The organism is Geomonas subterranea, from assembly GCF_019063845.1.
Classification (GTDB): domain Bacteria; phylum Desulfobacterota; class Desulfuromonadia; order Geobacterales; family Geobacteraceae; genus Geomonas; species Geomonas subterranea.
Genome location: NZ_CP077683.1, coordinates 4869699 through 4927369 on the forward strand (window position 1 = coordinate 4869699; position 57671 = coordinate 4927369).

Genomic DNA, 57671 nt, shown 5'->3' on the forward strand with positions numbered 1-57671 from the left:
CGGAGTTGGGAAACTGCTTCTGGGTGGCTCCCAGGTCATCACCTCCATCGGCAAGCCGTACGGTATCACCTATAAGAAGGGAAAAATCTACGTCTGCGACGTCGAGTCGGGGCAGGTCATCGTCATCGACATCGTGCAGAACACGATGCGCAACCTGAGCGACGAGGCCGGCGCCGGGGAGCTGAGAAAGCCCATCGGCGTCGCGGTCGACGACGAAGGCAACGTCTACGTGGCCGATTCCGGCCGCAAGGATATCGCCGTCTACGATGAAAACGGGAAGTTCCTGAGATCCATGGGGAAGGGGCTTGCCAAGAGGACGCTCATAGGCGTCGCGGTCTACAAGGATTTCCTGATCACCGCGGACAACGCCACCGGGCTCATCTTCGTGCTTGACCGCAAATCCGGGGAAATTCTCAACACCCTGGGGAACAGCCCCGACTCCTCGAAGAACCCGTCCCTTCCCAACGGGTTGACTGTCGACAAGCAGGGTTTCATCCACGTGGTCAGTGTCGGCAACGGCACCGTCAAGGAGTACGACCTGGACGGCAACCTCCGCTCCAGCTTCGGCACCCTTGGTGACGTTCCCGGCCAGTTCACCCGTCCCAGGGGGGTCGACGTGGATGACGACGGCAACATTTTCGTCGTGGACGCGGGACACGGGGTGGTGCAGGTGTTCAACTCCGAACGCCGGATCCTGGGCGATTTCGGCCGCCCCGGTCTCCTCCAGGGGTCCCTGAACCTCCCTGCCGGTGTGGTCACCACCAAGGATCATCTGGACCTGTTCCAGAAATACGCCGCCCCGGGATTCAAGCTGACAGAGCTGATATTCGTCACCAACCAGTTCAAAAGCAGTATCAACAAATACATTGCCGTGTATGGCATGGGCGAGATGACCGGGTGGAAGTCTCCCAAGGCTGAACCGAAGGCTGAGCCAAAAGCTGAACCGAAGGCTGGGCCGAAAGCTGAACCGAAGGCTGAGCCAAAAGCTGAACCGAAAGCCAAGGACGGAAAGGCTGGGGAGAAATAGCAGCCTTGTAGACCACCAAGTACCTGGAGTGCTGATGCTGAAAAAGCTAGGGTCCATACTTTTTATTGCTTATGCGTTGAGCGTGCTATGCGGTTGCGATCCGGTCACCCTGCACAAGGTCACGTCCACCATCTTCGATGGGGTGCCCAGCCTCCCACCTGCGGAACAGTTGTGTCAGGAGTACCAGGCGACCAAGGCGGAAGACGAGAAAAAGAAGGACAACGTCAAGTTGGCGTCGGATGCCGCTGCTTCAGGTTCCAGCCATCTTCCTTACCGTGAAAAACGCTGCAACGCCTGTCACGACAAGACCCAGGACTCCGGGTTGATAAAGCCCAAGGCGCAGCTGTGCTTCGTATGTCACCCGAAAATCATCAAGGGGAGCATGGCTCACGGCCCGGCCGCTGTCGGCAGCTGCCTCGAGTGCCACGAACCGCATTCCTCCAACTACCCCGCGCTCATGAAGGCTGAGAAGGGGAAGCTTTGCGCAGGGTGCCACCAGGAGAAACGGCTCGCACTGGCGATGCACCAGAAAGTCTCTTCCAACGGTATGTTTTGCATGGACTGTCATGATCCCCATGGCGGCGCCTCTGCGTACTTCCTCCGCTAGCCATGAATGTTCGCTTCCTGCTCCCCTGCTTTGTGATCTGCCTGGCGCTGCCGCGTCTTTGCAGCGCCGCGCGCAACGTCGCCGTCATCCAGCAACCGAGCCTGCTCATGTTCGGCGATGTGAAGCAGGCAGTCGGCGTGACCTACGTTGCCAACGAGCGCGTCACTGATACCACCAAGACCTCCGGTCAGTCCCTCAGCGAGCGGTACTCGCTGGGCACGAGCCTCGCGATTTTCGACCCGAACTTGATGTTGTTCGACATAAGCGTCGGAGGGAGCTACCAGAATGAGCTTGGCGGCCGCGGGGCCTCCGCGCTCGATGCTCAGTACAACATCGTCGGCACGGGCCTTGCCGACAGCCGCACTCCCTTCGGCGTCACCGCCTCCCGTACCACCACCTTCATCGCCAACGGCTACACCCCTTCCCATACGGTCACCAGCACCAACACGTCGGTGTACGGGCGGCTGATGCATGACATCATGCCGCTGCAAATAAGCTATGGGCATGGCACCACCAGCTCCAGCGGCCTCGATGTCGACTACAACTCGACTTCCGATTCCATGGCGCTTTCGGGGAAGTACGACGTGGACTGGAGCAGCACCACCTTTGGTCTCGGGTTTACCTCCGACCACTCAGGCAACCGGGACAGCAGGGCCTACCGTTTTACTTTGAACAACTCCAGTTCGCTGGACCCAAAGAAGACTTACCTGTTGAACTCGTTGCTTACCATCAACGATACCAGGCCCGTTGATATTCCGAACCGGACCATCAACTGGTCGGAATCCCTGAGCGCGCACCTGGGGAAGGCGCTGACCGCCTCCCTTGCGTTGGAGCTCTCCGACAGTTCCACGGCTGACTTCGAAGGCAACCGCCAGAGCCAGACCACGAGAAGCATCGCGGGTACACTCTCCCACCAGCTCTTCCAGAGCCTGTCCACCATAGTCTCCGGCGACGTGAGCGACAGCAGCGCCTACGGTGGCGAAACCTTCAGCTACGGCGGCGGAATCTCGCTGGCCTACAACAAGGTGCTTCCGGCCAACAGCAAGCTCGGACTCACTTTCGGCTACAACACCAGAATCACCGACCAAAAGATCCTGCTATCGGAAGTCGCGGTGCCTGACGAGCCACACACGGTGGCGCAGTTGGGCGAACACATCCCGCTGAGCACCATAGGGACCATCTCACGCGTCGTCAGTGTCCGTAGCCTGAACCCTGATACCACCTACATCGAAAACGTGGACTACCGGGTCAATTTAGCCGAGAGATCCATCGAGATACTCAACATCGCGCCTCTCACCAATATCCTGGTGTCCTACGCGGTGGCTGTAAACCCTGATATCAACTACCAGTCCACAGGTTACACCAACGGCTTCATCATAAGCCTGCTCGGGAACCTGTACACCATCTCAGGCAACATGTCGGTGCATCGGGAGACCCAACTGGACGGGGCCGTCACCGTACCACTCAGCAAGAGCACCAACTACAACCTGCGCGGCGATGCCAACTTCGGCAAACTGAAATGCGGGGCGGAGTACTCCTACTCGGACAACGTCTCCCATAGCTACTCCAAGGTGCGCACCTATGCCAACTACAACACCTACCTCACCACGACCGACTCCTTCGGGGTAAGCATGTCGGACGACTATTTCATGTATCCGACGGGGGGATATCGGGGGGGGGGTATGACGAGAACACCATAGCCGCCACCGCCACCTACACCGGGTTGCTGCTGCAGTCCGTCAACACCACCGCCTCGGTGGCGGGGACCGACAGCCGCAATCCCTATGGCTCCACGAACACGTTCCTGACCAGGTTGGGAGTGGGCACCACCTTCCGCAAGCTGAGTTGCTCACTGGATTTCACCAATATCTTCCGCTTCACAGATAAGACATCCACCCGGGACACCACCGTCATAGCACGCGTGGTAAGGAGTTTCTGATGCGTATCCATGGTTGCGGCAGAGGGAGCACGTGGCGGCAGCGGCTTCTCTGGGCGGGGGTGGGGGGCGCTATGATGCTGCTCTTGGCGGCATGCGCGACCCCGGTCGTCCCGCTTTTGCAGCGCGGTGATGCGGCCGGGCCCCAGTGGCCAGAGCCCCCGATGCGCGCCAAGATCCGCTGGGTCAAGAGCATCGAGACTCCCCAGGACGCTGGGATAGCACGCAGCGCCTGGAGGCACGCCGTGGAATTCTTCACAGGGGCCGCGGCGGACAACATCGTCAAGCCGCACGGTGTTTATTTCGACGAAGCCGGCCGGCTGTTTGTCGCGGATGCCGGCGTCGGAGTGGTGCACCTGTTCGACACCAGGAACGGGGCCTACAAAAGGATAACCGGCCCCTCCGGGCTACCTTTCCGTTCACCGATCGGCCTCGCACAGGACGACGCGGGCGGCCTCTTCATCTCCGATTCCGCAGCGGACACCGTCTACCGTTACGATCTGGCCAGCGGTGACGTCACCCCGTTTTGTCGGGAGATGGCCCGGCCCACCGGCATTGCCTACAACAGGGTGAACAAGCTTCTCTACGTCGCCGAAACGGGATACGGGCGCGTGGTGGCCCTGGACCGCAACGCCGGGCAGAAGCTCACCATCCATACCTCGAAGAGTGGGGAAGGTCTGTTCAACAAGCCCATCGACCTGGCCGTTGACCGGGCCGGACGCGTCTACGTCAACGACCCGCTCAATTACAAGATCAACGTCTTCACCCCGGACGGCAGGCTGCAGCAGCGGTTCGGCGAAATGGGTGACGCCCCCGGGCAGATGGACAAGCCTAAGGGGATCGCGGTGGACGCCGAGGGGCGCATCTTCGTCTGCGATTCGCTGCTCGACACGGTGCAGCTCTTCGACGCCAGTGGCGTGTACATGTTCAGTTTCGGCGCCAACGGAACCGGCGCCGGCGACTTCTGGATGCCATCGGGGATCCACATCGCCAGTAACTGGGTCTTTGTTTCCGATACCTACAATAATCGCGTGCAGGTATTCCAGATCCTCTCCAACGAGGACTCCGTGGATGATGAACCGGCTTCGCAGCCAACCAGTAAGAGGTGAAATGATGAACACACCAACATTGATGTGGAGGATCGGACGTCATGTCATCGCCGCTGCGCTGGCAGCCGGCGTTGCCGGCACGCCTGCCCACGCCAAGCTGAGCGTGCTCAGTTCTCCTCACAATCTCTCCGCCAGTGGCGGCAGGGGGGGGAGCCGCCCCGGTGTAAGCTTCAGCGAGGAAAGGCGGGTGTGCGTATTCTGCCACGTCCCGCACCAGGCCACTCCCGGCCTTCCGCTTTGGAGCCGGCCGCTTTCCCCTGAAGGGACCAATTACAGGCTGTACCAGTCTTCGACACTCAGCGCCACGGCGGTGACGGGAAAGCCGACCGGCGCCTCGCGGCTGTGTCTTAGCTGCCATGACGGCACCATCGCGCTCGGGCAGTTCGCCGGCAGCGGGATCACGACCGCGGTCACCATGCCTGGTGGAACCACCGACAACCCCAATCTCACCATTAACCTTACGGACGACCATCCCATATCCATCCAGTACACCGAGGCCGTGGCGCAGCAAAGTCAGCTCGTCTCACCATCCGCACTGCAGGGACGGGTGCGCCTTGAAGGCGGTTCCGTGCTGCAATGCACCTCGTGCCACGACCCTCACGACAACCAGTTCGGGGATTTTCTGGTCATCAACAACACCAACCCCTCGCTTCCCAACTACCAGCCCGGCGCACCGCTTTGCGTCGCGTGCCACCGCCCGGCAGGGTGGGACAGCGCGGCCCACAACCCTGTCCGTACTCCAACTCTCCCCAATGGCTGCGTGACCTGCCACGTCGTTCACAACGCCCCCGGTCCCGTGCGTCTTCTGCGCGGCGCCAAGCAGGAGGATACCTGCTATCAAAGCTGCCACAATGGCACCGGGATGGGAGCCGACATCAAATCCCTCCTTGGCACCGGGATGCACCGCCATCCGGTGGGTGAGGACGGCGGTGGTGTCGGGCATGACGAAAAGGAGTCGTTGCCGGCCGCCGAGCACCATGTCCAATGCGTGGACTGCCACAATCCCCATCAAGCCGCGGTCGAGGCGACACCACTTTCACTGCCGCCGTTTGTGAACGGCACTCTCAGAGGGGTCGTCAAGGACAACCTGGGGGGGAAGGCCGACTACGAGTACGAGATCTGCTTCAAGTGCCACTCCGGTGCCAATGCCGACAAGTTCGCCGGCGTCCTCGAGCCCAAGCCCAACCGCGTTATCGCGGAGCAGAACCAGGCATTCCGCTTCGACATCCTGAACCCGTCCTTTCACCCGGTGATGGCCGACCGCAAGACCTCCGGGGCGAGCCTTCTGGTCGAGCTGCAGAGCTCCATGAAGCGGATCTACTGTTCCGACTGCCACAACAACAGCCTTGGCACCAGGGCCGGCGGCAGCGGCCCCAGCGGGCCTCACGGGTCGCAGTATCCGCACATACTGATCGGCCAGTACGACATGCCGGTGGCCGGGTCGGCAACGACCTCATACAACAAGTCGCAGTATGCCCTTTGCTTCCGGTGCCACTCCGAGGATTACGTCATGGTAACCGGGACGGCTTTCAACGACGCCGGAGTGAATGAGCACGCCACCCATGTTCGTGACCGCCTCATTCCCTGCTTCGCCTGTCACGACCCGCACGGCGTTCCATGGAGGCTTGGTGGGACCGCCGCCAACAACGCGCACCTGGTCAACTTCGACAAGGATTACACCGTGGGTGCCCAAGTTGCCACCCCCGTCTATGTGACCAGCGCTCCCGGTGTCGGCAGTTGCACCGTCAACTGCCATACCGTAGCCGGCAACACCCATGGCTACACCAAGTCCGCCGCCAAAGGCGTGCTGCGGTTCAAGCCAGCCGCCTTCCCGAAAAAGCGCTAGGCTAGCCCTTTCACGCTGCACAGAAGCTCCCACCATTAACCTGGTGGGAGCTTTTTTTTCGTCAGCTCCGCCCTCTCACGTCATCTCACTTCACATGCGGTTAAAAGACCGCATCCGTCTCCGTTATTTGGCCAGCAAGCGTAGCGTGCAGGGGCCGTGTTTTCGCTACGAAGCGGTGTGCCGAGGCCTGGTGACAGTAAAAAATAAATAGCTAACCCACCGGAAAAACAGTATTTGGTGGATCTGGTGCAGGGTTCGCGAAAATTATTCGCGGTGTTGGGAACGAGGTTTGCTGTAGAGGTGTAATCATAATCGTTTGGTCCCAGATGGGGCTGACATTAAACCGGTTGTAATCAACCAAAAAAAGGAGACGGAAATGAAAAAGATTTTGGTAGGTGTAGTTGCTCTTGGTTCCATGACTGTTGCTGGCGTAGCAATGGCAGGCCTTCCGGCCGCGACAGGTGTCAACGGCTCCCTGCACGACATGACCAAGGTCGTCACCAACGCCGACAGCATGGGTCGAGTCTGTGTATTCTGCCACACCCCGCATAACGCGCAGTCCAACCTCGGCGCTGCTTCCAACGCTCCGCTCTGGAACCACGATGCTGGTACCGCTACCTACACCCCGTACCAGTGGGTCACCCCGCTCAACAAGCAGGATGCCCTCGGTAACTCCTTCCAGCCGCAGAATGGCGACGAGGCTCTGCAGGGCCCGAGCCGTCTGTGCATGACCTGCCACGACGGCACCATCGCTGTCGATCAGCACGGCAAAGCAAGGGAGCAGGTCGGCACCGTGAAGATGGGTGCAATCGGCGGCGGTGAAGGCGCACGTGCAGACCTCGGCGGCGACCTGACCAAGACTCACCCGATCGGCTTCGACTACGTAGCCATCAGGACCCACCGTAACACCGCTGCTGTTGTTGGCGACCTGACCGGTACCGAGATCGTTGACCCGACCGAGAAGTTCGCTACCGCAGTTGACACCACCGGTACCGTTGGCGGCGTCTACAACGTCGTTACCCGCGCTGGCAACAAGAGGATCGTAGACGTTCTGTTCGACAGCAAGATCATGACCTGCGCTTCCTGCCACGAAGTTCACAACAAAGAGAACGCCGTTCAGGACAACTACAAGCCGAACAGCCTCGGCCTCAGCACCTCCGATGCTCCTAACTACTTCCTGTACGCAAAAGAGACCGACTCCCTCATCTGCCTCTCCTGCCACATCAAGTAATTTTGCTGGCTCGCTGGGAGGGGGCGCTCGCCCCCTCCTTTTATGATTTTGGCTGTCCGGGGTCTCGCGATCACGGGCGATCATTCAATCGAAAAGGGAGACACCTATGTTTAAAAAAGGCATTGCAGCTGCGGGATGCCTAGCCATTGTCGCCGCTGGTTGGTCCTATGCGGCAACGACATGGCAGGTGCAGACCAAGCTCAGTACTGCCGGCGGTACGATCCAGGTGCGCGATAAAGCGCTCCAGACTACTGCGGGTACTACAGCTTACAACAACTTCACCACCTCCACCGGGCTGATTCCGGTCAAGGTTGCCGCCAAACCGGGCTACAAGATCACCACCATCTACAAGAGCGGCGTTGCCCAGACCGTATCGGACCCCAACCTTTACTCGGTTGACCTGCAGAAAGCCGGCGGTCTGACCCAGAGCGTGGTTGCCAGCTTTGCAGCACTGCCGAACACCGTGACCGGTGTGGCAGTCGGCTCGGGCACCATCTCCCCGTCCAGCGCTACCGTCTATACCGGCGGCAGCACAACCTTCGCAGTCACCCCGGCTACCAAGTACCAGGTGCTGACCGCGATTTCCCCTGCCGGCCTCCCGATGAAGGACATGCTGGGCAAGACGGTAACGCTTCCGTACAGCGGCGGCACCGTCAACGTCACCCTGTCCAACGTGCAGGCTTCCCAGACCATTACCGCGACCTTCGCCACCGCCAGCGTTTCTGCTGGTACTGACAACGTCGTTGCGGTAGGCGCCCCCGCCACCATCCAGGGCAGCGGTTCCGGCACCATCGCCTGGAGCCAGGTCAGCGGCCCCACCGTTGACACCACCGGGTGGACCACCGCAACCCCGAGCTTCACCCCGGCCGCTGCCGGTACCTATGTCTTCAAGGCAACTGAGTCCCTCATGGGCCTGAGCGACACCGTCCAGATCATCGCCACCACCGATATGGACGGTTACGTGAAGTCTGCCTGCGACGGCTGCCACAATGCCACCACCGGCGTGGTTCCCAGCACCGCGTACAACGCCTGGACTGCATCCGGTCATAAAACCGTAGGCGTTAACTGCATCACCTGCCACACCGATGGCGCGATGCCGACCCCGGCTAACACCAAGAGCGTCAACCCGGACACCTTCCTCATCACGGGTGCAACCGCAGGCAACATTGGCGACAACTACTGTGACAAGTGCCACAACGGTGGAAGGGGCGCCGTGGTTGATCATAACACCACCGTCGTCTCTACTGCCACCTGCAGCAACTGCCACACACCGCACTACTTCAGCCAGAACGGTATGGATCACTTCGCCGGTCTCCCGTCGACCGGTGGCTACGTTGATGGCACCCAGAGGACCCAGTACGTGTCCCAGGGCGCTACCTGCGTTGATTGCCACAACCCGCTCTCCAACGATGTCAACAAAGGCTACGCAGAAGGCGGCCACGGCAAGATCTCCGATGTCGCTCTGAATGCATTCGCTCACTACGACTGGTCCGGCCGCACCAACAACGGCACCCGTCAGAACGGCAACTGCGACCGCTGCCACACCACCGGCGGCTTCCTGAAGCTGCTCGGCTCTGCTGACGCGACTCGCCTTGCTCCGCAGGCTGGCGTGCAGAACGTCCTCGCATGCGTTTCCTGCCACAGCGACTTCGCTACCGGCGCGCTGCGCACCGGTGCTACCCCGGCCGGCAACCCGACCGCTCTTACCGGCGGCTACTTCGCACTGTTCAGCTCCGCTGCCTCTGCTGTACCGGCTGGCAAGACCAAGATCCAGGTCCAGTTCCCGGGCTACAAGAACTCCTCGATCTGCATCCCCTGCCACTCCGGCCGCAGCACCGATGACGTGTTCGTAGCGGTCATCGACAAGGCCAAGGCTGTGAGCGGGAACTACACCACCATCCAGACCAGCTACTACCAGCACGCTGCCAACATGGGCCAGACCTTCATTGGTAAAGGTGCGTACAACTTCGACGGCGTTGACTTCGTCGGCACCAACGGCCATGCTGGGGTTAAAAACAACTTCACCGATACCGAAGGGCCCTGCGTCGGTTGCCACTACAGCAAAACTGGTGCAACTCACTCCCTCGAGCCCGTCGGCTACTCCGAAGTCTGCGGTGCCTGCCACCGTGCCGGTTTCGGCGCCACCGATGTGGAAGAGAAGAAAGCTGAATTTGATGCAGGCGTAGCAGTTCTCGACGCCCTCATCCGCAGCAAGATGGCTTCCATTCAGACCAAGGTTGGCGACCTCGCAGAAGAGCGCGCTAACGTCCGCTTCGGCCGCTTCGGCAAAGCAGCAGGCGTAGCTGCTGACGATGTCACCGCCAAGAACGCCTACGGTGCATGGTACAACTGGCAGATCCTTGCCACCTACGACAAGGCAGCTTTCGCTCACAACCCGACCTTCGCACGTCAGATCCTGATGGAAACCATCGACTACGTCGACAACGCGAAGATCGACGGCTCTGCTGAAGCCACCATCGCTGCAAGCGCTCTTTCTGCAGCCGACAAGGAAAAAGCAGAGAAATACGTGACCAGCGTAGGGTGCGCAGTCTGCCACGCTACCAAAGACACCCTCATCGCCACCGGCAAGCATGCCAGCGAAGTTTCCACCCACTCCGGCACCTGCGGCCGTTGCCACACCACTGAAGGCTACACCGCCTTCCTGGCAACCGGTAACAGCCCGACTGGCAACTACACCAAGACCGCCCTGGCTGGCAACCCCAGCTTCAACGGCCTCGACAACTCTTACAACGGCTCCCAGAACGTTTCCTGCGCTGCCTGCCACGATCAGCACGGCACCGTCCGCAACGTAGCGTGGAATCCGCAGCCGAAGGACACCGCTGCAGCACCTTCTGTCGAGTACAAACTCTGCACCTCCTGCCACAACCTGACCGACGCGTCCGGTAACGTCATGGCTTCCGGCCTGCTCGTTAACGGCACCCAGACCGTGGCTAAGCAGCAGCACTACAAAGACTGGTACCGCAACATCGCATCCACCCACTACGACCTTCCGAGCACTGGTACCGTCACCAACGTTGGTACCATCATCGAGGGTTACAACGTCCGCTACAACAGCGCGACCGCCTGCACCGACTGCCACGGGCATGAGTTCTACACCAACACCAATGGTGTGATCTCCGCTACCCCGACCGCAGGCACCATTCAGACCGAGTGGGCACAGTCCGGCCACGCTGGCAAGATCCTCAGCGTGAAATTCGCAGCATTCACCACCGCTGGCAACAGCGCACGTAGCAGGACCCAGGCCAACAACGCCGCAGTTCAGGGCGCTGGCGTAACCGCCGCAACCGGCATGGCTTGGGAGCACTACAACTGGGATGACTCCACCGGCACCGCTTCCGACCGTAAGTCCTGCCAGAAGTGCCACACCGCAACCGGTTCGGCCAACTACCTGACCAGCCCGGCCACCTACAACGCGGCTAACAACGACTTCTCGCACCTGGCTCAGTGGGCCACCGCGAAAGTCTCCCCGCAGAACGAAGTACTGTACTGCTGGGGCTGCCACACCTCCGCTGAAACCGGCGCGCTTCGCAACCCGGGTGCAGTAACCACCGCAGACTACACCTTCAAAGGTGCCAACGCATCCTTCCCGGATGTCGGCGCATCCAACGTCTGCATCACCTGCCACGGCGGCCAGAAGTCCGGTGAGTCCATCACCGCCCTCACCACCGCTGGCAACACCTTCACCAACGTCAGCTTCGTGAACTCGCACTACATGGCGGCTGCAAGCATCATGTACGCAAAAGCTGGCTACACCAACTTCATCGATCCGAACACCGTGATCGGTACCAGCACCTACGGCAAGTCCCTGACCACCACCGAAGACGGCGGTTTGCTCAGCTCCACCCACCGTAAACTGGGTACCGCTGCCATCATCGGCGACCACGGCATCACCGCAGAAATGGGTCTTGCTGACGGCGGTCCGTGCGCAACCTGCCACTATGCAGGCGGCAACCACGAGCTTGAGATCGGTGCAGTGGCCTTCACCAAAGTCTGCGTGAACTGCCACGACGCAGAAGGCACCACCACCCTCACCACTGAAAACTTCAAAGAAGTGTTCATTGAGGAGCAGGCTGTACCGTTCAAAGACGCCATTTCCCTGGCACTGGCTAAACTGTCCGCCAACTACGGCATCACCTACAACGCTTCCGCTTACCCGTACTTCTACGACGCTCGCAACGCTAACAGCGCCGTGAAAGACTGGACCCGCGGTGGCCAGCTGACTGCTGCAGAAGCAGAGAAGCTGATGGGTGCTTGCTTCAACATCAACCTGCTCAACCGCGATCCGGCTGCTTATGTACACGCCAGGACCTACGCTCGCAGGCTGCTGTATGACACCATCGACTTCCTCGACGACAAGACCATCAACATGTCGACCGGCGCAACCGCCATCGCATGGGATTCTGTCAAGTACGTCAAGGACGCAACCGCTGGTGGTACCACCACCGAGGACTTCAAGTACCTTGCTGGCTACAACCGTACCAGCCTGGCTTGGAATGCTCTGCAGCGTCCGTAGTAACTGCTAGTTAGATTCAATGACGTACCTTGCCCCGCCTCGAAAGAGGCGGGGTTTTTTTGTTGCGTACATCCGATTCCCACTGCCGGCCTCCGGCGAGCGGAAATTGCAATCACGCAACTCTGGCTCCTCGCCCAGCACCTGCCGATAGAAGTTAAGGACGGTGTTTCGCCCCTCTCCCTCTGGGAGAGGGTGCCCGAAGGGCGGGTGAGGGATGGGTGTGCTAAAGCAGAGCCCGTCTTGGAAGCGCCCTCAACCCGGCCCTCACCCCAGCCCTCTCCCAGAGTGAGAGGGAGTGCTTGTCAGTATGGATACTAGGTAAAAGAAGAGAGTAAGTAAGGGACAAAAAGAAGCCCCCTCCCGCGAGAGGGGAGGGGGCTTTGAAGGAAGGAACAGCAGAAGGGAGCTACTTGCCTTGCTTGTCGACTCCGCCGGAGAAGATGACCTTGTCGAAGTTGCGGTTCAGTGCCGCGCTGCCGAAGTTCTTCACCAGTTGTCCGGGCAGGAATTTCACCGTCTCCCCCTGCACCACCTTGTCGGCGGAAGGTACCGCCACCCAGATGTCGGTCTCGCCCTGGTCCACCCGCGCATAGTTGTATTCTCCGCCGTTCACCACCTCGAGGATTTTACCCGCTACGCTCACGCCTGCAGTCGTCTTTGCCGTCGGGGTAACGGGCGAATGCCAAGCAGGAAGCTTCTTGCCGGGGGAAGCCGGCTTCACCACTTCCTTGATGGTCAGCTCATCGCTGAAGTAGATGCTGTCAAAGGTGCGATTCAGGCTTTTTGCCAGGTAATTCGTCACCAGCATCCCCGGTTTCACCTCGACCTGCTGCCCGACTTTCACGTCCGCCGTGGGAATGGCGAACCAGGTCTTGGCGCTGCCGCTATCCACGCTGACATAGCTGTATCTGCCGGCCTGGAACACCTCGGTTATAGTCCCCTTGTTGATGTCCGCTCCAGGAATCGCGGGGACTTCCTTCACAGCGGGAGCCGGTTCGGCGGCTGGCGTTGCCGGTGCGGACTCCGGGGCCTTGCCGGTCGTGTGGGCGCATCCTGCGGCCAGAGTGAGAGTTGCTGCACAAAGTGCCAACGGTTTCAGATGATGCCACATAGTCTTTTGCTCCTTTTCAGTATTGCTGCTTTCCCGGGAGAAAGGTCCCGTTTAAACACGTTTAACAGGGATAAAGGGGATGCAGGGGATAACGGCATAGAAGTCTGGTGCAGCCAAAAAGCTTGTGCTTTGCCATTCATCCCCTTTATCCCTTTCATCCCTGTGCATCTGGATGGGTCTATTTAGTTTGGCTGCCGGCCTGAGCCCGCATCAGGTCCAGACGGTACTGCGGCGTCGACGGATCGAGGCTTGCCGCGCATTGGAAGAAGACGGCGGCCTTTGGGAGATTCTGCTGCAGGGCGAACGTGACGCCGATCTTGTGGTAGATGCTGGCGTCGGTAGGTCTTTGTTTCATCGCAGCCTGGTACTGCTCCATCGCCTGGGGCAGCATTCTCTTCAGCCGGTAGGCGTCGCCCAGGTTAACCTGCGCCTCCGCCAGGGTGGGATCCAGCTTTACCGCCAGGGAGAGGGCGGCAATCGCCTGATCGTAGTCCCCTTTTTTTCCGAATATGCTGCCGATCAGGTTATACGGGTTCGCCTCCTTCGGAGAGAGGCGGGTGGCGATGAGCGCTTCCTGCAGCGATTGCTCCAAGCGCCCCGATTTCTCCAGGGCCAGCGCCAGGTTGTAATGCGGCCGCGCCTTCCTGGGTGATTTCTGCGTCGCATCCCCCCACAGGCTCAATTCGCTTCCCCACACGCTGTTGCGCGCGAACGTCGTGACCGTCAGCGCGAGGACCACGACGCAGGCGATGGAAACCGCGGCGCGTGACACGGCGCCCTTGAAGAGGAGGGAAAACAGGGCGGCGAGTGCGATGAAGGCCCCCACGGACGGCAGGTAAACCCGGTGCTCGAAGATGACGTCGGCAATGGGGATCACGCTGGACTCGACCGAAATGGTTATGAAAAACCAGAGTATGCCGAAGGACACCAGCATCAGCTCCGGCGCGGCCTGCGGATCGCGGGAGCGGTGCCAGAGGAACAGGGCGGCTCCAAACAGCGCAAGCAGCAAGAGAAGCGAGAGGATGACCGGCGCGTTGGCAAGCGAGTGGTACACCGGGAAGTCGTAATCCACGTTCTGCCGCACCGGCAGGATGAGAAGACGCAGGTACGTGGCGATGACCGGGAACTGCGTGAAAAGGTAGTCCAGACGCGAGAGTTCACTGTCGACACGGGTTACCGCCGTCACGTCTGAGATGATCTGGCCGATGGGCTTGTTGGTGCCCAAAAGGCTAAGCGGAACGATCAGTACCGTGAGGCCCACCGGAAGTAGGAAAAGAAGCTTCTTCGCGGCGGTCATCCGGAAGAACATGAATTCGTAGAGCACCACCACGAAAGGGAGGGTGAAGGCGATCTCCTTGGTCTTCATCGCGCATCCCGCGGCCGCCAGCGCCAGGAGGTAGAAGAAGAGCGGCTTGGGCGCGAAAGGCCTGGCACTTTCTTCCTGGAGTTTCCGGGCCTTTGCGTAACAGGCGATCGAACCGACGAAGAAGAGGGTGGCGAGCGAAGCCAGCCGCTGGATGATGTAGGTGACCGCCTGGGTCTGTACCGGATGCGCCACGAAGAGAAGCGCGGCGAACAGCGGGATAAACCAGGAGGACGCGCCGGTCGCGTCGTCGCCGCGACGAAGGGCGGGAGTGGACAGGGTGAGCCGCGCCAGGAGGTAGGTGAGAAAACCGGTGCCGATGTGGATCGCCAGGTTCACTGCGTGGTAACCGGTGACGTCGGTACCGCCAAGCCGGTAGTTGAGGGCGACGGTGAGGTAGCCGAGGAAACGGCGCGGGTTGTAGGTGTAGCCGTCGTCATGCAGGAAGCGGTTCAGATTCTTGATGACGTTGTTGCTCACGATCGACCCCTCGTCATCGAAGGTGAAGGGGACGTGGAACGAATTGGAATAGGCGATCAGCCCGACGGCCGCGATAAGAAACAGGTGCAGGGGGAGGCGGGACCAGAAGGATTTGTTCGACATCGGCTTACCTTTCTTGGATGGCAGAATAGGGCGTAATCTATCACAAAAAAGGGAAACCTAGAACCAATAAAAAAGGCGAATCGTATCAGTAGCTGCCGCCCACCAGGACGGCGCGGATGGTCTCCATCCTGGGTATGTTGCTTTTCACGCTAGCGGGGGTGAACTGCTGCAGGTAGGCCGGTACGCCGTCCCGGAAGAGGTCGTTGATCCTCTTTTCGATCATGACCGGCACCTTCTTCGCGTCATCGGTGAGCCAGATGGTGAGGGGGCCGCGCGCGTAGAAGAGCCCCTCGCTCTCGATGTCCATGTTGGGTGAGATCACGATGGTCCTGAAACTGCCGGCAGGCGTCTGGACCGTCTCCCGTCTCAGCACGCTGACCTTGATCCGGTTCAGCTTCCCCTTGTCGAGGACGTTCACCTCCACCTCCCTGCCGACGGCGAGCGGCAGCTGGCGCAGGTGGAAAAGACAGGACACCGGATCCCAGGCAGGCTCCACCAGTTTCGCCGACGATTTCTCGAAGGTCTTCAGGTTGACGAACTCGAACCGCTTGCTCTTGCGGTTCACGCTGGCGGCGCGGTGCCAGTCGTTTCTCCCCTCGCGAAGCTTCATCTTGTAGCTGTGCAGCGCGAATCCCTTACCTTCCCGGTCCAGTTTGCTCGTCTCCAGGTCGTCCACCTTGTAGAAGGGGGCGGACCACGCCGCGGATCTGACCTTGGAGGTGATTTCAACGCCGCTGCCTGTCGCAGCCGTGGAAAGAGTGGAGGTGCCGATCTTCACCCCGGTCCAGGTCAGCTGGTAATTCAGTGTTTCGGCTGCGTACGCATTGGCGCCGGCGCTGAAGGCAAAGAAGAAAACGGCGGGTAACAGTCTGTGAGCGAGCTTAGTCATAGGGAAGTACCTTCGTGTTCGTGGTATGCCATTCAAGCGGACCCTGCAGTGACGTTTATCTCTCAGCGTTGGAATCCAGAGGCAATGTATCACACAGCGGTATAACTGAGAACAGAAAATGAAAATTGTCAGGCGGCAAAAAACGCCTTTACGCGGTACCCGGGAGTCGTCGGGATGTCATGGCTTTATCATTTCCCACCTCCGCTCCTGGGGCGAATTTTCTGCTTCTGTATATTCTCGCACGTCTGTCGGTACGAATCTGGCAGTGTTGAGCCATATCGGCAGCCGGCTATTGAAATACGCCCATTTCTGGCCAAAGCTGCCGGTGCTTACGCCATTTCACTGCAGCCATCCTTGGCCTTTTCGCCAGGTTTGTAACGAAATGGCATTGACAAAATGAGAACCGCTGGCGTCCCCGTTACATTAACCGTGTTTCGACAAAAAAAGTTCAGCCTGTGCGGGCGTGACACAGGCCAAGGTGACCCGATGCGCAAAAAACAATGTCTTGCTGCGGCTGCGGCCGTAACCCTCCTGCTGACTGCCGTTCCTGCGTTCGCTCGCTCGCCACGCGCCATCGACGACAACGACAGGGTCCCCCTGCGGGGCAACGTCCACCCCAATGCCCGTGCCGAGTTCGATGCCGGCCCTGCCGAGCCGACGCTGCCGATGGAGCGCATGATCCTGACGCTGAAGCTCGCGCCGGAAAAACACCAGCAACTAAACCAGCTGCTTGCGGAACAGCACGACCCCGCTTCACCGAACTACCAGCACTGGCTGACCCCCGAGGAGTTCGCCGACCGCTTTGCGCCTGATCCGGAGGACATAGCCGCCATCAAGGGATGGCTCACCTCGCAGGGATTCACCATCGACGAGGTTTCGCGCGGTCGCACCTCGATCAACTTCACCGGTGACGTGGCCAAGGTGGAGAAGGCGTTCCGCACCAAGATCCGCAAATACCAGGTCGACGGCAAAATCCGCCACGCCAACGCGCAGGACCCGGAGATCCCGCGGGGGCTCGCCGACGTGGTGGCCGGCGTGGCCACGCTGCACGACTTCGGCCACAAGCCCATGAACACCGGGGCGCGCCTGCTCGCGGACGTGCAGCCCGAGTACACCTACAGTTCCAGCATCCACTGGATGTCCCCGATTGACTTCGCCGCCATCTACAACCTGAACCCGCTTTACAGTGCAGGCTATGACGGCACCGGGCAGAGCATCGCCATCGTCGGGCGTACCCATCCTACCGGCAACAACTGGAACGATTTCCGCAGCATCATGGGCCTCCCCGCGAAGGCGGTGACGGTGATCGTGAACGGCACCGATCCCGGCTCGGTCAGCACGGGTGAGGACAACGAAGCGGACCTCGACGTTGAATGGGCCGGCGCCGTCGCGAAAAACGCCACCATCCAGTTCGTCATTTCCAAGACGACTGTCACCACCGACGGTGTCGACCTCTCCGCCAAGTACATCGTCGACAACAACCTCGCGCCGGTCATGAGCACCAGCTTCGGCCTGTGCGAGGCGTCCATGGGGACGGCGCAGAACAACTTCTACAACAACCTCTGGCAGCAGGCCGCGGCCCAGGGGATCACCTCTGTTGTCGCCGCCGGTGACTCGGGGGCCGCAGGCTGCGACAGCGCCAGCGCCACCACAGGCACCGGGTTGGGGATCAACGGCCTCGCCTCCACACCGTACAACGTCGCGGTCGGCGGGACCACTTTGAACGACCAGGGCGGCGGCTACTGGAGGAGCACCAACGGCCCCTATTACGATTCCGCCATAGGCTACATCCCGGAGAGCGCCTGGAATGAAAGCGGCCTGGTTTCCGGCGGTTACCAGCTATGGGCCACGGGCAGCGGTCTTTCCAGCGTCTATGCCAAGCCCTCCTGGCAGGTTGCCCCGGGCGTACCGGCCAGCTCCATGCGCGGCATCCCCGACGTTTCGCTGACTGCGTCGGCGCACGTTCCTTACCTGGTACGGAGCAAGAACGCGCTCTACATGATGAGCGGAACCTCCGCGTCCTCCCCTGCCTTCGCCGGCATCATGGCGCTCATCGTTCAGAAGACCGGGGTCAGGCAGGGTAACGCCAACATCAAGCTGTACCAGATGGGCAACGCCCAGTACACCTCGACCGGCCCCGTTGTGTTCCACGACTCCACCGCCGGCAGCAGCTCCGTACCCGGCGTCACCGGTTATTCCTGCACCAGCGGCTACGACCTCGTCACCGGCCTTGGTTCCGTCAACGCCAACGCGCTCGTAACCAACTGGCCCACCGCCGCGCCGCTCGCCATCAGCGCGGGCACCCTTGCCAACGGCACCCAGGGCGTCGCCTACAGCGCGACACTCTCCGCGTCCGGCGGCAGCGCTCCTTACACCTGGTCTCTGGCGACCGGAAGCCTGGCTGGCGGCATGACCCTGTCGAGCGGCGGCGTGTTGAGCGGAACCCCGACCACCACCGGCGTGTTCGGCTTCACCGTACAGCTCAGTGATACCATGGGAACCACCGTCACCAAGGCCTTCTCCCACGCGGTCAGCGCCACGGCCTGCAGCAACCAGCCCGTGCAGATCTCCGGCGCCACCCCCGTTCTTTATCCCGACTTCAGCTCGGCCTACCTGGCCGCGACCACCGGGGCGGATCTGCAGCTACAGGCTCTTGATTTCACCAGCGACTTCGTTTTCGACAGGGATGTCATCGTTTCCTTGAGCGGCGGCAACGACTGCGCTTATGCCGACAGCTCGAACAAGACCGGCCTGCTCGGCAAGCTCCGCGTCAGCAAGGGGACGGTCGCTATAGACAAATTGGCCTTCAAGTAACCATGTGATCTAATTTGCCGTTAATCCATGTAATCAATTTGCGGAAAAGGAGTAAGACATGAAAAGCAGGAAGATGATAATTGCAGCGCTGTGCGCCGTACCCCTGAGTGTGCTCCCCGTAGTGGCCGGAGCAGTCGAGACCGACAGGATCACGGTGGAAGATCCCGCGACCAGTGCCATCAAGTTCAAGGTAACCTCCGATGGAAACGTGACCGCCGCCCAGTACAACGGAGACGGTGCCAAGCTCGCCAACGTCGCCCACTTCAAAGGGGCCTGGAGCTCCGCCACCGTTTACGCCAAAGACGATGTGGTAACCTATGGCGGCGGCAGCTACATCGCCCTCGCCGCAAGCACCAACGCCCAGCCCGACCTCGTGCCGGCCAGCTGGACCGTGATGGCGCAGAAAGGCGCCGCAGGCGCTGATGGCGCTACCGGGGCTGCCGGGGCTACCGGCCCGCAGGGGCCGCAAGGTATCCAGGGGCCGCAAGGGCCTGCAGGTTCGCCGGATACCCAGATAGACATCCTGAATAAGCTCAAGACTCAGACAGCCGGCACGTCCCTGATTCTGCAGCAAGCCGCAGGTGAGGCGGTGACAGTTAACAAGTTTGTCCTCAGGGACTCCGCCAATGTTGACCGTTTCACCTTGAGCCCCGGTGACGGAACCGTGAACTTGGTCGGGGGGACCAACCAGAGGATGTACTCCGAAGGCCCCAATGTGCGCTCGGTTTTCGCAGCCTTCCGTGCCAGAGGTACAGCCGCAGTTCCTGCCATTGTGCAGTTGAATGACAAACTTGGGACTTTCCAGTTCAGCGGTTACGATGGGGCCGCGTTCCAGACGCCTGCCCTTCTTGAGGGTTTTGTAGACGGACCGGTCGCTGCTGGCTCTGTCCCGGCCCGTCTTTCCATCGTTACCGGCGCAAGCCAGAGCACCAGGGCCGAGCGACTGGTGGTCAAGTACACCGGAGAAATCGGCGTAGGCACAGCCGCTCCGACTCAGAAAATGGAAATCAACGGTGGTATCAGGCTTAACACCGCTACCGCCAAGCCGACCTGCAGCAGCACCATCAGGGGAACCTTCTGGGTCGCCCAGGGGGCAGCCGGTGTAGCGGACACCGTGGAAGTCTGCGTGAAGGATGCCGCCGACGCCTATGCATGGAAGACCCTCTATTAAACCTGAAGAGCCTTAAGGCAATAAAAAGGGGTGACACGTCTGTGTCACCCCTTTTTATTTGCTATTTGAATCTTCGCGTGGTGCGGAACTGCCCGGGATTATCACCCGGTCTGCTAGGCGCTTTTTTGTTTGCCTGTTCTCAGCAGTTTGCCAAGCACGTCATCAACTTTGGCTTGGAAGGCACGCTGCGAGAAGTTGCATTCGACGTAGTTCCTGCCTTCGTCTCGGATCAACTCCCACAGTTCCTGGTTCCGATGCAGGGCCAAGACGGCTGCGCTGAACGCCTGGGCGTTGTCCGCTATGGCAACGCTCTTGCCGTCGATCAACCCTATCCCCTCAGCACCGACCGAAGTTGTCACCACAGGCACCCCGAAGTTGGCAGCCTCCAGCACTTTACCCTTTATGCCTGCTCCAAAGCGTAGTGGAGCGATATATACGAGCGCCTTTTCGAAAAGCGGTCGCAGATCGTCGACGAAACCCGTGAAGGTGACGTGACTGAGGTCGAGGCCTTTGAGCTCATGGTGCGATACCGCACCCGCAACCGTGAGCGTGAGGTCGGGGATCTCGACCAGCAGGAGGGGAAGTATCTCCTGGATGAAGTAGCGCAGCGCATCGACATTTGGCGGATGTGTTCCGCCAACGAAGAGAAGGCCGCTCCTCTGCGAGAAAGGCGCTGACGATGGTGTCGTGTCCTGTATCGGCAGCGGTATCACCTCGACGTCCGCGCCGGGCATCTCAGCCAGGATGATGTCACGCTCCACCGGACTGTGAATGCCGATGATGTCGCAGTTACGGAAGAGATAGAACTCCCGCTCCTTGATCTTCTTCAGCTCCGCCTGCGAACCACCCTCCTGCTCGAAGCGCCGCTGCTCCCGCAGGAACTCCAGGTCCGGGTCGTGGTAGATGACCCTGGGGATGTGCTTGCGGACCGTGTCGATGAACTTGATGGAGATATGGTTCCTCGTCAGGATGGCGCCGTCGAAGTAGCTGCCGAACTCAGAGAGGTAGGCGCCGAAATCGTGGTAGCCGAGGATGACTTCGACCCCCATCTGCTGCAGCACGTCGGTGTAGGGCTGATGCGCGTAGAGGTTCTCCGGCCAAAAGACAACCTTGTAGTCGAGGGCGACCAGTGCCCTCAGCAGGCTGTACATGAAGTACGAGCCGGCGTCCCGGTCGTACATGGGGACGTAGTGGTCGATGACCAGCAGGGTCTTGCGGTACCTGCTCCGGTCCCGGGCCTGGAAAACGTGCTGGCCGTTGGTGAAGTGGTCGCGCTGCAACACCTCCTGCCAGCGTTCGAGGAACTTCTGCTTGTTGGTCTCCTGGTACGCCTTTACGCCCGCTCCCACGTCCTTGCCGTGCGAGACCCCTTCGAAGTGCACGACCACGGATTTAGGCTGAAATACGACGCGGTAACCCAGGCTGCGTGTCTGGAAGGCGAGGTCGGTGTCCTCGAAGTAGGCGGGGACGTAGCGCTCGTCGAAGCCGCCGGTCTTTTCCCACAGCTCCCGGCGCACCATGAGGCTCGCGCCCGACACATAATCCACGTCCTTCACGAAGTTGTAGGAGGACTTCTCCGGATCGTCGCGCCAGCCGAAGTTCCAGCCCGAGGCATCCTGCCAGATGATGCCGCCAGCTTCCTGGAGCATCCCGTCCGGGTATACGAGCTTGGAGCCGGTGATACCGACCGCGGCATCCCTTTCCATCACTTCCACCAGGGGCGACAGCCAACCCGGCTGGACGTTGGTGTCGTTGTTGAGAAAAAGCAGGTAGTCTCCCGCGGCATGTCGGGCCGCCTCGTTGCAGTTGCGCAGGAAGCCGAGGTTGCTTGAATGCCGCACCACACGCACGTTCTGCACGATGTCGTCAATACGACAGGTCTCGTCGCTGGAGAGATCGTCGGCGACGATCACCTCGTAGGGTACGTCTCCGGAATGCCGGATGATGGAGGCGAGGCACGAGTGGGTGAAGGCCCACTGGTTGTGCACCGGGATGATGATGGAAACCACGGGCTTTGCGCACGCGGGGAGCGTCAGCGGGGTCGCCGGATCGATGTTCCCGTGCAGTATTACCGGTCGAAACTCGGTGGAGGGGGAGGTCCTGCCGACGAAGTAGGAGACGCCGCCAGCGAGCCCTTTTACGTCGCCGTTTTTCAGGTAGCCCAAGGCAAGCTTGAGCGTGTCCCGGTTGATGGCGCCGATAACTGTCCTTGGATGGCGCAAGATGTTAAGGGCAAGCTTTAGAAAGACGACGAGAGAGCCGGCTCCGACAAGATCGTACACGAACCGCAGAGGTTGCGTTACCCGCCAGCTCAGGGAGTTGAGGAGCGCTTCGACTTGGTCGCCCTTGGTCTGCGCTTCCTTTTCCTTCTCCTGGACCAGGGCCTGCTGTCGGGCCAGTTCGGATTGCAGTTCCTCCAGCCGTCCGGTCAAAGCTTGACGTTCGGATTGCAGTTGACGGATCTGGTTCATCAAGTCTTGGTGCTCCGCCGGGCCCTGCTGCAAAGCGCAGCGCGCGGAACTGGCAACAATGGTCTCCAGCGAGCCGATGAGCCAGCGGAGCTGCCTGATGCCGGAAACGGGTGCTGCTGCCGGACCTCCGGATTGCTGCAGCATGAGTTGCTGGATGTACCCGGTGACTTCGCGCCTGATACATTCGCGGTCGAAGTCGGAAAACGATTGGCCTAGCCGGTACACCGCGAGCAGGTCGAGATAACGCTGCAGTCCCTTGGACAGCTCCGTCTCGCTCCCCGCGTTCATGACCGCGTTGGAACGTCCCTGCCAGTAGGTCCTATGGTAGTACCACTGTCTGGTCAGCCGCTCCGCAGGGATCTTGTGGAAGATGACAGCGCCGGCAGCATAGGCGATTTTCGAACCCGCCGCTTCGATCTTCCTGCATAGCCCGACCTCCTCGTTGGAGAGCAGGCATTTGCCTACCCGCCCCAGGTCGGTGGGGAAGGTGCCGATGCGCCCGAAGACCTCCCTCCTGAAGGCGATATTGGCTCCCCAGGGATATTCGTGCGGACCTTTGAAGAACCCGGTTTCGGCGGCAGCCGCGAACTCGTTGATGGTGAGAAAGCCATGCCAGTCGGCGGTGAGCCATTCAGGCACCGGCCCCGGCCAGATGGGACGGATCGGGCCCCCCGCCGCAGCGACGGCGGGGTCGGCGAAGACCCTGTCGATCTCCTGCAGGTAATTGGCAGGGGCGGCTATGTCATCATCGGTGAAGACGACGACGTCGCCCACGGCCTTGAGGATGCCGGCATTCCTGGCGAATGAAAGACCCTGTCTTGCCTCGAAAAGGTACCGTACCGGGACGTTGGATGCCGCTGCCAGCGATTCGACCACCGCACGGGTGTCATCCGAGGAGTTGTTGTCCACCACCAGGATCTCGAACTCAGATGACGCGAAATCCTGAGCCAGCAGGTCGGCGACGGAGTCCCTGAGCAGGGCGGAGCGGTTGTAGGTACAGATGACGACGGATATCTTCATTCGGAAGTCACTTTATGATCTAGGAGTAGGGTATTATCCGGCACTTGCCGGTGGTCAACGTACATCATCGGTACCTGCGCTGCAAGCGCTTTGCCCGAGTCAAGGGCGGATCACCGGCACCTTGCGCCAGCCCGTTTGCGATTCCGTATATTCCCGCACGGTGAAGCACCAGATCGCCAGCTTTTTCCCCGCCATGTTGTCTTTTCTGCGTGCCAGTTCGACGCGTGCCGGTGTCGCTCCAGAGCCGCGCACGCCGATCAGGTCGAGCCTCACCCCCAGCTCGAAGGCAAGGTTATCGAGCAGCCCCGCGTCCTTGGCATGCATGTCGCCGCCGGAATGGAAGATGAGGGTGTGGCTGTCACCCAGAAGCACGATCGGGCTGTTGCGGTCCGGTTGCGGCGCGGGGGAGACGCGGGAGACAGTCACTGTCTCGGCGGCCGCATTCGTCCCTTCGGCAAGGTCGCCCGTCACCTGCACGTTCTCCTTGCTCCTGGTGAACTGCTGCTTCTCAAGACCCTGGTACCACGGCCGGGAGGCGATCTTCTCCTTCAGTGCACGGGCCACCGCCGCTATGCCGGCCGGGGACCAGTGGGTGTCCTTTTGCAGGAACAAGGTCGAAGAGCCGCTTTTCCGAGCGTCGATGAAGAGCTTCGTAAGGTCGAGGTAGTCGACTCCGGCGTTGCCGAGCAACTGCAGGAACTGCTGGTGCGCCGTGTCCAAACGTCCAACCTGCGGTGTGATCCCCTGGACGAGCTTGTCCGGGTAGACATGGGCCTTCGCCGGCACCGGCACCACGATCAGCTCAATCCCGGCGCGATCCAGCTGCTGCTTGAAGTCCAGAATAGCGGCAAGCGGGTCGCGGCTGTCGGATTTCCCGGCGAGGCTGGTGGTCTGGGCGGCATCTCCCCAGAACTGCCCTTTAGCGATGTGGTTCAGCTCCTGGCGAGAAAAGAGCCAGCCATCCAGGCCAGCGACCGACCGTCCTTCGTCCTTCGCTGCATTTATCTCTGCTACCCGCTTCTGGAACAGGGCATTCGCGTCGGCGGCTGTCAACTGCGGGCTGCTCGCCGGTTCCTGATGGCGAGCGGGTTCAGGTGCAGGCGGTGCTGGGGGGACTGTCTTGGGAATAGGTGCAGCTGCAGGTTTCGCTGCAGTCGAGGCCGGCACCACGGCATCGTCCGGTTGGGCCAGCCAGAAAATGTCGAGCAGCATGGTGGCTTCGTTTTGCAATTCGATGCGCTGGTAGCCGCCGTACTTCTTCTCTACCTGCGCCCAGGGGCGCAGTTTCAGGCTCACCCGTTCTCCCCGGTGATAGCGGGTGGCGGGGGTGACTGTGTCGTTGCGCATGCCCCAGGCAAACACCACGATCTGCGAGGCAGCAAAGGGCTTTCCTCCCGCGGTCACCTGCTTCAGGTGCATGGCTATGACGGCGTCTTTATAGGCGGTGCTGCCCGGGCGCGGCGGACGGGTGATTTCTTCAATGACCCCTTCGAGCTGCAGCCCGTTCGGGGCTGCCTTGGCCGTCTCTACCGCCTGCTGCACTGCCGCGGTCAGGGGAGCCTGGGGACGTTTCACCACCGCAAGGTCGATCATCTTCCAGTCGCCCAGCGCCAGCTCGCGGGCGGCGAATTCATAGACCACCACCTTTTTTCCAGCCAGGCGGTCCTCGCCGCGCCTCAGTTCCTTGCTAAGTTGCTGCCGCGTGGAGAAGGAGCCTTTGTCGTTGATCAGGATGGCGTCAACCGGGCGCTTGAGCTGGAAGCTCAACTGTTCCACCAGGCCGCTGCCGGTGCCCCATCCCATGCCGTCCAGCGAGAAGATGTTGGCGTAGCTGTCGCCGAGGAAGAGGATGTCCGCGTTGCGCGAGGCGGACCACGGCGTGCTGTCCGCCAGTCGTACCTGGTGCAGCGCGACACGCTGCTTATCGTAATCGGCGGCTGTCTTCAGCATCGCCGCCAGGTCGCCCCTGTTCTCAGCGGAACTGGCGACCCTGGTGTAGGCCACCGGCGCCCCCTGCGGCAGAAGCCGTTTCTCTTGCAGATACACCGCCAGGTGCTGCGCCACCATTTCGCTGCCGGCCGGGGTCCAGTGGGTGTCCCTCTTGAGAAAGAGAGCCTCTTTCCCCTTTGCCTCAAACAGCAGCGGAGCTGGATCGAACACGTGCACTCCCTGCGCTTCGAGGCGGCGCACGAACTCCGGAAAGGAAGGGTTTTGCAGCGGAGCGGCCGTCCTGATGTAGCGGCTGGAGAAGTACTCCGGGTAGATGCTCGCCTTGGCGGGGGAGGGGAGGACCACCAGTTCGATGCCTCGCCTGGCTAGTTGTTTCTTGAAGTCCACGATGGCCTTGACGGGGTCGGGCTGTACCTCCCTTCTCACCTTCAGGGCGGCGGGATCGAGAAAAGGAGCCCCGGTCAGGTAATCGATGGTGGGGCGAAAGAAGAGCCACCCCTCCCGCCCGCAGTACACGTCGCGGCTCCCCGCGCCCAGCGTGCCGATCAGAACCTTCTCGATGGCGGGCCCCGCGGCGGAGAGAAGCCAGGACTCCTCCTCGAGGCTGCTCTCGAACTTCCTCGCGTTTGCCATGGTCTTTTCATTGATGAGGCGGCTGACCTCGAAGGCGTAGCCCAGGCCGCTTTCCTTAGCGCGTAGCGCTTTCAGGTCGGACGATTGATCGTCATAGGTGAAGGCGGCGAACGATTTGGAGAGCGGAGAATTTTCCAGGACGCACTGGGCTACCGGGACCACTGCGATGGTGCAGATAAGGGCGATCAGCAGGAACCATTTCACAGCACCGCTTGCCTCGGTGCTTTCTATGCCGGTTCCCGCGTTCTTCATGGACATTGCAGTGACTCCCAAAACATGAACCGTCAGCCACAGAGATCTGAAAATATCGGAGAGAGCATTTACATCTCCCTGACAGTTATCCTTGCAGCAGTTGCTTAGCCTCGGTTTTCTCAGACTTTCTCAGAAGTTCTCCGTGGCAAATGGTTTAAAAGGCCGAGTAGATGAAGGGACTATGGGCTTTGGTGACCAGGGTCGCGATCGACAACAGGAGCAAACCGTAGCACCAGGCGGCTTTCTTCCAGTTCAGGCTGCTGGTAAAGTCCCAGGTCTGCGGTGCGCTCCATACAAGAACTGCCGCCACGGCGATGCTCAACAGGTAGTACGGCTGATAGATCACGCCTGCGACCAGGTCGGTGCCTGCATTCTTATCCCGCAGCCCGAACATGCTGCCGAAATAACCGAAGGCGGAGCCGAGGTCGGCGGCGCGGAAAAAGACCCAGGTCAGCGATACAGGGATGAAGGTACAGCAGACCCTGACCGGTTTGGGCAACTTCCAGTAGCCGCTCTTCCTGGTCCGGAGCTGTTCCAGTCCCAGCAGCACGCCATGCATCGTTCCCCAGGCCGCGAAGGTCCAGCCAGCACCGTGCCAGATGCCGCAGATGGTGAACACGATGACGCTGCTTGCGATGGCGGGGTAGTTGTAGCGGAACTTCTCGCGCACCATGCGCTCCCGGACCTTGTCCGTCAGCAGCATGTAGTTGAGCGGGGTGAAGAGGTAGTCGCGCAGCCAAGTGGAGAGGGAGATGTGCCAGCGCCGCCAGAAGTCGGCAAACGAATCTGCGAGATAGGGAGAGTCGAAATTCTTGGCGATGGCGAAGCCGAACATGAGGCAGACACCGATCGCCATGTCAGAGTAGGCGCTGAAGTCGAAGTAGATCTGCATGGTGTAGGCGAAGAGGCCGTACCAGGCGTCGAACGCGTTCAGCGTCGCCGCGTTGAAGCAGGTGTCGGCAACCTTGCCGCAGGGGTCAGCCAGGAGGATCTTCTTGGCGAGGCCGAGGCACATGAAGGTGGTGCCGCGGGCGAACTTTTCCAAACTGTGGGTGCGGGAGGCGAGTTGCACCGCCACGTCCCGGTAGCGAACGATGGGGCCGGCGATGAGTTGCGGGAACATGGCGACATAGCATGCGAAGTCGATGAAGCTGCGGGTGGCGCGCACACTCCCCTGCCAGACGTCGATGGTGTAGCTCACCATCTTGAAGACGTAGAAGCTGATGCCCAGCGGTAGCGCGATGCGGAACAGTCCCTCCACCCGCAGATGTTCCAACCCGAGCGACGCGAGGAGCGCGTTCAGGTTATCGATGCCGAAGTGGAAGTACTTGAAGAAGCCGAGCAGCGACAGGTTCGCTGTTATCGCGAGCCAGAAGGCCGCTTTTTGCCGCAGGCTCGCCGGATCGTCCCCATCCAGCAGGGGGAGTTCTCCCGTCGCCGGCTCCCCCGGCCTGCGCGCCATGGCGTGGGCGCAGTAGTAGGTGATTGTGGTCGAGCCGAAAAGGAGCAGTGTGAAATAGGGATTGGCCCAGCCGTAAAAGAAGTAGCTGAGACCGGTCAGCGTCAGGTTGCGGCCGCGCGCCGGCATAAGGTAGTAAAGCAGGAGCGCCGCAGGCAGGAACATGAACAGGAAGATGTAAGAGCTGAACAGCATCGGTTTACCTATACGGCTCTAGGGGCAGCTTGGAACGGGGAGAGCCCATTGAAGTTAAAGTTGCCGAAATGGCAGGCACCGCCAGCTTAAGATTTCTCTGTGCTACGTGGAGATCAGCCATGCAAGCGCCAACACCGCACAGGAAAAGGCGACAAAACAGCCGCAGACAACCGCATTACCGCATTGCGAAAACTGCAATCCGTCTGCTCCGTGTGCTGCGAAATCCAGCGCGTGGCAATTTTTTTTGCTCCTGACGAGCACGCATTGCTTGCAGAAGAATATGCCAGATTTTGAAGTGACCTGATGATTATCTTGAGTCTTGCCAGATATACAGACAGTCCTCGAAGTTACATGCTTATTTATGCAAAAGCTACTTTAAAATACTGCATCTGACCAAGCCAGTGACACGGAAGTTCTTCCTACCGGCCTGTCTTGTAATAGGCCGTCTGATCAATGCCGCAGAGTTTTCCTTCTGTGATTTCGGCGGGAACCTTTCTGAATTTATCGGCCACGACATCGAAAGATAGTGCGGCTCCAACGGTGGTGTCGAAACCGGAGAGTTCTCCCGCAGAAATTGTCACCCCAGCGTTGCGCTTTGGCCTCATACTGCTTTGATACGCGACATGAAACTGAAACTGAGAAGTCGAGGCATCTGTTACCGCTTTAGCATCCAGTTCGGAGAGTGAACTGGGGGTGAGATAAAATTGCGGGACTTACTCAGTGTTGTTCCCGGTAATAATTGGGTCGTTTCACGCCGAAAAAGCTAATTGATTTTATGGCTGTAGGCGGAACAACCCCTTTTTGTGGAATAATCCATCCAGTTGAAAGATCAATTTCGATTTTTCTGGATTGGCCATCTGTCGCAAAAGTAAAACTCTCAACATTATTTGGCTGAGTATCACTTCTAACAATAGAATCGACAGCTTTGCTGTATCGAGCAGTAAGGTAGGTGATTTCCTTAGATTTAAATTCAATTTCAACTATGAAGTACGGAAACTCTGAAACTTTCTCAGGCACTTCGATGGTTAATTGTCCTTCCGCGCCTCGCTTTCCTTTTTCAGGCCACATTTCTAGTACACCATCCGAAGAAAACGAAGATTTTCCGGCACTGCTGGTGGGGGTGTAGTGGACAAAGCTTGGTATCAGCGACCCTGTATACGAGGTGATGAAGTCTTTCACTGAATGGTCTGGGTCGAAAAGAGGAAGGGGCGCAAAAGAGGCATATGGTGTGCCGGGGACGAAGGGAAATAGACAAACGGCCCTCTTGTTGAGGAAACCATTACCCTCGCGGGCAACGTTTCGTAAAACCATGGAGTCCCCGCCAGCTCGAAATAGCATGTCGGGAACAATATGTGACAAGTAGGCGAAATAATGCGGAATACTACCGCCAGGGTAGAGAGAGGGGGTACTAATGATAGAAGAGCCAATGATAAGGACAGGCGAATCCTGTCCCGGGCCAATCGTCAGCGGTCTGGAATCTTTGAATACTGCCGAGTAGACTGCAGGCTGAAGCTCATTGAATTTGGGATTCCCCGCCGGCCATTTGAAAGTTTCATGTGGCTGGCGTTTCAAACTCAGACTGGTGCTGGGCAAGGATGGCACGATGTCGTATCTGCTTATTCTCCTGGCCATTTCTTCGGCGATAACCCATGCAATGCCTTCAGCTGGGTGGATCTCACTGAAATCTTGATACCAGTACATCAATGGGAACTTAAACCGCTGTGCTTTAGCTGCCGAGATTACATCGGGTATGATCTCTATATCTGCTTCAAGCAGGGTTTTGTACATTCGAAGCAAATAAGGGTTGTAGGTCTGGTCTTGGGGGACGCCGGTAAACAGATCATCTACGATTTCACCTTTGTGTGGCATCCTGATTAGTATTAAATCAACATTGCGTGCTGCTAAGTATTCCTTGAATAGCTTAATGGATTCGACAAATTTGGCATTGAAAGTCTCGCCATTGTCTACTTTGCCTGCACTAAAGAAACTGTCGCCAATCCATTTTTGTGCCTTGACTTGCTGCTGAGCAGCATATTTCTCTCTAACAGGTTTGAGTGACTGGTACCACTTATCCCAGTCCCCGCCATTCTTCTGAAGCAGCTTCTCAATTTCAGCGAGGTCGTGCTCCATCTGAGCCTTCCGTAAGGAGTCGCTTTTAGTCCTTACTATTTTCGACGATGGTTTTTGGGGGGGGCGCTCCTGCTTTTTTAAAGTAAAGCCGATTTTTTCTTTAGGAGTGCTGAATTCATGCACTGTCTGAATTTGTACAGGAAAGAAGAGTTCCAGGTCTAGATCCTCAATCTCGTCCGCTTGTTGAATTTGCTTCACGTTGTCTGGCATCGAGGAAAAAGGCACTACCGAAACTCTTATCATGTCACCTTTCTTGTATCCGGCCTCCGAGGAGTATTCCCGCGAAAAAAAACCAGGCAAAACTAGGGTGAATTTCTGAGGAATGCTTTTCCCTGCGATGATTCGAGATGCTTCAACTACAACTGTAAAATAACAATCTGGATAAGGATTGGTTTTCGGTTCCGGTAGATGGGACGCCTGCACTATCGTGCCCTCTACAACGGTTGGGGAGGCTTCTGAGGCAGAGGACGATGTTGTGCATTTTATTAAGATGATGAGCGCAATTGTTACAATGGCTATTACCCGCATGCCTTATCTCCAGTCCCCCTGCTTTACTTGACACCAAAAACGGTGATTCTGATTATCTTGGTTGGAATGTCTGAACGAATATTGGTGAGGCTGAGCGTGACGGCCTTTTCAGAAGTAACCCTAAATGCCAAGGTGTCTGTTCTTTCCGACTGTGAGTAGCTCTTGTGAACCGTATCCGATTGATTGGAGTAGATCCCCTTGATGGTCGGAGCGTCGCCGGGCTGACTTTCTATTTCGAGTATGAAGAAGCTGAAACCATCCAACTTGGGCAACTGCAACACGAATTCTGCTTCTTCGCGCGCCTTGGCCTCACGAGCCTTCAAAATGAGTCCTCCGTCTGCAGAGAAAGCGCCGATAGCATCCTGAGTTGCATTCCTCAGTTTGATGACTCCGTTGAGTGCATCCCCTTGATAGGAAGCGACAGCCGTGCGCGGTGCTTTCGCCGGATCGACAACTGGAGGAAGATCCAAGGCATTGGAGGTTACCATCGGGACCATTGGGAAGATGCAGACGGTCCGCTTCTCCAGAAAAGCGTCTCCTTCGCGCGCCAGCATCCGGGGGATGCTGGCATCAGAACCTGCCCTGTACAGCATGTCAGGAACAATACCTGTGAGATACGCAAGGTAAGAGGTGATGTTTCCGCCAAGTTTCAGCGACGGGTACTCCGTGAATGAAGAGCCGACAAGCAGGATGGGTGACTCAGAACCTGTTCTCCTGCCTAAAGGTTTGTCGTCATCCGTGTAGACTCCGCGGAAGGATATGTAGTCGGCTGAATTGAATTTGGAGTTGCCCTTGGGCCAGAACGGGTTGCACTTCTCAGTCGCCCAGAGGAAGCTGTTGAGGTCCATGCCGGTTGAGACTTCTTTTAGGTGCAGTTTGGCTGGAGGAGTTGCCGCGATGCTGTCATAACGCTTAACCCGTTCCGCGATCGCTTCTGCCGCTACCCAAGCCATCCCTTCTGCCGGATGTCTTTCGGGCCGGTCCGAGTACCAGTACATCAGCGGAAACTTGAAACGGGAAGCCTTCGCCCGGGGAATGATGTCGGTGACTATCTCGACATCGGCTTCAAGAAGCTCCTTATACATCCGCAAAAGGTACGGATTCGGTATCTCTCCTTTGGGAAGGGCGGAAAAGATATCATCCGTAATTTCTCCTTTGTAGGGGACGCGCAGGACTATCAGATCCACGTTGCGGGCAGAAAGGTAGTTCTTGAAGGCGACGAGGGATCTGACGAAATCGGGGGAGTAAACGGTGCCTAAAGGCAACTCTCCGATGCCAAAGAAGCTGTCGCCAATCCATTTTCCGGGATTTGACTGAAACTGCGCCCAGTACTCATTCCTGTACTTTTCAACCGACTTGTACCACTCGTTCCAGTCTCCCCCATGGGCTAGGAGGAGCGCGTTGATTTCCTCTAGATCTTTTTTGATCCGTTCTCTTCTCTGCCTTGCGGCATTGTCATCACGCTTTCTGCCGGTGGCTGCTTCACGTTTGCCGGGGCTTTTTACCGCAAAGGACGGTTGATGCTCAGCCGAGGTCAACGCGCTGGTCGCTGTGATGCGCTGGGGGAAAAAGAATTCGAGATCCACGTCCTCGACTTCATCTGCCTGCTGTGTTTGCCTCACCTTGTCGGGCATCGATGCAAATGGAACTACAGTCGCGCGGACCATGTCTCCGGTCTTGAAATGAGCTTCAGGGGCGTACTGCCTGGCGAAGAAACCGGGCAGTACGAGAACTACCTTTCTCGGAATGCTTCGGCCGGATAGGATGTTCTTGATCTCTATGACAGCCGTGTAGTAGCAGTCGGGGTACGGGTTGCTCTCTGCTTTGGGCAGCTTCGAGACCTGGGTGAGAACTCCTTCTATAACCGTCTGCCCGGCGGCGACCGAGGTGGCGCTATCCGCGGCATAGGACAGACAGCACCACAAACCGACGACGACAAGCAGCGCGGTGGCAAGAAGGTGTCGTGTCATTTCTTCCCCTGCATCTTCTGCGCTACTTCGTACGCCTTTCTGAGCGGCTCGGTCACCTTCCAACTGGCCGAGTGCAGGAGGTCCTCTATGCGCGCTTCCCGCGCCGCGACCAACTCGTCCTTTGCCGCCAACTGTTCCTGTAACAGCGCCGCGGTTCTCTCCAGTTCCTCTTTCTCCCTTTGCGCCGCTGCCAGTTGCTGCTGCAGGGCGAGAACCTCGTGCTGGTACTGGGAGAGATCTACCTCCACCTGCACCGCGGCTGGCTGCACGGGTACTTCATAAACCCCATCCAGTGCACTCCTGGTGGCTTCCAGGTAGGCCCTGCCGAACTTTTGGTCCGGTTCCAGGTGGTTTCCTTCGGCCCACTCGTTCCAGGCGTTGACGAAGGCTATCCGCTCGTCGCCGCCGAAGCGCCGCCTGGTAAAGGAAACGACGTGCTCCAGCCACTGGCGGTATTTCTCCGGCGTGGAACCCACGAAGATGTTGGCGCCTTCCTGGCGCCGCGCCGAGTTGTCCCACGACGGGGTGGCACAGCGGAACCTCTTGTAGCGCACGTCCGGCTTCGCCATCATCTCGTCGGCCAGGCTATCGTAGCGGTGCACGTAGTTGTTCTTGTAGACCGCGTTGAGCAGATCCAGGCCCGGCAGCTTTCCCTCCTGCTCCGGCATGATGCGGGGACCCTTCTTCTGCCAGTCGGGGGCAAACTCCAAGGCGGCATCGAAACCGATTGAGGCGGGATCGCAGGTTCCGATGCTCTCCACGCGCACCAGGTACAGTTCGCCGATGCCGGCGGCACGGGCTTCCTCGCGCCAGAGGCGCGCGGTAGCGGCGGGATCGGGTATGTTCTCGGTGCGGTAGACCAGGAACATGGGCTTACCGTTCACCCTGATATACCGCGGATCCCTGAAATAGCGGATGAGGTCCCGGATGTGGTTGCGGTCATCCTCTTCGCTGTAGTCCTGCTTCATCAGGACGTGCTGCTCTTCGCCGTCCCAGCGCCGGGTCCAGTTCTCATTCGCCCAGCAGACGCAGAACGGGAAGTTGGGCTTGCCTGACTTCAGCACCGCTTCGAGCGGTGTTTCCAGAAGTCTTCTACCGTTGAACCAGTAGTGGTAGTAGCAGAAGCCATGCACGCCGTACTGCCGGGCGAGCTCCGCCTGGGCAATGCGGGATTCTTCCAGGCGCAGGTCGTAGAAGCTCAGGTCCGCGGGGACATGCGGCTGGTAGTGTCCCTTGAAGAGCGGCTTGGCCTTGGCGACGTTGCGCCACTCGGTGAAGCCTTTGCCCCACCACTCGTCGTTTTCCGGGATCGGGTGGTACTGGGGCAGATACATCGCGATAAGGCGCGGCATGGCTGGCTCCGGTTCCTGTTTGCGGGCGACTGGGCGCCCCTTGAGCGGCACCCCCAGCAGAATTTCCGCCAGCGTCCGCTTCGCCCCGGAGGAATGGAAGGTGCTTTGGGCGAAGGCGCGGTACAGCGCACTGGTCAGCTCAAGACCCTGCTGGTCCCGGTATTGTGTGACCACCGCCTGCGCAAAATCCCCGGTGCTGTCGGCCGCCCGGCTCACGGTGCCGATGCCCGGGATACCCTCCAGGCCGATTGCAGTCGACACCATCGGCACACCGTTTCGCAGCGCCTCCACTGTCTTTCCCTTCACTCCGGCGCCGAAGCGCAGGGGGATCACGACCATCCGGATCTGACGGTAGAAATCCTCGAGATCCTGCTCGCTTACGTGGCCGTGGATGCGGATGTTGTCGCAGGCCAGGTCCTTCACCTCCTGGGGAGGGTAGGTCCCTATGACGTGCAGCACCATGTCGGGAACTTCGGCGAGGATCTTGGGGAAGATCTCGCGCGCGAACCAGAGGATCGCGTCAAGGTTGGGCTTGTGACCGCACCCCCCGACGAACATGATGTCTTTGCGGCAGGCAAAGCTCAGGCGCTCTCCGGGGAAGTCATCGTAGAAGAAGAGGGGGACTGCGTGGATCCTTTCCCCGGGGAGCAGGTCGGCGAGGACCTGCCGCTCGTAGTCGCTGTAGGTCAGCGTGGCGTCGGTCTTCTCGATGATCTCGAACTCGATCTGGCGGTAGCTTTCCGCTTCCTTCAGCGTCTCCGGGTCACCGTCGATCTCATACTTCCTAGACAGCCGCAGATAGTGCAGGTCGTGCCCCTGGAACAGGAGGATGCTGTCGGTATGGGCCCTGATGAAGTCGATGTACGAGACGGTGATGTTGGGGCGATTGAAGAGGACGTAATGCAGCTCGCGGCCATGCTCGAGGACCCAGCGCTGCCAGTTCTCGCGGTACCACTCCCCCTGCAGGACGGTGATGCCCAGATCCTCGAGCGCCGTCGAGTACGGTTCTCGCTGCTCGAAGTCGTCCGGCAGGAAGTACACCTTGAGTCCCAGCTCCGTGAGGAGCTTCAGGTACATGAAGGTGGTGCGCGACCCCGCGTACTTGTCGAACTGGGGCACCTCGTAGTCGATCACCAGGATGGACTTGCCGCACAGGGCGGAGGCGCCCTCCGGCAGCGACGTGGCAGCCGCCTGCTGTTGCGGAACCGTCTGCAACTGGTCCAGGTAGCGGCAGAGCGCCCTGAGCGCCGGGGCGCTCCGCTCCTGGAGCCCGGCAAAGGCGAATTCGAACAGGTAGCCGATGGCGATCTTCCTGGCGCAGCGGGCCGTGAAGGAGCCGGCCCCTTCCTTGGAGGCGATGTCGAGGTAGCGGCGCAGGCGAAGGCAGATGCCGTCGTAGCTCCCCGCCTGCGAAGAGGTGTCCAGGATGGCGTCGGATCTTCCCTGCCAGTAGGTGCGGTGATAAAACCACTGCCTGGTGACCCGGTGCGGATCGATCTTGTGGTGGATGACCGCTTCCGGGGCGAAGGCGATGCGCAACCCCGCCTGCGCGATCTTCTTGCAGATGTTCACTTCCTCGTTGGAGAGCAGGGAGTTGCCGATGCGCCCGAGGTTGGTGGGGAAGAGTCCGATGCTGTCGAAGACGCTCTTTCTGAAAGAGATGTTGGCGCCCCAGGGTGTGTCGGGCCAGGTGAAGGAGCCGGTGGTGCGGGCCGCGTCGAACTCGTTGACGGTGAGGTAGGGGACCCAGTCATCGGTGAGCCAAACCGGACGCTCCGAGGGCCAGACCGGCCGGATCGGCCCCCCCGCGCAGGCGACCTTGCTGTCTGCGAAGGCCGCCACGATAGCCGCGAGCCAGCCCGGTTCCGCGTCGATGTCGTCGTCGACGAAGGCGACGATCTCTCCCGCTGCGTTCTCGATGCCGGCGTTGCGGGCGAAGGAGAGCCCCTGCCGTGCCTCGAAGATGTACTTGATGGCGACCTCGGAGGAGGCTGCCGCCTGTTCGGTAACCGCACGGGTGTCGTCGGACGAGTTGTTGTCGACCACCACAATTTCAAAATCAGCTGCAGGGAAGTGCTGCTTCTGAATGGCAGCGATGGAATCCCGCAGGAGTCCCACCCTGTTGTAAGTACAGATGATTACCGATGCTTTCATGATGAACCTGCGCTTAAATTTATTTTACGTACGACCTGGTGAACCTGTTTCCTTTGTAGATGAAGAAGGGGCGGATGAAGGGGAAGAGCACCTCGGCCATCCGTTTCACCTCGGACTTCGCCAGGCCGTCGCGAAGCGTCTGCCAGATTTCGGCGTCGGTCATGTCCGCGATCATGTCGGAGAAGCCGTAGTGCACCCCTACGTTGCGCCAGCCAAGCCCCTCGTTTTCGCAGCGCTTGGCCAGGCTGGTGACGCTGTACATGTGGGTGTGGGCGCTCCTTGCCTTGTCCTGGAACACGATCTTGTGGCCGCCGGCCGCCACCCTTTGCTGGAACACCTTGTCCTCGCTCATCTCCACGGTGCCGAGGGGGTGCCTTGCCCATACCGAGCGCCTGATGGCGCAGCAGGTGAATGAAAGCCCGATGTTGTTGTTATTCTCCATCCACATTTTGCAGTCGCGCGTGTAGTAGAACTTGCGGACCTTCTCCCAGAAGAAGAGCTGCTCGTCGCTCCAGTCGGGGAGGACGTCCATGGCCTGGACCACCGCCACCTGAGGGTCATCAAACGGAGCCACCAGGTTGGCGAGCCAGTCGGAACCGACCGGAACGGAGTCCTGGGATATGACCACGACGATCTCGCCATGCGCCACCTCGAACCCGTAATCGCGGGTTCGCCCGAAGTTGAAATCCTTTGGCTCGATCCTGTGCAGCACGACCGGATGCGCCTGGAGCATCTCCAGGGTGCCATCGGTGGAACCTGAATCGATGGCGACGACCTCGTACTCGAAATCCGCCTGCTGGGACAAGACCGCTTGCAGCGACTCCTTGAACAACTCCCCGCCGTTTTTGGTGAGATACACTACCGAGGCTTTCACCGCCATCATTTACCCCTTACCATGTCGTAGGCCCACCTGAGCGGCGCGGTGACCTTCCAACTGAGCGAATCGTACAGGGCCTCGATGTGGCGCTCCTTGTCCTCGACGAGCTTGTTCAGGTCGCAGTACTTCTGCTCCATTTCCACCAGTTTCGCCTTGAGTTCGTTGCAGCACTCGCCGTCGAGGGCCGCGCTCCCGGCGAGGTTCGCCTGTTCGCGTTCGGCCGCGGCGAGCTTCAGCTTGAGCTGATCCAGGTGCCAAAGCAGGGACTGGTGCTCTTCGACCACCTCCACGAAGTCATCCGCGGAAAGCAGGGTGAAGGCCCGCTTGAACATCTCCTTGTGCTTTTGCGCCGAGATGCCCGGATCTTCCTTGTGTACCAGGCTGATGTTCTTGGTCTGCCGGTTCTGGTAGTTGTAGTGCTCGCAGGTCGCCACCTTCAGGTGGGTGGGCCGTTCCAGGGCCGCCAGGCGCTGCAGCATGTCCCAATCGATGAAGAAGCTTTTCTCTTCGTCGTACCGTCCCGCCTTGGCGAGGAGCGATCTCGAATGCGCCGAGTTGATGTGGCTTATGTACCACATGGTCTTGTCGGTCAGCACCCCCTTGTTCAGCGGCTTGCTGGAGAGCTTCACCAGCCGGTCTTCCTCGATCCTCACCTCGACCTCGTGGGCGTCGGTGTGCACGAACTGTTTTCCGGTCTGCTCCATGTGGGAGATCATGGTTTCCAGGTGGTTCGGATACCAGACGTCGTCGTCGTCGAGATAGGCGATATATTTCCCGGTACCGCAGGATATGGCGAAGTTGAGAGCCGCCGGTTTCCCCTGGTGCGGCACCGCGCGGTAATGGATCCTGCCGTCGTTGAAGCTGTCCACGAACGGCTGCAGGTCGACATCCTCGCCGTCCTGCACCAGGTACAGCTTCCAGTTCCGGAAGGTCTGGTTGCGAATGCTTTCCACTGCGCTTTTCAGGAAGGCGAGGTTCGGGCGGTAGGTCGGCATGATGATGTCTACGTCGGCCGCTTTCGCGCCGGCGCCTGCCGCAGCCGGCGCCGCGAGGGAGCGCAACAGCGCCGCCAGCTTGCGCGCCTCGGCGCCCTGGTTGAACTTGCCGAGGACGACCTCTTTGCCCGCGGCGCCGAACCTCTGCCGTAGCGGTGCGGCAAAGCAGAGGGCGATCATGTGGTTCGCGAAGGCGGCGACGTCCCTTTCATCGGAGAGAAGCCCGGTCACGCCGTCCAGCACCAGCTCCGGGATGCCGGAGTGCCGGGTCGAGATCACCGGCAGGCCGGTGGCGCAGGCCTCCATGATGGATACCGGGATACCCTCCCGGTCGCCGTTGGCGCCGGTGACCGAATGGAGCACGAAAACGTCCGCCCGCTCCATTTCCGCGATGACGACCTCGCTGGAGACCGAGCCGCCGAAATAGACGCTGTCGGCGACGCCGAGCTGGGCGGCAAGTTCCATCATGGCCGGACGGTGGTAGCCGTCCCCCAGCAGGCGCAGCTCGCTCTCGGGGACGACGCGCCGCACCTCGGCGAAGGCCCGCAGCAGGTAGTCGTGCCCTTTCTTTTCCACGAAACGGCCGATGCTCAGGAAGGTCACCTTGCCCCGGTCGCCCCTCTCCAGGAAGGTGAACCGGGCCGGGTCGATACCGCAGCGCACGATTTCGATCTTGTTCCGGTACCGTTCGCCGATCAGGCCGAGGATGTAGGACTTGTTGTACTCCGAGATGGTGACCACCTTGCTGGCGGCTTCCGTCAGCAGCGTGAGCCTTTGTACCGGGCTCTCTTCGTCGATCACTTTGCGGTCCCGCATGAAGATGTCGTAGGCGTGGGCCGTGAAAGAGAAGGGGACCCCGGTGATCCTGGAGGTGATGAAGGCGACCAGCGCGGACTCGGTGGCGAAATGGGCGTGGATGTGATCGATGCCGTTTCCCAGGACGTGTGCCGCGGTCAGTGCCGCTTGCAGCGCCAGGACGGGCGCAATGCCGGCTTCGGCTGCCACACCCTGCGCCGCGGCCAGGAGGTCCTCCCGGTGAGCGTGCGCCTCGGGCTGCGCGATGTCGTACACCTCGTGGTTCAGCTTGGCCATCAGGGTTTCATGGCACTTTTGCGCCGGCAGGATAGAGACGGGATAGACCTCGAGCCCCTCCTGCTGCATGGCGATGATCTCGTTGATGACGAAGGTCTCGGAAGGGACCGGGATGTGGCGCAGAATGTAGGCCACCTTGAGCCCGGTGCTCCCGGCACCCCGGGTGGTCAGGCCGGCGTAGAACTCCAGCATCCGCGCCGTCACCTTGGCGGTGTCGAAGACCCGGACCTTCTCCTTTGCTTTTGCCCCGATGGAGGCGAGGTCCGTCCCGGCGAGGCATTGAAGCATGGCCTTCTGCAACTGCAGGCTGTCGTTGGGAGGGCAGAGGATCCCTTCCTGGCCGTCGTCGATGATCTCGGGGAAGCCGCCGGAATCGGAGGTTACCACCGTCTTGCCCAGCGCCATCGCCTCGATGCAGGCGTAGGGGAAGTTCTCCCACAGCGAGGGAAGCACCACGAACTTCGACCTCTCGATGATCGGGTAGAGGCTCTCGTGCGGGATGTTCTCGATGAAGACGATCCTCTCTTCGTATCCCGCCAGCGCCGCCAAAAGTTTCTGCTTCATGGAGACGGAGTTGTGAATGGAGTCGCTGCCGATCAGCACTGCCACGAGGCCGGGTGCGGCGTCGAGCACCTTGGGGAGTGCTTGTGCCAGGAGATGTGCACCCTTGCGGTATTCCAGGCGGCCGAAGAAGAGCAGGTACTCTTTCCCGGTCAGCAGTTGGTCGTAAATCGAGGTGTCGGGGGTGTAGACCTTGAGGTTGAAGAAGTTGGGTATCACCGCGATGTCCGGCGTGCCCCACTTTTGCCGCACCACCTCCGCCATGGCGTGGGTGGGGGAGGTCACCGCCGTCGAGAGTTCCGTTTGCAGCTTCTCCAGCTCATCCCGCACCAGGTGCTCCGGGGCCTCCGGCATGTCGTTCAGGTGCCGGACCCAGAAAAACGGGGTGTGCAGGCGGGTCACCTTGGCCGGGCCGTCCAAAAGCTTGAAGACGATGAGGGCCTGGGCGCAGGTTTCCGGTGCCTCGATGACCTCGAACGGTTCGGCGAGGTGGAGTTCCAGCACCTTCTCATATACCCGCTGGCTGAAGGAGAGGGTCCAGTGCGACAGGTCGGCCACTTCCGGTACGGCGTCAAGATCGATAGGGGAGTGCGGGGTGCGCGAGACGCGGTGCACCGTGACGCCCATGTCGTCCTTGCTGTATTCCTCCGCGTCGGCGAGGCTGATGACGTGCACCCGGTGCCCCGTGGCGGCCAGTTGGCGCGCCAGCACCTGGGTGTAGGTGGCAATGCCGCCCCAGTTGGTTTCCGGTGGATATTCTTGTGAGATCAGACAGACATTCATAACCGGCCCTCGCCCGGAACAATCGAAAGTACTCGCTTACTGCAGCCTCGCCACTCGACGAAGCGGCGCATGGTCATGAAAAGCTCTTTTCGTAGGCGTCCATCAGCGTCTTGGAAACGATGCTCCAGTCAAACGCCAGGGACTTTTCGCGTGACTTCCGCCCCATGCACTGCCGCAATTGCGCGTCGGCCGCGAGGGCGAGCACCGCCTCCGCCATCTCCCGGGCTTCGCCGGGACGGCACAGTCTGGCGCATTCGTCGTCCACATAGTCGCGGATGCCGCCGATGTCGGTGGTGACGATGGGGAGCCCGCAGGCCATCCCCTCCAGGACGGAGTTGTTGGCGGTGCAATCCTTCATGGGGACCACGAGCAGCATCGCCTCCTGGTACTTGGCCAACAGCTCCGCCTCCGGAATGCCGGAGTGGAACCTGACGTTGGAGCACCCCTCGAAAAAGGCCCGGTTACGCTCCAGGGTGACCACGTCGAGGACCAACTGCGGCGCCTTCGACGCCAGGATCTTGGACACCGCCACCAGCGTATCGAAGTCCCTGAGCCAGTTCCCCACGAACAGGATGCGGTCCTCCCGCTTGAGTCCCGGGTTGGGCGCGAAGAAGTCGGTATCGACGCCGTGCGGCACGAAGTGGATCTTCGCGGGGTCGATGTACTGCGAGAAGAACGGGATCTGGTTGGTCCCGACCACCACGACGCCGTCCACGTTCTTGAGAGGTTCCCTGGTCCGGACGAACTCCAGGTGGGCCGCCGGGGGCTGGTGGAAGGAGACGAATATCTTCTTGTTCGGGTCTTTCGAGCGCCCGGTGTGGTACAGGGAGTTCTCGCCGTACAGGTAGTGGCAGACGTGCCGGTTGGTGCCGCAGGCCAGTTCGTTGACCGCGCTCTCCAGTTCCAGGTCGCTCGGGTTGTACCAGCTCACCTCCTTTTTTGCCTGCTGGTACAGTCGCTCGCGCTCCGCTTCGGTGACAGAGTCGAAGCTCGCCGCCTTGGGCAGCCTGCGATGCGGAACGAAGTCGATAAAGCGGTCGTAGCCGGAGTGGGGCGAGTGGTGCGCGGTTCTCACGTTCGCGAAATGAACCCTGATCTGGTCGCTGCTCTCGCGCGTCACGGCCCTGCGCGTCGCCTCCAGGTAGGCGTTGCCCCACCTGAGGTCGGGCTCGAGGTAGTTGGTTTCCGCCCATTCGTTCCACGATTTGACGAAGATCACGCGCTCGTCTTCGGGGCGGTCCTCGACGAGGTCCACCGCTTCCTCCAGGTGCCGCTCGTACAACTGCGGCGTCGAGCCGTGCAGCACGAAGCCGTTTTTCCCGGAGCGCGGGGTGTTGTCCCAGTTGGGCACCACGCACGGGTGGAAGTCGCGGCGCAGCGTCTTGTCCGGGAAGGCGTTCTCCACGAAGGACTGGTAGGAGTAGACCTGCGGCAGCTCGGGCTTTTCCTTGCTGAAGAAGCGCCATTTGAGGATCTCCTTCTCGAGTTCCTCGTTGAGCGGCTGCACCTCCTGCCGTGTCACCATGGCTACCGGCGGATTGGAGGAGTAGGCGTCGAAGCCGCCCGCTACCGGGTCCCACGGGAAGTCGACCATGGCCACGAAGTGGAAGCCGCCGAGCCCTTCCTTGGCGGCGAGCTCGCGCCAGGTGTTCATGAACAACTCAGGTTCCTTGAGGTCCTTGGGCTTGTAGACCCCGAAGATGTTCTTGCCGTTCACCTTGAGGTAACGCGGGTCGCGGAAGGCGTCCAGCATGGCATAGAAGTGAGCGGTGTAATCCTCGACGCCCGGGTAGGTCTGCTCGATCAGGATGCGGTCAGGGCAGCCGTGCCAGACCCCGGACCAGGTGTGGTTGGCCCAGGCCAGGCAGAAGGGGAAGTCCGGTTTGCCCGACTGCACCACCTCGTGGAAGGGGCGCTCCAATAGCCTCTTGCCGCCGCCGAACCAGTAGTGCCAGTAACAGAACCCTTCGATGCCGTACTCGCGGGCGAGGTTCGCCTGATCCTCCCGGGACTCGGGGAGGCGCAGGTCGTAAAAACCGAGGTCTGCCGGGAGGTTGGGCTGCTGGTGCCCGATGAACAGGGGCTTCGCCTTCACGGTGTTGGTCCACTCGGTGAATCCGGGACCCCACCACTCGTCGTTTTCCGGGATCGGGTGGAACTGGGGGAGGTAAAGGGCGATGAGGCGGGCTTTCTTCATTGGTTCCTCTGGCATGACAAGGGGGGCACATCCTTCGCGCCCCCCGCTAGTAAACTCACTTCACGGCCTGCAGTTTTACCTCGTCGAGGTTCATGGTTGCCTTTATCTGCTCCTGTGTCCCTTTCTCCACCGAAAGGGCCCCGGCGATCTTGCCGCCGGCAGGCGCCGCCACCGTGACGGTCAGCTTCTGCCACTGGTTCTTCTTCTTGAGGTCGTAGCTGTTGCTGAAGGTGTTGCTGAGGAATTTGCCGTCCTTGTAGAGGGCGATTTTCAAAAGCGGAGCCGTGCCTGCATGGTCCCACTCCTTGACGAGGAGCCAGGCGGTGGCCTGGTACTGCTTACCCGGCTGCAGTTCCTTGCGGGGGGAGGCTGCGAAGTTGTACAGGCCGGCCGAGGAGGTGCCGGCGATCTTCAGGCTCCCCTTGCCGCTCTTCTTCGGTGCGGTTGCTGTGCCGAGGCTGATGGTTTTGGCCGGGGCGGACCAGCCGGCTGCCCCCGCCTCGAAATCAAATTTTTCTACCACTGCACCGGTTGCCGCTGGTGCAGCCGGGGGAGCTACGGTAGACTTCTTCGCAGTCTGTTGGGCTTGGGCGGCACCGCCCGCAGTCAGAAACACAGCCGTTGTCAGTATGACCGCTACTGTTTGTGTGTGAGCCTTAATTGTCATTGAAGTTGCTCCTTTTACCTGATGTTAAAAAGGCTTTTATATGCTTTTTTGACCAAAAAGACAAGTTGCTGTTGGCCGAGGCGAACGTCAGAATATGACCTTTTTTGAATACATGCGGCGCCTACATCCAAAGGTGTACTTCCGGATGACGGTAAACGCAGTGGCCGCAATCCTGCTGACACAATCAGCATATGCGGGAGAGCTTCGTCCGGTGGTCGGTGCCATTCGCTGGGATGCCTGGTATGCCGGCAGCCCCTACGAATACAGCCTCTCGGCACCGCAGTGGCGGGGGCGGCTCCCGTTTTATGCCACAAACGGCAAGGACGGGCGAGCGAGCCTGCGCGCGGACAGCCAGGAGGTCATGGACCGCGAGATCGTCCTCGCCAGCGCGGCGGGCATCGACTACTGGGCCTTTTGCTATTACAGTACCCGCCACAACCCCGCCCTGGCCCAGTTAGACGAAGGCTTGCGGCGCTACCTCGCCAGCGCGCGAAAGAACGAGATCCGCTTCTGCCTGATCCTTGAGACCAACCATCTGGGACCGGTTGAGGATTGGCCCGTAACGATCAAGAGGCTGGTGGCCTTTTTCAAGGAACCGACCTACCAGACGGTGGCGGGGGGGCGCCCGCTGCTCTTTCTCTTCGACCCCGGGGAGATGGAAAAGTGGGCCGGTTCGAGCGCCGCCGTAAAAGCGATGCTGGGCGAACTCGACCGCGCCGCTCTCGACGCCGGGCTGCAGGAGCCGTACATGGCGGCCCAGGGAGGGGAACCCGCCAGGGTGAGCAACTGGGTGGAGAAATTCGATCTCGACGCGATAAGCGCCTACACTGCGCCCGGGACTGGAGGGGACGGCGAATATCCTCACAGTGCCCTCGCCGAGGCTAACAGGGGGTTCTGGGAAGCGTGCAAGGCGCTGGCAAAGCAGACGATCCCGATAGTGAACGCCGGATGGGACAACCGTCCACGCCGAAACTCCACGGAGCAGGCCCGGAAGCTTCGCGGCCCCTGGTACGTGCCGCCCACCCCGGCGGAGCTGGCCCGGCATCTCAAGTCGGCAATCGAATGGGAAAGGGCGAACCCCGAGTACACCGAGGCCGACGCCATCATCATCTATGCTTGGAACGAAAGCGACGAGGGGGGGTGGCTGGTGCCGACGCTCACGGAAGGGGACGCACGGTTGCAGGCGATAAAGAGCGTACTGCGGACGCGTGAGCCCGCTACCTCCCCCGCACCAGGTCGTACGCCTTCCGCAGCGGCCCCGTTACCTTCCAACTGAGCGAGTTGAGCAGATCCTCGATGCGCTGCTCCCGCTCCCGCAGTTGAGTGTGGCAAGCGGTTCTTTCCTCCTCCTGCGCGGTCCTGGCCAGCACCAGTTCCTGCTCCGCCGCCTTGAGCCTGTGCGCCGCGTTCTCCAGCATTTCGCCCAATTCGCGGATGGTCTCTTCCTTGGCGGCCAGGTGCGCCTCGGCAAGCGCGCTCTGGCGCGCCAGTTCCTCCAGCGCTTGGCGGTTCATCTGCTCCTGGGCCTGGATCCGGACCGCCTGCTGCTGCAGCCGCCCCTCCAGGTCCGCCCTGAGGCCCTCCGCCGCCGTCATGCTTTCTTCATGCAGCGCCACGAACTGGGCCACGCGCTCCTGTTCCTGGAGCATCACCTCCTCGACCTGCCTCAGACGCTGGTTAAGTGCCTGGATCTCAACGATCTTCGAGCGCAGCTCTCCTTCCAGTTCGATCCGGTTCCGCCGCGCCTCCTCTTCTCTCTGATTCAGCTCTGCCGCAGCCTGCTCGAGCCCGGTACGTGCCGCCTCGGCCATCTCCAGTGCGGTCGCCAGTTCCCCGGCACGCCCGGTCAACGCGGCAATTTCTGCGTCCCGCTGCTGCAACCCTGTTTCCAACTCGGCCCGCAGCGTGGAGAAACCCGCCAGTTCCTCCTCCATCTGCCGGATCCGCTCTTCCCGGTTCACGATCTCTTTCGAGCGGTAATCTAGGTACCTTTCCAACTCGGCGCGCAACTCGCCCGCGAGCGCCAACTCATCGGCGAGATCGTTCAGCCGCTCCTTCAGGTCCGCCTTCTCGATCTTCTTGTTCTCCAGCCGCGTCTCGAGGTGGGCGCGCTTGTCTTCCACTGCCCGGGCGAGCGACAGGAGCTGCTCCGCGTGCTCCTGTGCCTGGGCGGTCTTTTCCCGCTCGCAGGCCAGCAGGGCCTCCTGCTGCCGGGAGAGCTGGACGCTTACCTCGGCAAACTGTCTTTTCTGCAAGGTCAGCTCTTGCTCGAGATTGGGGATCACCCGCATGGTTTTCAGGTGTTCGAGGTACGCCTCTATGAAGCAGTTCAAAAGCGAGGCCTGTCTGGAGTTGAGCGGCGCCTTGGCTGAGGCGGAGAGTTCCTGATACAGGCTCGCGAAGCTGTCGACGTAGCGTTCGAGGGTGAAGTTCTCGCAGTAGCGTTTTCGGGCCGCCTCGCCCATGGCGGTCCCGCGTGCCGGATCGCTGCAGAGTTCGAGGATCTTTTCCGCCAGCGCCTCGGGGTCCTGCACCGGGACGATGTAACCGGTCTCCGCTTCGAGCACCATCTCGCGCGTGCCGCCGCAGTCGGTCGCGACCACCGGCTTGCCCTGCGACATGGCCTCGAGGACCACCAGCGGAAACGCCTCCTTGGTCGAGGGGAGCACGAACAGGTCCGCACCAGCCAGGATGTCGGCGACGTCGTTGCGGAAGCCGAGGTGGAAAACCTTGTCCTCCAGGTTCAGATCCTTCACCTGCTGGCGCAGCTCCGCGACCGCCTCGGGTGAGCCGCCCCCCGCTATGGCAAAGAGCAGCCGCTCATCCCGTGTGCAGGCCTTGGCGGCCGCGGCCACGAGGTTGTCGAGTCCCTTGTATTTTTGCAGCGAAGTGACGCATACCGCTATGCGCTGCTTTGGCCCGGCACCAAGCTCTGCACGCAGCTTGTCCGGGGCGGCCGCAGCATGGCAGGGGACGCCGTTGTAGATGAGCCGCACCTTGGCCGGCTCCACGAAGCCGGCCAGTTCGTCGCTTACCGCCTGGGAAACGGTGACGGCCCGGTCGGTGAGGAAGTTGATCGACTCGTAGAGCAGGGGGAGTGGGAGGATGGACTGCAGGCTCGGGTGCCCGTTCAGGATCTCGTGCACGTGCCAGACGTGCGGGATCCCTTTCAAGGCGGCGGCGATGGCCCCCCAGCAGATCACGGAGGTGTTGGAATGGATGACGTCCGGCTTTTCCTCATCGATGATGCGCAAGAGCCGGTCCAGCGCCAGCGGGATCTCCTGCTGTGCATGAAGCAGCCTCCCCTCGTTCTTCACCCACCACTCCAGCGGCAAGATGTGTGTCTTTACGCCAAGCTCGGCGAGCCTTTGCTTGAACAGGCCGTCGGCGGGGAGCACCACGGCAGACTCGAAGCGCTCCTTGTCCAACCCCTCGATCAGCGCGAGTGCGCAGTTCTCGGCTCCGAACAGGTACGAAGAGTGGGAGATAAAGAGGATTTTCAGCTTAGGCATGTTCCAGGAACCTCGTGAGTACCGATGGGGTGTTGGTCAGCCTGGCGACGGCGAACGCCAGCCGGAAGAGGGGGCGCGGGTGGTGTTTGAAGATGGCGGCCATCAGGGTCGCCGCCTCCCCGGTGAGGCCGTTTTTGAGCAGCAGCCGGCACCAGGGCTTGTAGTTGTTGATGATCTGGCGCCTCTCGGCGAGGGTGAGCGGAAGGGCGAGGTAGGGTGCGACGTCCTGGGCGGGGCCCTGGCTCCCTCCCGCACGCTCCTCGGCCAGCCGCCGCGCCAGCACGGCCAGGCGGTGCTGCGACACCATCCGCTGCACGGTCACCGACTCGACGGTGAAGCGATAGGCGTAGAGGGGCTCCGGGAGGTTGGCGAGCTGGTTGCGCTCGCTGAAGCGCAGCCACATGTCGTAGTCCTGCGCGGTGATGAACCTCTCGTCGTATCCCCCCAGCTCGACGAAGCGGTCGCGCCGGAACATGATGGAGCCGTGCCAGAAACAGTTGTAGCTGCACAGGGTGGCGGCGATCTCGGCCGGTGCCGTCGGGTGACGGAAGGTGGCGAGTTCGGCCCCTTGGCTGCTGATCACCTTTACGGCGGAGCCGACCAGGGCTATCTCGGGGTGTGTCTCGAGGAAATCGGCCTGGATGGCCAGGCGCCCGGGGAGTGAGCGGTCATCGGCATCCTGGCGGGCGACATACTCGCCGCGCGCCTCACGGATGGCGAGGTTGAGCGACTTGGTGAGCCCCTGGTTGTCATGCCTGATGACCCTGAGGCGGGGGTCGGTGTAGGAATCAAGGATGGCTGCAGTGCCGTCGGTTGAGCCATCGTCGACAACGATCAGCTCGAAGTGGGGTCGGGACTGCTCCAGGATGCTGTCCATCGCCTCGCGCAGGTACCGTTCACCGTTGTAGACGCTCATCACTACGGATATCAATGGCTTGCTCAAAAAGGCACCCTGTGCACCGCCTGCAGTATTAGGGATCTTGCAGCCCCGATTAGTATCACAAAAGGATGTTTTTTTCTTCCATTAATTCCATGATGGTTTTCGCGGCTGCCTTCAGGTCGTCGGACTCGAGGAAGTGGAGGTCCGTGTTGTCCGGCAGGGGTCCCTCGACAAAGGACATGTGCACCGCGATCACGGTGTGGGGGTGCACCAGGGCCCGGATGATCTGGTGGTCTGCCAGTGCGAAGGTATTGGTGGTGGAGACCACGATCTGCCCGGCACGGAGCAGGATCTGCGCCACTTCGCCGAAACGGCGCACCATCTCTTCCTTGTCCGAATCGCTCAGGTCGGTCCCCAGCCCGTACTGCAGGTTCTTGCCGTCGAGGAGGTAGACCTGTTTCCCGCCGTTGAACAGGCGGCGCTCCAGGTGCCTGGCCAGCCGGGCCTTGCCGCTCCCTTTTTCGCCGGTGAACAGGACGATGCCGGGGTAGTGGCCGTTTCTCAGGACTCTTTCGTCGAGGTGGATCTCGCCGCGTCGCCATTCGAAATCGCGCCTGCGTGCCTCCGCGCGGAAGGGCTCCTGCTCGTCCTTGAACACCTCCATGACGATGCCGCCCCCCTGGATGTCGTAACCCTCGATGATGACGAAACGCCCCGTCGTGTCGATGTCGGCGTAGCGGTCCAGGGCGATGGGGCGCCTGGTCCTGATGATCACCTCGGCCACGTCGTTTTTCTCGATCCGTTCAGGGGATTCGCCGCGCCCCAGGGTCGAGGCGTCGATGATCCCGAGGATCGCCTCCACCTCCATTTCCACCTCGGCCGTGGCGATCCGGAGCAGGTACCTCCCCCCCACCGGCACCGGGTTCTTCCCCATCCAGAAGATGTTGGCCTTGAACCGGTCGGACACCTCCGGCGCGGCATCCTTGTGCGACGCCACCTCGCCCCTTTCCACGAAGATCTGCTCGTCCAGCGTGAAGCCGGCGGACCTCCCGGCCGGGACCGAGTGGACGACATTGGGGACGTTGAAGGCCTCGATGCTCTTCACCACCGCGGTCTTGTTCGACGGGGAGAACACCAGGGTGTCGCCGACGCTGAACTGGCCCGCCTCCACCCGCCCCGCGATGATGCGCCTGGGGTCGAACTTGTAGATGTCCTGCACCGGGATCCGCAACGGGAGATCGGTCCGCGCCGGAAGCTTCACGAAGTTCGCCAGACTTTCCAGGAGGGTGAGCCCCCCGTACCACGGCATCGCGCCGCTTCGTGCCGCCACGTTGTCGCCGTTGCGGGCGCTGGCGGGGATGAAGTACTGCGGCTCCAGTTTGAGGTGGGAGAGGAAGGCGCGGTACTCCTTCTCGATGGCGCGGAAGGCCTCCTCGCTATACCCCACCAGGTCCATCTTGTTGACCACTACCACCACCTGCCGGATGCCCAAGAGACTCAGCAGGTAGCCGTGCCGCTTGGACTGTTCCTGGATCCCCTCGCCGGCGTCTATGATCAGCACCGCCGCCTCGGCCCGTGCGGCGCCGGAGATCATGTTCTTGAGAAACTCCTTGTGCCCTGGCGCGTCGATGATGATGTACTGCCTATCCCCCCAGCTGAAGAAGGTGCGGGCGGTATCGATGGTGATCCCCTGCTCCTGCTCCTCGAGAAAGGCGTCGAACAGGAACGCGTATTCGAAGACCTTTCCCTGCCTGGCGCAGATGTCCCGCACCTTGTCCAGGTGTCCTACCGGGAGAGAATCGGTGTCGGCGTAGAGACGTCCGAGCAGGGTGGATTTCCCATGGTCGACGTGTCCCACGAAAACGATCTGGAAGTGTTCCTTGGCGGTATCCATCACATGTACCCGTCCTTGCGCAGCTTCTCCATGCCGCGGTCGGCGTCCTGGGCCCTTCCGGAGCGTTCGGCGACCTTGGTGTTGCGCAGCTCGGTGATGATTTCATCAACGGTCTTGGCCGTGGACCTTATGGGGGTGGTGCAGGGGGCGCAGCCGAGGCTGCGGTAGCGCAATCCATCGCCGCGGTCGAAGTAAAGGGGGATCACCGGGATGTCTTCCTTCTTGATGTATTCCCAGATGTTGATCTCAGTCCAGTCCAGAAGCGGATGGATGCGGACATGGGTGCCGGGCTCGAAGCGGGTCTTGAACTGGTCCCAAAGCTCGGGGGGCTGGTCCCTGAAGTCCCAGTCGTTGTTCTTGTCCCGGGGGGAGAAGTAGCGCTCCTTGGCCCGGGTCCCTTCTTCGTCCGACCTCACCCCGACGATGACGCCGTTGTAGCGCTTCTCGTCGAGCACCTGCTGCAGCCCCCGGGTCTTCAGCGCCGTGCAGCATTCCATCCTGCCGCGCTCCGGTGACATTCCCGCCTCCAGCGCCTCTTTGTTCTGGCCGACCACCAGCGTGAGGTCCCAGTCCCGCGCCAGGCGGTCCCGGTACTCGATCATCTCCTTGATCTTGTAGGAGGTGTCTATGTGCAAAAGCGGAATGGGGGCGTGCCCGAAAAAGGCCTTGCGCATGAGCCAAAGCAGTACGGTGGAATCTTTTCCGATCGACCACAGCATGCAGAGGTTGTCGAAGTTCTTGTAGGCCTCGCGCAGGATGTAGACCGACTTGTCCTCGAGTTCTTCCAGGTGCTTCATGGCGAGACCCCGTCACCGCCGCAGGGCGCTGCGGCCCATCTGCACTTCGGCTCCCGGTCCCGGAGGTGGTCGAGGATCAGCGCAACGGACTGGTCTATGTCGAGCAGCGCGGTGTCGATGATCAGTTCCGAAGCGAGCGGTTCTTCGTAGGGGCTGTCGATGCCGGTGAATTCGGGGAGCTCGCCGGCGCGCGACTTCCGGTAGAGCCCTTTGGGGTCGCGCTTTTCGCAGACGTCCAGCGCGCACTTCACGTGGATCTCGATGAAGTCCCCTGGTTCGAAGAGGGCGCGGACCCGGTCCCGGTCCTCACGGTACGGCGAGATGAAGGCTGCCAGCACCACTACGCCCGCGTCGACGAACAGCTTGGAGACCTCGCCGACCCGCCTGATGTTCTCACGCCGGTCGTGCTCCGAGAAACCGAGATCGCTGTTCAGACCGTGGCGCACGTTGTCCCCGTCGAGGATGTAGGTGTACCACCTCTTTTCGAAGAGCTTTTCCTCCACCCTTTGGGCCAGGGTCGATTTCCCCGCACCCGAGAGCCCGGTGAACCAGAGGACCATGGAGGGATGGCCGTTTCGTTCCAGGTAGTCCTCGCGGGAGAGCTTTCTGTGTTCCCATCTGATGTTGCTGCTTTTTTTTGTCATCAAAGACTCCAGAAGCGGTTACGGGAATAACTGCCGTTGCCTAGACTGCTTTGACGGGGGGACGTTGGAGAGGAAGGCTCCGGTAGTGGTCCCATCCCGTGTCACAGCTGTTCCTGGTACAGGTCGATGCCGAAGGCGTTGATGATCCGCGCCACTTCCCTGCGCTCATCTTCCGGCAGGGCGTGCCGCGGGTCGGTCAGCGCCTCCGTCGAGCGGTCGGTGGGCTTCCGGGAGCAGGTTCTGGAGAGTTCCGCCAGCGCCTGCATGCGGCCAGGCGTGAACTCAAGCCCCAGGCGGCTGAGCAGGTGATCCGCTTCCCGCTCGGGATGGGCCGCCAGTTCCTCGTAGCGGCAGAAGAGCCACGGGTACTGCGACATCTGCCGCAAGGGGACCAGGTTTTCCAGGCACCACATCACCGCATGTTTTTGCACGTTCCCCTGTGCCGACTCGATCACCGGGAGGTACGGTTCCAGGAAATCCTGCACCAGGCGGGGCTGGCACAGATAGGCCTCGATGTGGGAATCCCATTGCTGTTTCACGCGGGACGCGATCACCGCGTACGGGTGGCGCACCAGGTAGACGATGCGGCAGGGGAAATTGTTGCTGAGCCACGCCAGCATGCCGTTGGCGCGGATCTCCTTGATCACCACTCCACCGGTGTCGCGTTCGGGATCCAGCCGCTTCCGGTCCTGGTCGGTCCACTCGTTGCCGATCCGGCCGGAGAAGAGTGCCTCCACCTTCGAGTGCCATTGAGGCTGGGCTTCCGCCGGGCTGAAATAGGGGCGCATGCCGAGTTCGGCGAATTCCGCCACGCGCCTGCACTCGAAAGGCTCGAAGATGATCCGGCGGTCGTCCCCGGCGATCACATTTCCCAACCAGGTGGTCCCGCTGCGGCCCGACCCGGCGACGATGATGATATCTGCTGCTTGTGAAGTCACCCGTTCACCCTCCGGATGGGTTGATTGCCTGCCTCTCTCACAGCGACAGGTCGTAATCGAGCTGCAGCCTCCGCCTCAGTTCGTCGGTGGAGAGTTCCTTGCGCTCTTTGTCGAGGGTGGTTAGGAGCTTGCCGTACTTGGCGCAGAAGCGCCCCAGCACCTCGTACTTGTTGCCGAATTCGAGCCGGAGCGTCTTGTCCTCCATCTTCTGAATGAAGGAGTTGATCTCCTCGTGTTGGCAGCCGAGTTCGATCATGACCCGCATCACCGTGAGCAGCCGGTCCGCCAGCATCTGCTCGTAATCGAGAGGGAAGTAGTCGATCCCTTCCCGCTGGAAGAAGGCCGCCATGCGGCGCTCCTTGGCGAGGATGTCGATGAGCTCCTTCCACATCTGGGCGTCGGAGAGTTCGACGTGATCCTGCTTCTGCTCCGTGGTTTTGGCGGTGAAGTCGTGCCAGTGGCCGGTCGTCTTGGCGCGTCCGAAGGAGAATGCCTGGCTCACCAGGTCGCGGCGGGTCATCCAGAAACAGCGCGTGATGTCCGCCGGGAAAAGGGTGCGGAAGTCGATGAGCGGCAGCAGGTGGCTCAGGCGCCACTCGTCGATCTTGAAGCCGAACCGGCCTCCGCTGGAAAACTGCGTCACCGCCCCGGCGAAGTACTCCCTGAAGTTTGCCGCCTCGATGCTCTTGTTGAACCGGGGCATCAGCGTCTCGTTGAAGAGTTCATGGGGGTGTCCGCAGATGCCGGAATCCTCCAGAAGGTGGGTGAGCCAGGTGCTGCCGCAGCGACCCGTGATGAAGATGATGTAGATGCAGTCGATGCCATCCGCCTGCCAGTCGTGTGATTCCACCCGGTTGGCGGAGAGGTTGGAGGCGTCCGCTCCGAAGAAGTTCAGTATGTTGTTGTTCACGTGGTACCTCCGTGCAGTTGCTGCCTTTACCCTAGATCCGCATCCACTGGGGGGGGACGATGTCACGGGTGTCTATCTCGGGCTTGGCGAACCACCTCAAGGGGGCGATCACCCGCTTGTCGGCATTGCCGGAGAGCCAGGCGCCCCACCAGCTGAAACTGCTGTTGGCGATGATGAAGTGCTTGCAGTTGCGCATAAGCCACAGGTCTTCGTGTCCGTTCCATGCGTCGTTGCCGTCGATGCACACGGAGGGGCCGGGAGGGGTGATGTTCTCCCTGGCCCATTGCGGGTCGTCCGAGAAGATGAAAAATACCGGGTCCGGGACCATCGCGGCCATGCGCCGCATCGCCTCCTCGTAGTACTCAAGGGGCAGGACGCCGTGGTGCAGCGTCGTCTTCGGGTTGGTCACGTAGTCGGAGCGGCGCACATGCAGGGCAACCGCATTGCTTGCCTCGATCTGGCCCAGCATCTTCATGGCCCCCTCTCCGGGAGGAGCCTCGAGCTGGAACTCGTCGAGCAGCAATTCCCGGATCCCGGCGAAGTACCGCTCGGTCTGCCAGAAACCGTGCAGGTAGATGTTGCCGCGGGCCTCCAGGACAGCGGGGTCGAACAGCCTGCTTTTTTGCATCAGGCGCAGGTAGTGCTGCGGATCCACGGTTTCCATCTCCCTGAAATGGGCGACTTCCGCGGCGCTCGCGATGCAACCCCGCACCTTGAACCTGTGCAGTTCGTACTCCCTGAGCGGGTCGTCGGCGAAGGCGCCGGTGTCGATCTTCAGTTCCGTCCCGTTCAGCACGGCAAGGTGGCGGCCCAGTGCGTACTGGAACATCTGGTTGCCCAGTCCGTTGTAAGCCCTGACGATCACCATCGGGTCATCCCCTCTGCCAGGTGTCTTTCTTCAAGAATATGGATGTGTGTGGGGGGGGGTAGCGCTCCTGGTATCGGATGCAAATTAGCATATCCGGTCACATTCAATGTTGCACTCTTTGTTGATAACGGTGTAGTGCCTAAACTGTAAATCCTTGTTTGCTACTTGGAAGATCACGGCTTCATGGACGATGTGATTTTGTACGTGGCACTGGTAGGTTCCATCGGAAATAGCGGTTGTTATGGAGTAATCACCGTTTTTAATCAGTGGCATCTTGAAGGAAAATTTCACGGTATGGATTTCGGCTGGCGACATTTTGGCGACTTCCTTTTCCAGGAAAATGCTGTTGACGCCGAAAATGAGGATGCCGAGGCTATTCTTGATGTCGATGGAGAGGATCGGCTGAAGCACCTGCTCCTTTATGTGCACCTCGATCATGAATACAACGGATTCGCCTCCCTCCAAAAGTTCCGCAGACTCCCCCGTGACCGCGTCGTAAAAAGCGACTCTGGTTATGACTGCCCTTTTGTCACCTAACGATGCGAACATAGTGACATCCTGCCATTGCCAAGTCGTTCCCGCCGAAGTGGCCGTGACAGCCGGTTTGTGCGTCTTTGTCGGCACCATGTCGTAGGCCATGAAGTTCGCAAACCGTTTGCAAACTTCCTTAGAATCTCCCATTTCGATGATTTTCCCCTTCCCGATCCAGATGGCTTTGCGACAGAAGGTTTTTACCGACGGCATATCGTGCGAAACGAAAAGCACCGTCACGCCTTTGTTGATAAACTCATTTATCTTGCGCAGGCATTTCTGTTTGAATCTGCTGTCTCCGACGCTGAGTGCCTCGTCGACGATGAGGATGTCTGGCTCGACATTTGAGGCAACCGCGAAAGCCAAGCGCACCATCATGCCGCTGGAATAGGTTTTCACCGGCTGATGAATGAAGTCGCCGATATCGGCGAACGACAGTATTTCATCGAGCTTGCGGTTCATCGCTTCCCGAGAGAAGCCGAGGATGGCTCCGTTGAAATAGACGTTTTCGAGGCCGCTAATGTCGGGGTTGAATCCAGCCCCCAGTTCCAGAAGCGCCGAGATTTTTCCGTTTACTTCCACCGAGCCCGTGGTGGGGGCGATGACTCCGGTGATTGCCTTAAGGAGGGTGGACTTGCCGGCGCCGTTTGGCCCGACCAGCCCTATGGTCTCACCGCTCATGACATCCAAGTTGATCCCCTGCAGTGCGTAGAACTCGTGGTGATACTTTTTACCGAAGGGGTGTAGAGCCTCCTTCAACCGCTCGGCCGGGGAATCATAGAGTTTATAGACCTTGGAGAGGTCGCGTATTTTTATGATCGGGTTGTGCAAATCGTGTCCTTCTTGCCTTTCAGTTGTGGCAATGTCAGATTACATCTGCAAAATGAGGCCTAAGTCTCCGGAACACAAGGGCCCCCAGTATGAAGGTCGCTATGGTGAAGGACCAGAAGAACAGGGCTGACGCCATGTTTTCCCAGAACCAGACTTTGTGAATGAAACTGTCCCGGTAGCCGTTCACCAGGTAGAAGATAGGGTTGAACTTGATCACGGCCTGATATTTCGGAGGCAAAATGGTCACGCTCCAGAAGATCGGAGTAAGGAAGAAGCCGAACTGCAGCAGGATGGCGATGATCTGCCGCAGATCCCGGAAGAAGATCACCACCGATGCTGTGAGCCAGGAAAGGCCGGTCACCAGGACCAGGGTGGCCAGGAGGTAGTAGAACACCTGCAGCCAATAGAGGTCCGGGTAGTAGCCGTAGCAGACGAAGAGGATGCCGACGAAGACGAGGAAAAAGGCATGGATGGCAAGTGCGGATAGGATCTTAATGATGGGCAGTATACCGATGCTGAATGCTACTTTCTTCACTACGAAGGCATTTTGCGCTACCGAGTTCATGCCGTTGTTCACGGAATCACTGAAGAAGTTCCAGATGATCATCCCCACAATGTACCAGAGTATATAGGGGAAGTCCTGCACAGGCTTGGAACGAAATCCTATCTGGAAGACGAACCAGAAGATGAAGATGTTGGCGATAGGAAGGAGAAAAGCCCATATCATGCCCAGATATGAACCGAGGTAATTTGCTTTGAAGTCCCGCTGGGTTAGTTCATAAATAACATTTTTCTTCTCCGAAAGTTCTTTGATGAAGTCGGAGAACATTTTAATGTTTTGCATGCTGGCCATATATTAAGAAGAAAGTGCGTAAAGGTGAGGTCTCAGCGAGACAATACTCTAGTTCTTTTTAGAACACAAGGCCATTTTTAAGGTAAAAGCCTTGGCTGGTGCAGAGTTAATGTAGTGTTTTGTCGAGGCTTTACCGTTGTTACGGTCGCGGTTTTTTCCTTAGCTATTCCACATGTCGAAGCATTTGTGGGCAGTCTGGCGGTGCGCTTGAGGAACCATAGCGTTTCCCTTCCCGGACCTTCCTGCACTCTATTGTCGATCCGCTCAAAGAGGACGAGACAGAACAGAACGTGGTCGTGTTGATGGACACAGCAGCACGATCGGGCGGAAAACCCAGCATTATGTATATGTTGTTGCTTGCAATCCAGTTTTATGGGAAGGGGCGCGAAAAACGGGCTCAGCGTTTTGACGCTGAGCCCGTTTTTCGCTGTCGAACATGCTCGGTTACCTTGCCAGAATCATGTGATGATGAGTGTGACGTAGTTGGACCAGGGGCTGACACCAGTGGTGGCGACGGCCCTGACTCTCAGGGAACAGTTCTTTCCTGCTTCCAGGTTCCTCGAGACCATCTTGCTGGCAGTCGGGTGCACTGCCAGGTGTCCCCAGTTCGCCTCTACGGTCGGATCACCGTAGGTGTACTGCATTTCATAGCTTCTGGCTTTCGCTACTCCGGTCACCTTCCCTAACACGGCTCCGCGTTCGTTCAGGTTGGACACGGTAAGAGTAGGGATGTTCTTGCCCACAGCTACAGTGCGGATCGGGCTGGCTTTCTTGTGCCAGAAGTACTCGCACCCGGCCCGGTAGGGTAGGGTGGGATCCTTCCGCGCGGCCAGTTCCACGAAATCCATGATGTCGATAAAGACCTGGTTAAATGGGGGGCGAAGGGAGTTCCGTTCGGCAACCATGGTATGATTGCCGGTTTCTGCTCCCCGGTGCACTTCCTTGAAATGTTCGTACATGTTCCTGAGCGGATCGCCGACAACGAGGAACGACGGGGTTGGCCCTTGTATCGGGTTTCCCGTGGTGAAGGCATCGACGATCGGTTCGGCTCTGACGATCACCTCTGAGTGGCTCATGCGTGTTATCATCGTGGTGGTATTTGCGCCCACAGGCTTTCACCTCCCTCGGCCCAGCCAGGTTTTTTCTTAAGCGTATAAGAGATTTCTAATTTGTCAATCGCCAATGTGCCATCGGTGTTTGGCGCATGCTGCGTCCGACCGAGGTGAGGGGGGGCTTCCCGAGTCGCGCAGAAAACGGTTGCGTTGACCTCGCGGCGGTTGTACAGGCCCATGTAACGATTACATTAGGCGATGTAACGCTTACATGAGGCAATGTAACCCTTACATGCAACTCGGATCGGCAATTTTTGACGGTTTTTGCCGTGCCATGGGGGGATGCGATGGTTGCAGAGCGCAATGTAGCCTCTGCCTCGGGGTAGGCACGCCTGTCGCGCGAGGATTTCGCTTTAACTTTGGCATTTGCAGGC

General features: G+C 60.0%; 34 protein-coding genes (1 of these 34 only partly in view). 10 read left to right on the forward strand and 24 right to left on the reverse strand.

The window, feature by feature from the left end:
* The 7 genes from KP001_RS21370 to KP001_RS21400 form a co-directional block, all read left to right on the forward strand.
* Positions 1-1027 carry the 3' portion of an NHL repeat-containing protein gene (locus tag KP001_RS21370; RefSeq protein WP_217287485.1) on the forward strand. The gene continues 194 nt to the left of window position 1, outside the view, so the window shows 1027 of its 1221 coding nt (coding positions 195-1221); the start codon falls outside the window, past its left edge; it ends in the stop codon at positions 1025-1027.
* Positions 1028-1061: 34 nt separating this feature from the next.
* The gene (locus KP001_RS21375) at positions 1062-1634 is read left to right on the forward strand and encodes a cytochrome c3 family protein (protein WP_217287486.1); all 573 of its coding nucleotides are present in this window, start codon (positions 1062-1064) and stop codon (positions 1632-1634) included.
* A gap of 2 nt (positions 1635-1636) precedes the next feature.
* Positions 1637-3334, forward strand: a complete 1698-nt coding sequence (locus tag KP001_RS21380; RefSeq protein WP_217287487.1) for a hypothetical protein — start codon at positions 1637-1639, stop codon at positions 3332-3334.
* A gap of 238 nt (positions 3335-3572) precedes the next feature.
* The gene (locus KP001_RS21385) at positions 3573-4679 is read left to right on the forward strand and encodes an SMP-30/gluconolactonase/LRE family protein (protein ID WP_217287488.1); all 1107 of its coding nucleotides are present in this window, start codon (positions 3573-3575) and stop codon (positions 4677-4679) included.
* 4 nt (positions 4680-4683) lie between these two features.
* Positions 4684-6525: a cytochrome c3 family protein gene (locus tag KP001_RS21390; protein ID WP_217287489.1), complete on the forward strand. Its 1842-nt coding sequence runs from the start codon at positions 4684-4686 to the stop codon at positions 6523-6525.
* Positions 6526-6901: 376 nt separating this feature from the next.
* Entirely contained in the window at positions 6902-7756 is an 855-nt protein-coding gene (locus tag KP001_RS21395) for a cytochrome C (RefSeq protein WP_217287490.1), read from the forward strand.
* A 106-nt stretch (positions 7757-7862) separates the two neighbouring features.
* Positions 7863-12290, forward strand: a complete 4428-nt coding sequence (locus tag KP001_RS21400) for a hypothetical protein (RefSeq protein WP_217287491.1) — start codon at positions 7863-7865, stop codon at positions 12288-12290.
* A 406-nt stretch (positions 12291-12696) separates the two neighbouring features.
* Here KP001_RS21400 and KP001_RS21405 read toward each other — a convergent pair whose 3' ends face one another.
* From KP001_RS21405 to KP001_RS21415, 3 genes are all read right to left on the reverse strand, one after another.
* On the reverse strand, positions 12697-13401 hold the full coding sequence (locus KP001_RS21405) for a hypothetical protein (RefSeq protein WP_217287492.1): 705 nt from the start codon (positions 13399-13401) through the stop codon (positions 12697-12699).
* A gap of 178 nt (positions 13402-13579) precedes the next feature.
* Positions 13580-15367: a tetratricopeptide repeat protein gene (locus KP001_RS21410; RefSeq protein ID WP_217287493.1), complete on the reverse strand. Its 1788-nt coding sequence runs from the start codon at positions 15365-15367 to the stop codon at positions 13580-13582.
* A gap of 85 nt (positions 15368-15452) precedes the next feature.
* Positions 15453-16256, reverse strand: coding sequence for a DUF3108 domain-containing protein (locus KP001_RS21415; RefSeq protein WP_217287494.1), 804 nt, complete (start codon positions 16254-16256; stop codon positions 15453-15455).
* Positions 16257-16742: 486 nt separating this feature from the next.
* Here KP001_RS21415 and KP001_RS21420 point away from each other — a divergent pair, with 486 nt between their 5' ends.
* Complete coding sequence (locus tag KP001_RS21420; protein WP_217287495.1) at positions 16743-19070, forward strand: protease pro-enzyme activation domain-containing protein; 2328 nt, start codon at positions 16743-16745, stop codon at positions 19068-19070.
* 58 nt (positions 19071-19128) lie between these two features.
* Positions 19129-20241, forward strand: a complete 1113-nt coding sequence (locus KP001_RS21425; protein ID WP_217287496.1) for a hypothetical protein — start codon at positions 19129-19131, stop codon at positions 20239-20241.
* Between the two features lie 113 nt (positions 20242-20354).
* Here KP001_RS21425 and KP001_RS21430 read toward each other — a convergent pair whose 3' ends face one another.
* The 10 genes from KP001_RS21430 to KP001_RS21475 all read right to left on the reverse strand — a co-directional run bounded on the left by KP001_RS21430 (position 20355) and on the right by KP001_RS21475 (position 43383).
* The gene (locus KP001_RS21430) at positions 20355-23732 is read right to left on the reverse strand and encodes a glycosyltransferase (RefSeq protein ID WP_217287497.1); all 3378 of its coding nucleotides are present in this window, start codon (positions 23730-23732) and stop codon (positions 20355-20357) included.
* A gap of 99 nt (positions 23733-23831) precedes the next feature.
* Entirely contained in the window at positions 23832-26573 is a 2742-nt protein-coding gene (locus KP001_RS21435) for an alginate O-acetyltransferase AlgX-related protein (RefSeq protein ID WP_217287498.1), read from the reverse strand.
* 148 nt (positions 26574-26721) lie between these two features.
* The gene (locus KP001_RS21440) at positions 26722-28221 is read right to left on the reverse strand and encodes an MBOAT family O-acyltransferase (protein WP_217287499.1); all 1500 of its coding nucleotides are present in this window, start codon (positions 28219-28221) and stop codon (positions 26722-26724) included.
* Positions 28222-28938: 717 nt separating this feature from the next.
* Positions 28939-30879 carry an alginate O-acetyltransferase AlgX-related protein gene (locus KP001_RS21445; RefSeq protein ID WP_217287500.1) on the reverse strand — a complete coding sequence of 647 codons (1941 nt, stop codon included), beginning with the start codon at positions 30877-30879 and terminating at the stop codon, positions 28939-28941.
* Between the two features lie 23 nt (positions 30880-30902).
* On the reverse strand, positions 30903-32849 hold the full coding sequence (locus tag KP001_RS21450; protein WP_217287501.1) for an alginate O-acetyltransferase AlgX-related protein: 1947 nt from the start codon (positions 32847-32849) through the stop codon (positions 30903-30905).
* Entirely contained in the window at positions 32846-36355 is a 3510-nt protein-coding gene (locus KP001_RS22315; RefSeq protein WP_217287502.1) for a glycoside hydrolase family 99-like domain-containing protein, read from the reverse strand. The genes KP001_RS21450 and KP001_RS22315 overlap by 4 nt, the downstream gene beginning before the upstream one ends.
* A 19-nt stretch (positions 36356-36374) precedes the next feature.
* Complete coding sequence (locus tag KP001_RS21460) at positions 36375-37235, reverse strand: glycosyltransferase family 2 protein (protein WP_217287503.1); 861 nt, start codon at positions 37233-37235, stop codon at positions 36375-36377.
* Complete coding sequence (locus KP001_RS21465; protein WP_217287504.1) at positions 37235-40663, reverse strand: glycosyltransferase; 3429 nt, start codon at positions 40661-40663, stop codon at positions 37235-37237. The genes KP001_RS21460 and KP001_RS21465 overlap by 1 nt, the downstream gene beginning before the upstream one ends.
* 73 nt (positions 40664-40736) lie before the next feature.
* The gene (locus KP001_RS22320) at positions 40737-42860 is read right to left on the reverse strand and encodes a glycoside hydrolase family 99-like domain-containing protein (protein WP_217287505.1); all 2124 of its coding nucleotides are present in this window, start codon (positions 42858-42860) and stop codon (positions 40737-40739) included.
* 55 nt (positions 42861-42915) lie between these two features.
* Positions 42916-43383, reverse strand: coding sequence for a hypothetical protein (locus KP001_RS21475; RefSeq protein ID WP_217287506.1), 468 nt, complete (start codon positions 43381-43383; stop codon positions 42916-42918).
* A 289-nt stretch (positions 43384-43672) separates the two neighbouring features.
* Between KP001_RS21475 and KP001_RS21480 the strand changes: the two genes are divergently transcribed.
* A complete protein-coding gene (locus KP001_RS21480) occupies positions 43673-44803 on the forward strand; it encodes a glycoside hydrolase family 99-like domain-containing protein (protein WP_217287507.1) in 1131 nt (376 codons plus the stop codon).
* Here the strand turns inward: KP001_RS21480 and KP001_RS21485 are convergent.
* The 11 genes from KP001_RS21485 to KP001_RS21535 all read right to left on the reverse strand — a co-directional run bounded on the left by KP001_RS21485 (position 44745) and on the right by KP001_RS21535 (position 57261).
* Entirely contained in the window at positions 44745-47039 is a 2295-nt protein-coding gene (locus tag KP001_RS21485) for a glycosyltransferase (protein ID WP_217287508.1), read from the reverse strand. The two genes, KP001_RS21480 and KP001_RS21485, sit on opposite strands and share 59 nt — an antisense overlap.
* Positions 47032-47982, reverse strand: a complete 951-nt coding sequence (locus KP001_RS21490; RefSeq protein ID WP_217287509.1) for a glycosyltransferase family 2 protein — start codon at positions 47980-47982, stop codon at positions 47032-47034. The genes KP001_RS21485 and KP001_RS21490 overlap by 8 nt, the downstream gene beginning before the upstream one ends.
* Positions 47983-48037: 55 nt before the next feature.
* Positions 48038-49813: a GTP-binding protein gene (locus tag KP001_RS21495; protein ID WP_217287510.1), complete on the reverse strand. Its 1776-nt coding sequence runs from the start codon at positions 49811-49813 to the stop codon at positions 48038-48040.
* Positions 49813-50610 carry a sulfate adenylyltransferase subunit CysD gene (cysD, locus tag KP001_RS21500; protein ID WP_217287511.1) on the reverse strand — a complete coding sequence of 266 codons (798 nt, stop codon included), beginning with the start codon at positions 50608-50610 and terminating at the stop codon, positions 49813-49815. The genes KP001_RS21495 and cysD overlap by 1 nt, the downstream gene beginning before the upstream one ends.
* Positions 50607-51254, reverse strand: coding sequence for an adenylyl-sulfate kinase (gene cysC, locus KP001_RS21505; RefSeq protein ID WP_217287512.1), 648 nt, complete (start codon positions 51252-51254; stop codon positions 50607-50609). The genes cysD and cysC overlap by 4 nt, the downstream gene beginning before the upstream one ends.
* A gap of 101 nt (positions 51255-51355) precedes the next feature.
* Positions 51356-52192 carry a sulfotransferase domain-containing protein gene (locus KP001_RS21510; protein ID WP_217287513.1) on the reverse strand — a complete coding sequence of 279 codons (837 nt, stop codon included), beginning with the start codon at positions 52190-52192 and terminating at the stop codon, positions 51356-51358.
* A 37-nt stretch (positions 52193-52229) separates the two neighbouring features.
* Positions 52230-53102: a Stf0 family sulfotransferase gene (locus tag KP001_RS21515; RefSeq protein WP_217287514.1), complete on the reverse strand. Its 873-nt coding sequence runs from the start codon at positions 53100-53102 to the stop codon at positions 52230-52232.
* A gap of 31 nt (positions 53103-53133) precedes the next feature.
* Positions 53134-53970, reverse strand: coding sequence for an alpha-1,2-fucosyltransferase (locus tag KP001_RS21520; protein ID WP_217287515.1), 837 nt, complete (start codon positions 53968-53970; stop codon positions 53134-53136).
* A gap of 84 nt (positions 53971-54054) precedes the next feature.
* Positions 54055-55332 carry an ABC transporter ATP-binding protein gene (locus KP001_RS21525; RefSeq protein ID WP_217287516.1) on the reverse strand — a complete coding sequence of 426 codons (1278 nt, stop codon included), beginning with the start codon at positions 55330-55332 and terminating at the stop codon, positions 54055-54057.
* A gap of 34 nt (positions 55333-55366) precedes the next feature.
* Positions 55367-56185, reverse strand: coding sequence for an ABC transporter permease (locus KP001_RS21530; protein ID WP_318248655.1), 819 nt, complete (start codon positions 56183-56185; stop codon positions 55367-55369).
* 458 nt (positions 56186-56643) lie between these two features.
* Positions 56644-57261, reverse strand: a complete 618-nt coding sequence (locus KP001_RS21535; protein ID WP_217287518.1) for a hypothetical protein — start codon at positions 57259-57261, stop codon at positions 56644-56646.
* Positions 57262-57671: the final 410 nt, after the last annotated feature.

Bases quoted from the DNA above. Each gene is read 5' to 3' on its own strand.
- KP001_RS21375 (WP_217287486.1), top strand. From the start codon at position 1,062: ATGCTGAAAAAGCTAGGGTCCATACTTTTTATTGCTTATGCGTTGAGC.
- KP001_RS21380 (WP_217287487.1), top strand. From the start codon at position 1,637: ATGAATGTTCGCTTCCTGCTCCCCTGCTTTGTGATCTGCCTGGCGCTG.
- KP001_RS21385 (WP_217287488.1), top strand. From the start codon at position 3,573: ATGCGTATCCATGGTTGCGGCAGAGGGAGCACGTGGCGGCAGCGGCTT.
- KP001_RS21390 (WP_217287489.1), top strand. From the start codon at position 4,684: ATGAACACACCAACATTGATGTGGAGGATCGGACGTCATGTCATCGCC.
- KP001_RS21395 (WP_217287490.1), top strand. From the start codon at position 6,902: ATGAAAAAGATTTTGGTAGGTGTAGTTGCTCTTGGTTCCATGACTGTT.
- KP001_RS21400 (WP_217287491.1), top strand. From the start codon at position 7,863: ATGTTTAAAAAAGGCATTGCAGCTGCGGGATGCCTAGCCATTGTCGCC.
- KP001_RS21405 (WP_217287492.1), bottom strand. From the start codon at position 13,401: ATGTGGCATCATCTGAAACCGTTGGCACTTTGTGCAGCAACTCTCACT.
- KP001_RS21410 (WP_217287493.1), bottom strand. From the start codon at position 15,367: ATGTCGAACAAATCCTTCTGGTCCCGCCTCCCCCTGCACCTGTTTCTT.
- KP001_RS21415 (WP_217287494.1), bottom strand. From the start codon at position 16,256: ATGACTAAGCTCGCTCACAGACTGTTACCCGCCGTTTTCTTCTTTGCC.
- KP001_RS21420 (WP_217287495.1), top strand. From the start codon at position 16,743: ATGCGCAAAAAACAATGTCTTGCTGCGGCTGCGGCCGTAACCCTCCTG.
- KP001_RS21425 (WP_217287496.1), top strand. From the start codon at position 19,129: ATGAAAAGCAGGAAGATGATAATTGCAGCGCTGTGCGCCGTACCCCTG.
- KP001_RS21430 (WP_217287497.1), bottom strand. From the start codon at position 23,732: ATGAAGATATCCGTCGTCATCTGTACCTACAACCGCTCCGCCCTGCTC.
- KP001_RS21435 (WP_217287498.1), bottom strand. From the start codon at position 26,573: ATGTCCATGAAGAACGCGGGAACCGGCATAGAAAGCACCGAGGCAAGC.
- KP001_RS21440 (WP_217287499.1), bottom strand. From the start codon at position 28,221: ATGCTGTTCAGCTCTTACATCTTCCTGTTCATGTTCCTGCCTGCGGCG.
- KP001_RS21445 (WP_217287500.1), bottom strand. From the start codon at position 30,879: ATGCGGGTAATAGCCATTGTAACAATTGCGCTCATCATCTTAATAAAA.
- KP001_RS21450 (WP_217287501.1), bottom strand. From the start codon at position 32,849: ATGACACGACACCTTCTTGCCACCGCGCTGCTTGTCGTCGTCGGTTTG.
- KP001_RS22315 (WP_217287502.1), bottom strand. From the start codon at position 36,355: ATGAAAGCATCGGTAATCATCTGTACTTACAACAGGGTGGGACTCCTG.
- KP001_RS21460 (WP_217287503.1), bottom strand. From the start codon at position 37,235: ATGGCGGTGAAAGCCTCGGTAGTGTATCTCACCAAAAACGGCGGGGAG.
- KP001_RS21465 (WP_217287504.1), bottom strand. From the start codon at position 40,663: ATGAATGTCTGTCTGATCTCACAAGAATATCCACCGGAAACCAACTGG.
- KP001_RS22320 (WP_217287505.1), bottom strand. From the start codon at position 42,860: ATGAAGAAAGCCCGCCTCATCGCCCTTTACCTCCCCCAGTTCCACCCG.
- KP001_RS21480 (WP_217287507.1), top strand. From the start codon at position 43,673: ATGACGGTAAACGCAGTGGCCGCAATCCTGCTGACACAATCAGCATAT.
- KP001_RS21485 (WP_217287508.1), bottom strand. From the start codon at position 47,039: ATGCCTAAGCTGAAAATCCTCTTTATCTCCCACTCTTCGTACCTGTTC.
- KP001_RS21495 (WP_217287510.1), bottom strand. From the start codon at position 49,813: ATGGATACCGCCAAGGAACACTTCCAGATCGTTTTCGTGGGACACGTC.
- cysD (WP_217287511.1), bottom strand. From the start codon at position 50,610: ATGAAGCACCTGGAAGAACTCGAGGACAAGTCGGTCTACATCCTGCGC.
- cysC (WP_217287512.1), bottom strand. From the start codon at position 51,254: ATGACAAAAAAAAGCAGCAACATCAGATGGGAACACAGAAAGCTCTCC.
- KP001_RS21520 (WP_217287515.1), bottom strand. From the start codon at position 53,970: ATGGTGATCGTCAGGGCTTACAACGGACTGGGCAACCAGATGTTCCAG.
- KP001_RS21530 (WP_318248655.1), bottom strand. From the start codon at position 56,185: ATGGCCAGCATGCAAAACATTAAAATGTTCTCCGACTTCATCAAAGAA.
- KP001_RS21535 (WP_217287518.1), bottom strand. From the start codon at position 57,261: ATGAGCCACTCAGAGGTGATCGTCAGAGCCGAACCGATCGTCGATGCC.